General features: G+C 71.7%; 49 protein-coding genes, 1 tRNA gene and 1 pseudogene. 35 read left to right on the plus strand and 16 right to left on the minus strand.

What is annotated here, in order from left to right:
* Positions 1 to 105: 105 nt before the first annotated feature.
* From ACIA3K_RS25170 to ACIA3K_RS25210, 9 genes are all read right to left on the minus strand, one after another.
* Positions 106 to 273 (minus strand): hypothetical protein, encoded by a 168-nt coding sequence (locus ACIA3K_RS25170; protein WP_396804151.1) that lies wholly within the window; start codon positions 271 to 273, stop codon positions 106 to 108.
* A 735-nt stretch (positions 274 to 1,008) separates the two neighbouring features.
* A complete protein-coding gene (locus ACIA3K_RS25175; protein ID WP_396804152.1) occupies positions 1,009 to 1,617 on the minus strand; it encodes a hypothetical protein in 609 nt (202 codons plus the stop codon).
* An 82-nt stretch (positions 1,618 to 1,699) separates the two neighbouring features.
* Positions 1,700 to 2,143, minus strand: a complete 444-nt coding sequence (locus tag ACIA3K_RS25180) for a GNAT family N-acetyltransferase (RefSeq protein WP_396804153.1) — start codon at positions 2,141 to 2,143, stop codon at positions 1,700 to 1,702.
* Positions 2,140 to 2,538, minus strand: a complete 399-nt coding sequence (locus ACIA3K_RS25185; protein ID WP_355051280.1) for a Fur family transcriptional regulator — start codon at positions 2,536 to 2,538, stop codon at positions 2,140 to 2,142. Before ACIA3K_RS25185 ends, ACIA3K_RS25180 begins: the two co-directional genes overlap by 4 nt.
* Positions 2,535 to 2,834: a metalloregulator ArsR/SmtB family transcription factor gene (locus tag ACIA3K_RS25190; RefSeq protein ID WP_282257156.1), complete on the minus strand. Its 300-nt coding sequence runs from the start codon at positions 2,832 to 2,834 to the stop codon at positions 2,535 to 2,537. Before ACIA3K_RS25190 ends, ACIA3K_RS25185 begins: the two co-directional genes overlap by 4 nt.
* 46 nt (positions 2,835 to 2,880) lie before the next feature.
* Positions 2,881 to 3,747, minus strand: coding sequence for a metal ABC transporter permease (locus ACIA3K_RS25195; RefSeq protein ID WP_396804154.1), 867 nt, complete (start codon positions 3,745 to 3,747; stop codon positions 2,881 to 2,883).
* Positions 3,748 to 3,749: 2 nt separating this feature from the next.
* Positions 3,750 to 4,511 (minus strand): metal ABC transporter ATP-binding protein, encoded by a 762-nt coding sequence (locus ACIA3K_RS25200; protein ID WP_396804155.1) that lies wholly within the window; start codon positions 4,509 to 4,511, stop codon positions 3,750 to 3,752.
* A complete protein-coding gene (locus ACIA3K_RS25205; RefSeq protein ID WP_396804156.1) occupies positions 4,508 to 5,458 on the minus strand; it encodes a metal ABC transporter substrate-binding protein in 951 nt (316 codons plus the stop codon). The genes ACIA3K_RS25200 and ACIA3K_RS25205 overlap by 4 nt, the downstream gene beginning before the upstream one ends.
* 54 nt (positions 5,459 to 5,512) lie before the next feature.
* On the minus strand, positions 5,513 to 5,770 hold the full coding sequence (locus ACIA3K_RS25210) for a hypothetical protein (protein WP_396804157.1): 258 nt from the start codon (positions 5,768 to 5,770) through the stop codon (positions 5,513 to 5,515).
* A 29-nt stretch (positions 5,771 to 5,799) separates the two neighbouring features.
* On the opposite strand from ACIA3K_RS25210, the gene ACIA3K_RS25215 reads away from it, so the two are divergent.
* The 4 genes from ACIA3K_RS25215 to dusB all read left to right on the plus strand — a co-directional run bounded on the left by ACIA3K_RS25215 (position 5,800) and on the right by dusB (position 9,362).
* Positions 5,800 to 6,141, plus strand: a complete 342-nt coding sequence (locus ACIA3K_RS25215) for an antibiotic biosynthesis monooxygenase (RefSeq protein WP_007463893.1) — start codon at positions 5,800 to 5,802, stop codon at positions 6,139 to 6,141.
* Positions 6,142 to 6,164: 23 nt separating this feature from the next.
* On the plus strand, positions 6,165 to 6,644 hold the full coding sequence (locus ACIA3K_RS25220; RefSeq protein WP_396804158.1) for a hypothetical protein: 480 nt from the start codon (positions 6,165 to 6,167) through the stop codon (positions 6,642 to 6,644).
* Between the two features lie 114 nt (positions 6,645 to 6,758).
* Positions 6,759 to 8,138 carry a glycine--tRNA ligase gene (locus ACIA3K_RS25225; protein ID WP_234587283.1) on the plus strand — a complete coding sequence of 460 codons (1,380 nt, stop codon included), beginning with the start codon at positions 6,759 to 6,761 and terminating at the stop codon, positions 8,136 to 8,138.
* A gap of 51 nt (positions 8,139 to 8,189) precedes the next feature.
* Entirely contained in the window at positions 8,190 to 9,362 is a 1,173-nt protein-coding gene (gene dusB / locus ACIA3K_RS25230; protein ID WP_396804159.1) for a tRNA dihydrouridine synthase DusB, read from the plus strand.
* 408 nt (positions 9,363 to 9,770) lie between these two features.
* Here the strand turns inward: dusB and ACIA3K_RS25235 are convergent, their stop codons facing one another.
* Together ACIA3K_RS25235 and ACIA3K_RS25240 are read right to left on the minus strand one after the other, a co-directional pair.
* On the minus strand, positions 9,771 to 10,430 hold the full coding sequence (locus tag ACIA3K_RS25235; RefSeq protein ID WP_396804160.1) for a C39 family peptidase: 660 nt from the start codon (positions 10,428 to 10,430) through the stop codon (positions 9,771 to 9,773).
* Between the two features lie 623 nt (positions 10,431 to 11,053).
* The gene (locus ACIA3K_RS25240; protein ID WP_396804161.1) at positions 11,054 to 12,787 is read right to left on the minus strand and encodes a beta-N-acetylhexosaminidase; all 1,734 of its coding nucleotides are present in this window, start codon (positions 12,785 to 12,787) and stop codon (positions 11,054 to 11,056) included.
* 259 nt (positions 12,788 to 13,046) lie between these two features.
* On the opposite strand from ACIA3K_RS25240, the gene ppdK reads away from it, so the two are divergent.
* From ppdK to ACIA3K_RS25260, 4 genes are all read left to right on the plus strand, one after another.
* On the plus strand, positions 13,047 to 15,755 hold the full coding sequence (gene ppdK / locus ACIA3K_RS25245) for a pyruvate, phosphate dikinase (protein WP_396804162.1): 2,709 nt from the start codon (positions 13,047 to 13,049) through the stop codon (positions 15,753 to 15,755).
* 155 nt (positions 15,756 to 15,910) lie between these two features.
* Positions 15,911 to 16,258, plus strand: a complete 348-nt coding sequence (locus ACIA3K_RS25250; protein ID WP_396804163.1) for a VOC family protein — start codon at positions 15,911 to 15,913, stop codon at positions 16,256 to 16,258.
* Positions 16,255 to 17,490, plus strand: a complete 1,236-nt coding sequence (locus ACIA3K_RS25255; RefSeq protein WP_396804164.1) for a deoxyguanosinetriphosphate triphosphohydrolase — start codon at positions 16,255 to 16,257, stop codon at positions 17,488 to 17,490. The genes ACIA3K_RS25250 and ACIA3K_RS25255 overlap by 4 nt, the downstream gene beginning before the upstream one ends.
* Positions 17,491 to 17,504: 14 nt before the next feature.
* Complete coding sequence (locus ACIA3K_RS25260) at positions 17,505 to 18,335, plus strand: siderophore-interacting protein (RefSeq protein ID WP_396804165.1); 831 nt, start codon at positions 17,505 to 17,507, stop codon at positions 18,333 to 18,335.
* A 38-nt stretch (positions 18,336 to 18,373) separates the two neighbouring features.
* On the opposite strand, the gene ACIA3K_RS25265 is transcribed toward ACIA3K_RS25260, so the two are convergent.
* Entirely contained in the window at positions 18,374 to 19,561 is a 1,188-nt protein-coding gene (locus ACIA3K_RS25265; protein ID WP_396804166.1) for a low temperature requirement protein A, read from the minus strand.
* A 114-nt stretch (positions 19,562 to 19,675) separates the two neighbouring features.
* On the opposite strand from ACIA3K_RS25265, the pseudogene dnaG reads away from it, so the two are divergent.
* Positions 19,676 to 21,578: pseudogene (gene dnaG, locus ACIA3K_RS25270) on the plus strand (DNA primase).
* Positions 21,579 to 22,115, plus strand: coding sequence for a hypothetical protein (locus tag ACIA3K_RS25275; RefSeq protein ID WP_357133319.1), 537 nt, complete (start codon positions 21,579 to 21,581; stop codon positions 22,113 to 22,115). It begins immediately after the preceding pseudogene.
* A gap of 7 nt (positions 22,116 to 22,122) precedes the next feature.
* Here the strand turns inward: ACIA3K_RS25275 and ACIA3K_RS25280 are convergent, their stop codons facing one another.
* On the minus strand, positions 22,123 to 23,142 hold the full coding sequence (locus ACIA3K_RS25280) for a TAXI family TRAP transporter solute-binding subunit (RefSeq protein WP_396804167.1): 1,020 nt from the start codon (positions 23,140 to 23,142) through the stop codon (positions 22,123 to 22,125).
* Complete coding sequence (locus ACIA3K_RS25285) at positions 23,139 to 25,247, minus strand: TRAP transporter permease (protein WP_396804168.1); 2,109 nt, start codon at positions 25,245 to 25,247, stop codon at positions 23,139 to 23,141. Before ACIA3K_RS25285 ends, ACIA3K_RS25280 begins: the two co-directional genes overlap by 4 nt.
* A 456-nt stretch (positions 25,248 to 25,703) precedes the next feature.
* Between ACIA3K_RS25285 and ACIA3K_RS25290 the strand changes: the two genes are divergently transcribed.
* Positions 25,704 to 26,636: an ABC transporter ATP-binding protein gene (locus ACIA3K_RS25290; RefSeq protein ID WP_396804169.1), complete on the plus strand. Its 933-nt coding sequence runs from the start codon at positions 25,704 to 25,706 to the stop codon at positions 26,634 to 26,636.
* A gap of 127 nt (positions 26,637 to 26,763) precedes the next feature.
* Here the strand turns inward: ACIA3K_RS25290 and ACIA3K_RS25295 are convergent, their stop codons facing one another.
* Entirely contained in the window at positions 26,764 to 26,991 is a 228-nt protein-coding gene (locus tag ACIA3K_RS25295) for a flavin reductase (protein ID WP_396804170.1), read from the minus strand.
* A gap of 242 nt (positions 26,992 to 27,233) precedes the next feature.
* Between ACIA3K_RS25295 and ACIA3K_RS25300 the strand changes: the two genes are divergently transcribed.
* The 23 genes from ACIA3K_RS25300 to ACIA3K_RS25410 all read left to right on the plus strand — a co-directional run bounded on the left by ACIA3K_RS25300 (position 27,234) and on the right by ACIA3K_RS25410 (position 54,418).
* Positions 27,234 to 28,022 carry a Scr1 family TA system antitoxin-like transcriptional regulator gene (locus ACIA3K_RS25300; RefSeq protein ID WP_396804171.1) on the plus strand — a complete coding sequence of 263 codons (789 nt, stop codon included), beginning with the start codon at positions 27,234 to 27,236 and terminating at the stop codon, positions 28,020 to 28,022.
* The gene (locus ACIA3K_RS25305; RefSeq protein ID WP_396804172.1) at positions 28,013 to 28,204 is read left to right on the plus strand and encodes a DUF397 domain-containing protein; all 192 of its coding nucleotides are present in this window, start codon (positions 28,013 to 28,015) and stop codon (positions 28,202 to 28,204) included. The genes ACIA3K_RS25300 and ACIA3K_RS25305 overlap by 10 nt, the downstream gene beginning before the upstream one ends.
* Before the next feature lie 247 nt (positions 28,205 to 28,451).
* Positions 28,452 to 28,646 carry a DUF397 domain-containing protein gene (locus ACIA3K_RS25310; RefSeq protein WP_396804173.1) on the plus strand — a complete coding sequence of 65 codons (195 nt, stop codon included), beginning with the start codon at positions 28,452 to 28,454 and terminating at the stop codon, positions 28,644 to 28,646.
* A gap of 317 nt (positions 28,647 to 28,963) precedes the next feature.
* Positions 28,964 to 29,764, plus strand: coding sequence for an ABC transporter permease (locus ACIA3K_RS25315; RefSeq protein ID WP_396804174.1), 801 nt, complete (start codon positions 28,964 to 28,966; stop codon positions 29,762 to 29,764).
* 9 nt (positions 29,765 to 29,773) lie between these two features.
* On the plus strand, positions 29,774 to 30,583 hold the full coding sequence (locus ACIA3K_RS25320; RefSeq protein ID WP_396804175.1) for an ABC transporter permease: 810 nt from the start codon (positions 29,774 to 29,776) through the stop codon (positions 30,581 to 30,583).
* Positions 30,584 to 30,648: 65 nt separating this feature from the next.
* Positions 30,649 to 31,779 carry a YihY/virulence factor BrkB family protein gene (locus ACIA3K_RS25325; RefSeq protein WP_396804176.1) on the plus strand — a complete coding sequence of 377 codons (1,131 nt, stop codon included), beginning with the start codon at positions 30,649 to 30,651 and terminating at the stop codon, positions 31,777 to 31,779.
* Positions 31,780 to 32,080: 301 nt separating this feature from the next.
* A complete protein-coding gene (locus ACIA3K_RS25330; protein ID WP_396804177.1) occupies positions 32,081 to 33,259 on the plus strand; it encodes an ROK family protein in 1,179 nt (392 codons plus the stop codon).
* Positions 33,256 to 34,878 carry a sugar ABC transporter ATP-binding protein gene (locus ACIA3K_RS25335; protein WP_396804178.1) on the plus strand — a complete coding sequence of 541 codons (1,623 nt, stop codon included), beginning with the start codon at positions 33,256 to 33,258 and terminating at the stop codon, positions 34,876 to 34,878. The genes ACIA3K_RS25330 and ACIA3K_RS25335 overlap by 4 nt, the downstream gene beginning before the upstream one ends.
* Positions 34,875 to 36,002: an ABC transporter permease gene (locus ACIA3K_RS25340; RefSeq protein WP_396804179.1), complete on the plus strand. Its 1,128-nt coding sequence runs from the start codon at positions 34,875 to 34,877 to the stop codon at positions 36,000 to 36,002. The genes ACIA3K_RS25335 and ACIA3K_RS25340 overlap by 4 nt, the downstream gene beginning before the upstream one ends.
* A gap of 96 nt (positions 36,003 to 36,098) precedes the next feature.
* Positions 36,099 to 37,151 (plus strand): substrate-binding domain-containing protein, encoded by a 1,053-nt coding sequence (locus tag ACIA3K_RS25345; RefSeq protein ID WP_396804180.1) that lies wholly within the window; start codon positions 36,099 to 36,101, stop codon positions 37,149 to 37,151.
* A gap of 54 nt (positions 37,152 to 37,205) precedes the next feature.
* On the plus strand, positions 37,206 to 38,396 hold the full coding sequence (locus tag ACIA3K_RS25350; protein ID WP_396804200.1) for a Gfo/Idh/MocA family protein: 1,191 nt from the start codon (positions 37,206 to 37,208) through the stop codon (positions 38,394 to 38,396).
* A 648-nt stretch (positions 38,397 to 39,044) separates the two neighbouring features.
* Complete coding sequence (locus tag ACIA3K_RS25355; protein ID WP_396804181.1) at positions 39,045 to 40,211, plus strand: inositol-3-phosphate synthase; 1,167 nt, start codon at positions 39,045 to 39,047, stop codon at positions 40,209 to 40,211.
* Positions 40,195 to 41,058, plus strand: coding sequence for an SCO3242 family prenyltransferase (locus ACIA3K_RS25360; protein ID WP_396804182.1), 864 nt, complete (start codon positions 40,195 to 40,197; stop codon positions 41,056 to 41,058). Before ACIA3K_RS25355 ends, ACIA3K_RS25360 begins: the two co-directional genes overlap by 17 nt.
* On the plus strand, positions 41,055 to 42,041 hold the full coding sequence (locus ACIA3K_RS25365) for a sugar phosphate isomerase/epimerase family protein (RefSeq protein WP_396804183.1): 987 nt from the start codon (positions 41,055 to 41,057) through the stop codon (positions 42,039 to 42,041). The genes ACIA3K_RS25360 and ACIA3K_RS25365 overlap by 4 nt, the downstream gene beginning before the upstream one ends.
* Before the next feature lie 73 nt (positions 42,042 to 42,114).
* The gene (locus ACIA3K_RS25370) at positions 42,115 to 42,723 is read left to right on the plus strand and encodes an EboA domain-containing protein (RefSeq protein ID WP_396804184.1); all 609 of its coding nucleotides are present in this window, start codon (positions 42,115 to 42,117) and stop codon (positions 42,721 to 42,723) included.
* A gap of 1 nt (position 42,724) precedes the next feature.
* Positions 42,725 to 43,582, plus strand: a complete 858-nt coding sequence (locus ACIA3K_RS25375) for a TatD family hydrolase (protein ID WP_396804185.1) — start codon at positions 42,725 to 42,727, stop codon at positions 43,580 to 43,582.
* Entirely contained in the window at positions 43,582 to 44,781 is a 1,200-nt protein-coding gene (gene eboE, locus ACIA3K_RS25380; protein ID WP_396804186.1) for a metabolite traffic protein EboE, read from the plus strand. Before ACIA3K_RS25375 ends, eboE begins: the two co-directional genes overlap by 1 nt.
* Entirely contained in the window at positions 44,778 to 46,193 is a 1,416-nt protein-coding gene (locus ACIA3K_RS25385) for an alkaline phosphatase family protein (protein WP_396804187.1), read from the plus strand. The genes eboE and ACIA3K_RS25385 overlap by 4 nt, the downstream gene beginning before the upstream one ends.
* Positions 46,190 to 47,257 (plus strand): polyprenyl synthetase family protein, encoded by a 1,068-nt coding sequence (locus tag ACIA3K_RS25390; RefSeq protein WP_396804188.1) that lies wholly within the window; start codon positions 46,190 to 46,192, stop codon positions 47,255 to 47,257. Before ACIA3K_RS25385 ends, ACIA3K_RS25390 begins: the two co-directional genes overlap by 4 nt.
* Positions 47,258 to 47,474: 217 nt before the next feature.
* Positions 47,475 to 50,330, plus strand: coding sequence for a PQQ-dependent sugar dehydrogenase (locus ACIA3K_RS25395; protein WP_396804189.1), 2,856 nt, complete (start codon positions 47,475 to 47,477; stop codon positions 50,328 to 50,330).
* Between the two features lie 62 nt (positions 50,331 to 50,392).
* Positions 50,393 to 52,507 (plus strand): ThuA domain-containing protein, encoded by a 2,115-nt coding sequence (locus ACIA3K_RS25400; protein WP_396804190.1) that lies wholly within the window; start codon positions 50,393 to 50,395, stop codon positions 52,505 to 52,507.
* Positions 52,508 to 52,672: 165 nt separating this feature from the next.
* Entirely contained in the window at positions 52,673 to 53,167 is a 495-nt protein-coding gene (locus ACIA3K_RS25405; RefSeq protein WP_396804191.1) for a sensor histidine kinase, read from the plus strand.
* A gap of 243 nt (positions 53,168 to 53,410) precedes the next feature.
* Entirely contained in the window at positions 53,411 to 54,418 is a 1,008-nt protein-coding gene (locus ACIA3K_RS25410) for a sugar phosphate isomerase/epimerase family protein (protein WP_355051319.1), read from the plus strand.
* A 251-nt stretch (positions 54,419 to 54,669) separates the two neighbouring features.
* Here the strand turns inward: ACIA3K_RS25410 and ACIA3K_RS25415 are convergent, their stop codons facing one another.
* On the minus strand, positions 54,670 to 55,068 hold the full coding sequence (locus tag ACIA3K_RS25415; protein WP_355051320.1) for a hypothetical protein: 399 nt from the start codon (positions 55,066 to 55,068) through the stop codon (positions 54,670 to 54,672).
* 329 nt (positions 55,069 to 55,397) lie between these two features.
* On the opposite strand from ACIA3K_RS25415, the gene ACIA3K_RS25420 reads away from it, so the two are divergent.
* A tRNA-Asn gene (locus ACIA3K_RS25420) sits at positions 55,398 to 55,470 on the plus strand.
* Positions 55,471 to 56,079: the final 609 nt, after the last annotated feature.

Below are 56,079 nucleotides of genomic sequence, written 5' to 3' on the forward strand. Positions count from 1 at the left end.
TCGGTGCGGTGCGGTGCGGTGCGGTGCGGTGCGGTGCGGTGCGGTGCGGTGCGGTGCGGTGCGGTGCGGTGCGGTGCGGTGCGGTGCGGTGCGGTGCGGTGAACGTCAGCGGGCGACCGCCCAGGCCAACACCCCGGCCAGGATCAGACCGTTGAGCGCGGCCAGCGCGAGGTACGCGGCGGGCGGGATCTTCTTGCCCCGGCGGACGAAGGAGACCAGGACTGCGGCGTAGCCGAGCAGCAGGACGGCGATGACGATCAGGAAGTAGAACACCCGACGACCTTAACGGCCGCCACCCGCACCCCCGAGCCACCGCCACACCCCCACGCCCCCACGCGCCATGATCGCGTCGATCTTGCACTTTCGGTCGCCATTTCAGGACGGTATGCCCCTTAAGTCACCACACAAAGTGCAAGATCGCGGGGGCGGTCACCGCCCGACCTCGTCGATCATGGACTTGTGGCGCCTGGTATGGGGATTGCCGGGTGCTTTGTCGCCCACCACAACTCCATGATCGACGAGTGGGGCGTGGGTGGGGCGCCGGCGCGTGGCGAGGGCGGGGCGGGCGCGAGGGTTTCCCCGTGGGCGTGGGCGGGGGTGACGGTCGGCGAGGGCGAGGGCGAGGGCGAGGGCGAGGGCGAGGGCGAGGGCGAGGGCGAGGGCATGGGCCCGCGTGGGCGCGTGGCGAGGGTGCGCGCGTCGGCCGGTGCGCGTGCGCGTGGCGCGGGCGTGGTCGCGTGCGCGTGCGCGTGCGCGTGCGCGTGCGAGGGCGCGGGTGCGCGTCAGCCGGTGCGCGTGCGCGTGGCGCGTGCGTGGGTGTGGGCGAGGGCACGGGCGCGGGTGCGCGCGTCGGCCCGTGCGCGTGCGCGTGGCGAGGGTGCTGGCGCGTGGCGCGAGGCGGGGGCGAGGGCGTGGCGCGTGGCGCGAGGCGGGGGCGAGGGCGAGGGCGAGGGCGCGTGGGCGGGCGCTGGTGAGCGTGGGGGGAGGGGCGGGGGTGAGGGCTGGGGGTTAGCGGGTTTTGTTGCGGAGGCCTAGCTGGTGTAGTTCCAGGGCGGCCAGGGCATCGACGGTGTCGTCGTCGCCGCGTCGCCACGCCTCGGCGACGTCGGGCGCGATCCGGGTGAGGCGGCCCAGCGGTTGGGTGGCCAGCGCGCGGAGCGCGAGCAGGTCCCGTCCGGCCGGTACGGCGGCGAGCTTCGCGGCCGAGCCCGCGCGACGCATCCAGCGCAGCCGCAGCGGTAGCCAACCGAAGAGCACCAGACCGAGCGGGAAGATCAGCACCGCGACGGCGAGGGCGAGAGCGAGTTGGTCGACGAGGTGCTGCTGCTCCCGGCCGGCGTCGGCGAGCCCTCGGGCGGCGTCGGCGGCGCGCTGGAAGGGTGCGGTCAGCTCGTCACCGACCAGCGGTACCCGGCGTACCTTGCCGCCGGCGTCGGCGAGGTTGTCGGCGAGGCTTCCGCCCGCGCCTTCCAGCTTCTGTCCGGGTACGGCGAGCTTCTGCACCAGGTCGTGCAGCCAGAGGGCGAAGCGGATCGTGGCGTACACCCAGATGACGACGAGCAGGTCGGTGAGCAACTGACGGACGGCGGTCGGAAACCGATCGGCGTAGATCTTCACGTCGCACAGCGTGCCACGAACGACGACGGCCCGGCACCCGTCGATTCGGTGGCCGGACCGGAGGGCGGGAGCAGGCCGTCGATCAGGCGAGCCGCAGGTCCACGAACGCGATGGTGTCGCCCGGGAGGACGTACCGGTCGGTCTCGACGAAGCCGTGCTGGCGGGCGAACCGCAGGCCCTCGTCGTTGGACGCCAGGACGACGGTCTCGATGGTCTGCGCGCCCAGCTCACGGGCCCGGGTCAGCCCGCGCTGGTAGATCTGCTCCCCGTAGCCGTGTCGGCGGCTCTCGGGCAGCACCCGGGCGATCACGGTCGCGGCGTCGGGTGCCGGGGGACGTACGGTCGAGCAGCCCACGGCCACCCCGTCGGCGTACGCGACCTCGAGGATGTGGCGCTGGGCGCGAGCGGCGATCTCGTCGGCCGACAGGGGCGCCGTCGGGATGATCGAGTTGTGGATGTGCTGCCAGTCGCGCAGGGCCGTCTCAGTGCCCAGAGGCTGGACGGGCGTGAACCGAAGGCCCGTCATCGGACGCAGGTCGGGCAGGTGCCGAAGATCTCCAGGGTGTGGCTGACGTCGGCGTACCCGTGCTCGGCGGAGACCCGGTCCGCCCAGCTCTCCACCGCCGGGCCGGCGACCTCGACCGTGCGCCCGCAGGCCCGGCAGACCAGGTGGTGGTGGTGGCCCTCGCTGCACCGGCGGTAGAGGTGCTCGCCTCCCGGCGGGCGCATCACGTCGATCTCGCCCGCGTCGGCCAGCCCCTGCAGGGTGCGGTAGACGGTGGTCAGGCCGACCCGCTCGCCGCGCTGCCGGAGCATCGCGTGCAGTTCCTGGGCGCTGTGGAAGCCGTCCATCTCGCCCAGCAGCGCGCTCACCGCCGAGCGCTGCCGGGTGTTGCGTACGGCGGCGCCGCTCTCGCTCATGATCCCTCCCCCGCGTGACTGACCGCGTCCGCCACGATGTGCGCGACGTGCTCGTCGACCAGGCTGTAGGCGATCTCCCGACCTCGACGCGAGCCGCGCACCACGCCCGCGCCGCGCAGCACCCGCAGGTGCTGGGAGACCAGCGGTTGCGCGGCGCCCAGCTTCTCCACCAGCTCGTGCACGCACCGCTCGCCGTCGGCGAGCTCGCTGACGATGGCCAGCCGGATGGGCGCGGACAAGGCTCGGAGCAGTTCGCTGGCTCCGTCGAAACCCTCGTAGCCCGTTGCGCTGGTCATCTTGCAACGGTAACCAATACCACCGACATCCGCCGATCCGGCACAGCTAGTCGAGGACGACCTCGTGCGGCTCCACGGCTGGTACGAGCGCCGGCGCGGTGCGGCGGTGCAGCCTCCGCCAGATCGTGCCGGCGACGGCCATCACCAGGAAGGAGGCGATCGCCAGCAGCACCACCGAGGCCCCGGGCGGGGTGTCGGCGCTGGCGGCCACCCAGACACCCGAGCCGGCGGCGAGGAACCCGAGCGCCATGGCGGCGGTCATCGTGCTGCGGAAGCCCCGGGTGACCTGCTGGGCGGCGGCCACCGGAACCACCATCAGCGCGCTGATCAGCAACACGCCGACGGCCCGCATCGCGATGGTCACCGTGACCGCGGTGGTGACCGCGATCAGCAGGTTGAGCGTGCGCACCGGGAGGCCGGAGACGCGGGCGTACTCCTCGTCGTGGCTGATCGCGAAGAGCGCCGGCCGCAGGGCGATCATGGTGATCAGGATCGCCGCACCGAGCACTCCAACGGTGATCAGGTCGTCGGTCGAGGTGGAGAGCAACGATCCGAACAGGTAGGCGTTGAGGTTGGCGCTCGTCGCGTCCGAGAGGCCGACCAGCAGGACGCCACCGGCGATGCCGCCGTAGAAGAGCAGGGCCAGGGCCAGATCGCCGGAGGTACGCCCGCGGGCGCGGACCAGCTCGATGGCGATCGCGCCGACGGTGGCGACGATCACCGCCACCAGCACCGGTGAGCGGTTCAGGAGCAGGCCGGCGCCGACACCCGTCAACGCCACGTGGCCGATGCCGTCGCCGATCAGCGTCAGTCGGCGCTGCACCAGGTAGATGCCGAGCGCCGGAGCGGCCAGGCCGATCACCAGCGCGCCGATCAGGGCACGCTGCATGTAGGGGTACTGGAAGAGTTCCATCGTCAGTTGCTCCACAGCCCGGCGGGCTCGTCGGGACCGTGCGGGTGCACGTGGTCGTGGTCGGGCTCGGCGTGGTGGCCGGCCGGGTCCGGAACCGGGCCGTCGTGACAGATGCCGCCCTGGTGGACGACGACTGCCCGGCTGATCACCGGTCGCAGTGGGCCCAGCTCGTGGGCCACCAGCAGCACCGTCCCGCCGTCGGCGACGAAGTCGCGCAACGCGCCCGCGAACGCCTCCTGGCTGGCCGCGTCCACCCCGGCGGTGGGCTCGTCGAGAATCAGCAGCTCCGGCTTGCCGGCCAGCGCGCGGGCGATCAGGGTGCGCTGCTGCTGACCGCCGGAGAGGGTGGACACCGGATCGGTGGCCCGGTCGGCGAGCCCGACCGCCCGCAGCGCCGCGTCGACGGCGGCCCGGTCGGCGGCGCCGGGCGGGCGCAGGATGCCCCGGCGGGCCAGCCGGCCGGAGGCCACCACCTCACGGACGGTGGCGGGCACGCCCGACCCGGCGCCGAGGCGCTGTGGGACGTACCCGATGCGCTGCCACTGGCGGAACTGGCGCAACGGCCGGTCGAAGAGGGTGATCGAGCCGGAGCTGAGCGGCACCAGGCCGAGGATCGTGCGGATCAGCGTGGATTTGCCGGAGCCGTTGGCGCCGAGCACCGCGACCACCTCCCCGGCGGTCACGGTGAACGAGACGTCCCGGAGAACGGTGCGGCCGTCGTAGCCGACCGCGCCGTGCTCCACGGTGATGACAGGGGTGCTCACGAGCAGCTCAACGCCGTCCGCAGGGTCTGCAGGTTGGTACGCATCACCGAAAAGTAGTCGGCGTCGCTGCCCGCAGCGAGTCCTTCGATCGGATCGAGCACCGCGGTCTTCGCGCCGACCTGACCGGCGATGGTCTCGGCGACCTTCGGGCTGACCAGCGCCTCGAAGAAGATCGTGGTGGCGTGGTGCTCCTTCGCCTCCTCGATCACCTGGGCGAGCCGCTGGGGCGAGGGCTCGACGTCGGGGCTGAGCCCGGTGATGCCGACCTGGTCGAGGTGGTAGCGGTCGGCGAGGTAGCCGAACGCGGTGTGGCTGGTCACGATCTCGCGTCGCTGGCAGGTCGCCAGGCCCTTGGTGAACTCGCCGTCGAGGGTGGTCAGGTCGGCCCGCAGGGTCGCGGCGCGGGCGGTGTAGTCGGCGGCGTGCTTCTCATCGACCGTGCCGAGCTGTTGGGCGAGCTTGTCGCCGATGGCGGCGAGCCGGATCGGGTCGAGCCAGACGTGCGGGTCCTTGGCGTGCCCGTGCCCCTCCTCGCCCTCCTCGTCGCCCTCGTGGTTGTGGCCGCCGGAGCTGGCGTCCATCAGCGGCTGCACGCTGGCCACGTCGAACACGGGGGCGTCGTCGTCCTGCGCGATCGCGTCGTCCACCGCGGGCTGGAAGCCCTTGAGGTAGACGATCAGCTCGGCTTCGGTGATCTCACCGACCTGGCGTGGGCTCAGCTCCAGGTCGTGCGGCTCGGCGCCCGGCTTGGCCAGGTTGCTGACGCGGACGGCGTCGCCGCCGACGCGCTCGGCGACGAACTGGAGTGGGTAGAACGCGGCCACCACGTCGACCCGTTGGGGATCGGCGCCGGCCGGGCCGCCGGTGGAGCAGCCGGTGGCGGCGCACAGGGCGATCAGGGCGGTCGCGGCGGCGGCCAGGACGCGGGACGTGGTGCGGTTGCTCATGTCGCCAACTGTCCGTGGTAACGACAATGATTGTCAAAAACGCATGCTTGCATGTCAGAGCAGCTTCGCCAGGCCCACCGTCACCAGCAGAGTCAGCATCAGCAGTCGGAGCACCCTCGTCTGCGGCGCCTGAACCGACCAGGTGGTCACCAACAGGGCGATCAGGGCGGCGGCGAGGGCCAGCGTCAGCAGGCCGCCGACCACCCCCGGCGTGAAGAACGCCACCAGCACCACCACCAGGGTGAGCAGGAACACCGACGTCGGGTTCGCCCCGGCCAACCGGGCCAGCAGAGGGCGCTGCGTACGCTGCATCCCACAGACTCTACGAGGAGGAACCCCCGGTGTTGGTGACCAACCGGTTCGTGGTCGACGTCGATGTCGCCGACGGCTTCACCGAACGGGCGCACGCCGCCCTGACCGCGCTGGCCGCCTGCCCCGGCTATCTGCGCGGCCAACTGGTCCGGGCCCTGGACGACCCCCGGTACTGGTCACTGGTCACCGAATGGGAGTCGGTCGGCACCTACCGGCGGGCACTGGGCGCCTTCGAGGTCAAGGTGAGCGCGGTGCCGTTGCTCGCCGAGTCGGTGGACGAGCCGTCCGCGTACGAGGCGCTGGCCAGCGCCGCGCCGGGCGGAGCCGTGGTGGTCGCCGAGAGTGATCGGGCCGCAGGTCCTTACCGCTGAGACTCGGGCACTACCCTGCTCCTATGACCGCACCCGCCCCGCCGCCCGGTCCCGGTGTGGCTCCGCCCTTCGCCGCGCCTCCCACCGAGGGGCGTCGTACCCGGCTCTGGATCGGCCTCGGCGTCGGCGCCCTCGCCGTGCTGCTCTGCTGCGGCGGAGGTGGCACGGCCATCGTGGGCCTGGCCGTGAGCGGCGTGCAGGCGGTACGCGAGCAGGGCCGCACGGTGACCGGCGACTACTACCAGGCGCTCGTCGAGCGCAACTACGGCCGGGCCTACGAGCAGCTCTGCGACGACGCGCAGCGGCGCGAGTCCCGCCCCGAGTTCGAGCGGCGGGCGGCTGCCGAGCCGCAGGTCACCGCGTTCCGGGTGGGTGAGGTGGACACCACCAACCTCACCGTGCCGGTGGATGTGACGCTGGACGGCGGCGACCGGGAACGTCAGCAGGTCAGCCTGGGTCAGGACGGTCAGACCGGTGGCATGGAGGTCTGCGGGGTGAGCTGACCCGCCCCCGGTATTCTGCTGGGCTCGGGGCGACGGTGGTCGTACCGTTGTTCCGAACCGACCGTTCCATCCACATCTCGCCCCCGCCGACCGCCAGCCGGCGTAGGAGGAAACATGCCAGCCGACCGTATCGACGCCGTCGTCAGCCTCGCGAAGCGCCGAGGCTTCGTCTTCCCCTCCAGCGAGATCTACGGAGGCACCCGGTCGGCGTGGGACTACGGTCCGCTCGGCGTGGAGCTGAAGGAGAACGTCCGCCGGCAGTGGTGGAAGACCATGGTCCAGCAGCGCGACGACGTCGTCGGCCTCGACTCCGCGGTGATCCTGGCCCGCAAGGTGTGGGAGGCGTCCGGCCACATCGCCGAGTTCGTCGACCCGCTCACCGAGTGCCAGTTCTGCCACAAGCGGTTCCGGGCGGACCACATCGAGGAGGCGTACGAGGCCAAGCACGGCCACGCGCCCACCTCGCTCGCCGAGGTCAACTGCCCCAACTGCGGCAACAAGGGCACCTTCACCGAGCCGAAGATGTTCAACGGCCTCATGAAGACGTACCTGGGCCCGGTGGAGAGCGACGAGGGCATGCACTACCTGCGCCCCGAGACCGCGCAGGGCATCTTCGTCAACTACAAGAACGTCGAGACGGTGGCCCGCAAGAAGCCGCCGTTCGGCATCGCGCAGACCGGCAAGTCGTTCCGCAACGAGATCACCCCGGGCAACTTCATCTTCCGGACCCGCGAGTTCGAGCAGATGGAGATGGAGTTCTTCGTCGAGCCGGGCACCGACGAGCAGTGGCACGAGTACTGGCTCCAGGAGCGCTGGAACTGGTACCTCGACCTCGGCCTGTCGGCGGACAATCTGCGCCTGTACGAGCACCCGGCCGAGAAGCTGTCGCACTACTCGAAGCGCACCGTCGACATCGAGTACCGGTTCCAGTTCGGCGGGACCGAGTTCGCCGAGCTGGAGGGCGTCGCCAACCGCACCGACTTCGACCTCTCCACGCACAGCAAGCACTCCGGCGTCGACCTGTCGTACTTCGACCAGACCAAGGGCGAGCGCTGGATGCCGTACGTCATCGAGCCCGCCGCCGGTCTGACCCGGGCGGTGCTCGCGTTCCTGCTCGAGGCGTACGACGAGGACGAGGCCCCGAACACCAAGGGCGGCGTGGACAAGCGCACGGTCATGCGGTTCGATCCGCGCCTGGCCCCGGTCAAGGTGGCGGTGCTGCCGCTGTCGCGTAACGAGGCGCTGTCACCCAAGGCGAAGGACCTCGCCGCGCTGCTGCGCAAGCGTTGGGTGGTGGAGTTCGACGACTCGCAGGCCATCGGCCGCCGCTACCGCCGGCAGGACGAGATCGGCACCCCGTTCTGCGTGACCGTCGACTTCGACACGCTGGACGACAACGCCGTGACGGTCCGGAACCGGGACACCATGGGTCAGGAGCGCGTCTCCCTCGACCAGGTCGAGCGGTACCTCATCGAGCGCCTCCCCGGCTGCTGACGCTGGTCACAGGGCCCCGACCGTCCGGTCGGGGCCCCGTACACTTGTGCGGTGACCGCCTCGACCGTGCCCGCGCTGCGCCCGTTGACCCTCGGGCCGTACCAGGTGTCACCGCCGGTGGTGCTCGCCCCGATGGCCGGGATCACCAACATCGGCTTCCGGCGGCTCTGCCGGGAGCAGGGCGGCGGCATTTACGTCTGCGAGATGATCACGACCCGGGCGCTGGTCGAGCGGAACCCGAAGACGCTGCGCATGATCGCCTTCGGCGACGACGAGCAGCCGCGCAGCCTCCAGCTCTACGGCACCGACCCGGAGATCACCGCCGCCGCCGTGCGGATCGTCGTCGAGCGGAACCTGGCCGACCACATCGACCTCAACTTCGGCTGCCCCGTACCCAAGGTCACCCGGCGGGGCGGTGGCGCGGCGCTGCCGTGGCGGCGCCGGCTCTTCGCCCGCCTGGTGCGGGCCGCGGTGGACGCCGCCGCACCCTCCGGCGTGCCGGTCACGGTCAAGATGCGCAAGGGCATCGACGACGACCACCTGACGTACGTCGAGGCGGGGCTCGCCGCGCAGGAGGCCGGCGTCGCCGCGGTGGCCCTGCACGGGCGTACGGCCTCGCAGCGCTACTCGGGCACCGCCGACTGGGACGCCATCGCCACCCTCAAGCAGGCCCTGGACGTGCCGGTGCTCGGCAACGGCGACATCTGGGAGGCCGACGACGCGCTGCGGATGGTCGCCCACACCGGCGTCGACGGCGTGGTCGTGGGTCGCGGCTGCCTGGGCCGGCCGTGGCTCTTCGCCGACCTGGAGGCCGCCTTCAACGGTCGGCCGGAGCGGCGGCTGCCCACCCTCGGCGAGGTGGCGGTGACCATGCGCCGGCACGCCGAGCTGCTGGTCGACCAGTTCGTGGCGGGCGCCCGCAACCCGGCCCGGGGCGAGCGGGACGGCTGCACCGACTTCCGCAAGCACGTCGCCTGGTATCTCAAGGGCTTCCCGGTCGGCGGCGAGCTGCGCCGCTCGCTGGCGATGATCGAGAGCCTGGCCCAGCTCGACGACCTGCTCGGCAAGCTCGACCCGGCAGAGCCGTTCCCGCTGACCGCGCTGGGTCAGCCGCGTGGGCGTACCAACTCGCCGGGCAAGGTCGCCCTACCGGACGGCTGGCTGGCCAGCCGGGACGACGACACCGTCCCCGAGGGCGCCGAGATGGACGACTCCGGCGGCTGACCGGTGGCGGTCCCGGACGGATCACCGGCCCAGGGGCTGTTTCCCCCAGGGTCGTCGCCTCGGTCGCGCCTGGTCCCGCCTCGGTCGCGCCTGGTCCCGCCTCGGGCGTGCCTGGTCCCGCCTCGGGCGTGCCTGGTCCCAGCCGGGCGGACACTGATTCGGCTACGACATCAGCTCCAAGGGACCCGTGACACCACCAACGGACCCTCGCCCGACCGCTCGTCGCCAAGACCCGCGCAACATCGGGGATGTTGCTGTCTCGAGCGTGTCGGAGGCAGCAACATCGGGGAAGTTGCTCGGATCTTGGGCGCGGGGCGCGGGGCGCGGGGCGCGGGGGTGACGTGACCTGGGCATGCCGAAGGGCCGGACCCCGTGGTGGGGTCCGGCCCTTCGGGTGATCGATGATGCTTAGCTGGTGGCGTAGCCGCGGGTGGCGATCCAGTCCGCCAGGTGCTCGATGGTGATCTGGTACGAGGCGGTGTCCGGGTTGGCGGAGTCGGCGATCGTGACGACGTTGCCGTTGTCGCGGTAGCCGGTCACGCTGATGTAGTGCCCGCCCTCGTAGGAGTGGGTGTTGCCGTCGGTGTCGGTGCTGGTGCCGGCGATGTTGGCGACCACGGCCCGACCGTTGTCCACGGTCTTGACCACGTCGGCGCGCAGCGTGTCGGTCTGCTTGGCGTCAGCGTCCGGGTTGCTGATCTCCACCGACCGGTAGGCGTCGGCCTTGCCGGTCTCCTTGTTCAGCACCGGGGTGATGTCGTTGATCGAGTTGGTGCCGGCCTCGGTGGTGCCCATCTCCTTGGCCATGGCGTCCACGTCGATGTTCTTACCCTGCACGCTCAGCGCGTTTCGGGTGGCGGCGGGGCCGCAGTAGTAGAAGTTCGGCTGCGCCTCGTAGCGCACGCCGAGCTCCCGCTCACCGTGACCCTTGCGGTCGGACACCGTCTGGGTGGTGGGCTTGGCGTCGGCCATGGCGTACGCGGCGGTCACCGGACCGGCGATCGCTCCACCGGTGAAGGCGAGGCCAGCGGCGGTCAGGGCGGTCTTACGAATCAGATCGGTACGCATGATGGCGTGCTCCTCTGCTTCATCGGGGGATACGCACTCGGCACACGGGGGTGTGCTGTGCGGAGAGAGTTCTTGGGGATCGGCCCGGCGGCCCGACGGGCCTGCTCGGGGGTGTCCCGGAGGGTGGTGCAACGGTCCGGGCCAGCGGATCATTCCCGCCGGGGACCGGGTACGGCCGGTGGTGCTCGGCCGTGCGGGGGTATAACGACGCCGACCTGGCGGGTGTTCCCGGCGGCGGCTGCCGGCCTGGGCCGGTGCTGCTCGGTGGTGCGGGGGGTGTAACGACGCCGGCCCGGCGGGTGTTCCCGGCGGCGGCTGCCGACCTGGGCCGGTGCTGCTCGGCGGTGCGGGGGGTGTAACGACGCCGGCCTGGTGGCTGTTCCCGGGAGCCGCGACCCGGGGTCACGGCGCCATGGGAGGTACAACGATCCCGCCCCACCCGCGATTCCGCCGCCGAGGTGCCGTCCGCCACGGGACGACCGCACCGAAATCACCCAAACCGCCCAACCGGGGTGATCGACTCGACGTCGGGGATATCGGGGTATCCCGGCGTGCGGGACACCCCGATATCCGTGAACCCGAGTCGATCATGGCCGGTTGGCGGCCTCGGGGTACCGCGCCGTTCAGCGGGGTGTCGGGTCCACCGCAGCGGTGGGGCGCTGGCCCGGGATGGTCGGAATGGCCGGCCAGGGGATCTCGGGGCTGCGGTGGAAGGTGATGCCGGCGGTGGACCAGCGGGGGCCGTGCCCGGCCAGGCGGTCCCGGAAGTCGGCCCAGTCGTGCGTCGCCCGGGGCGACCAGCCCAGCTCGGCGATGGCGGGGAGCCGGGGGAGCAGCAGGAACTCGATGTCGGCCAGCGAGGTGACCGATTCGGTCCAGAGCGGGGCCTCCACACCGAGGACCGCCGTGCTGGGCACGCCGTCGACGTGCGTGCCCGGATCCCAGTCGTACGCGCGGTGTACGTCGATGAGGCCGGCCCAGTCGTGCCCGATCGGGGTGTCCTCGGCGTACTTCATGTCCAGGTAGGCGTGGTTACCGGGGGAGACGATCAGTCGGGCGCCCCGCCGGACGGCGTCGGCGGTGGTGGGGTCGTCGGTGTCCGTACCCCACCACTGCAGGACCCGCCCGTCGACGTGTGCGGCCGGGGCGAGCTGGTGCCAGCCCACCACGGTCTTGCCGGTGTCGGCGACGAGTCGCTGCGCCCTCTCCACGAAACCGGTGTAGACCTCGCCCTTGACCTTGAACGCCTCGTCGCCGCCGATGTGCAGCCACGGTCCCGGCGTGAGGGCGGCGACCTCGCCGAGTACGTCGGCGATGAAGTCGTACGTCTGCTCGTCGGCCGGGTCGACGTAGCTGAAGCCGACCTCGGTGCCGGTGTACGGCGCGGGCGCGACCTTGTCCGGCGCGAGGCGCGGGTACGCGACGAGCGCCGCGTTGGTGTGGCCGGGCAGGTCGATCTCCGGGACGACGGTGACGTGCCGGGCGGACGCGTACGAGACGATCCGCCGGTAGTCGTCCTTGGTGTAGTGCCCGCCGGGGCCGCCGCCGACCTCGTTCGCCCCGCCGACGGTGGCGAGCCTCGGCCAGGAGTCGACGGCGATGCGCCAGCCCTGGTCGTCGGTGAGGTGCAGGTGCAGGTGGTTGAGCTTGTAGCGGGCCAGGTGGTCGATCACCCGCAGGACGTCCTCGACGGCGAAGAAGTGTCGGGCCACGTCGAGCATCGCGCCCCGGTACGGGAAGCGGGGGCGGTCCAGGATCGTGCCGCCGGGCAACGCCCAGCGGGCAGCCACCGGGGTCGGGCTCTCCACGGCGGCCGGGAGGAGCTGCCGGAGCGTCTGGACGCCGTAGAAGAGACCGGTGGCTGTTTCGGCGACGACGCGTACCCCGGTGGTGGTCACGTCGAGCCGGTAGCCCTCCGCCCCGAGGTCGGCGCTCTCGCCGGGGGTGGTGGGGGGCGTCGTCGGGGTCGTGCCGGCCAGGGTGAGCGTCACCGTGCCGGCCGGGTCCGCCGCGAGGGTGTCGGCGACGGGCAGCGGGAAGCCGGTGGCCGGGCGGAGCAGCTGGGCCAGGTGGTCGGCCACCTGCCGGGCCCCGGGGTGGGCGGTGACCCGGATGGCGGTGTCCCCGTCGAGCACGAACGTCACTCCCGGCTCCGCTTCGAGGAGTTCCGGTGCCGGCACGACGTCGTCGAGGCGGACCGGCGGAGCGAGCAGGTCGTCACCGGCCGCCCGAGCGGCGAGCGCCGCCAGATCACCGGCCTCCGGCTGGTGCGCGGACAGCGCGATCCCGTCGGCGGCGGTGGGGTGAGCGGCGGTGCTCGGATCCGGGGTGGGGGAGGAGATCGGGAGGGAGGACACGACGACGGCTCCGGAAGGGGTTATTTCGCGTCGGATATGGCAAAAGCGAGCTTCGGCAGAACCAGTGTCGTCAACAATACGAGGACCGGAGATATTGCGTGATCGTGCGCGTGGAAGCGTTCCCAAAAACCGGTACGAACGCGGATAGTCGTGATGGCTGTGCCTATTGTCACCGAACGGTCCCAGGTCACCCGATCTTCGCTTAACCTTCGCCCTGAACCTTCGTTAAGTGTCAATCCGGCGCGCGTGGGAGGCTCTGGTGGCAGCGCAAGAGACCGACGATCACAAGTACGTCTACGACTTCTCCGAGGGCAACAAGGACCTGAAGGAACTGCTCGGGGGCAAGGGCGCCAACCTCGCCGAGATGACCAACCTCGGCCTGCCCGTGCCGCCCGGCTTCACCATCACCACAAAGGCGTGCCAGGCGTACCTCGCGACCGGCCGGGAGCCCGACGGCCTCGCCGGTCAGATCGAGGCGCACCTGCAGGCGCTGGAGCGCGAGATGGGCAAGCGTCTAGGCGACCCGGGAGACCCGCTGCTGGTGTCCGTCCGTTCCGGCGCGAAGTTCTCCATGCCCGGCATGATGGAGACCGTCCTCAACGTCGGCCTCAACGACCAGAGCGTGGTGGGACTCGCCGCGCAGGCGGGCCAGAACGACCGCTTCGCCTGGGACTCGTACCGCCGACTCATCCAGATGTTCGGCAAGACCGTCTGCGAGGTGCCGGGCGAGGAGTTCGAGCACGCCCTCGACGAGATCAAGAGCGCCAAGGGTACGCACAACGACCTGGACCTGGACGCGGACGACCTGCGGGGGCTCGTCGACGCGTACAAGAAGATCTTCGCCAAGCACACCGGCCGGGAGTTCCCCCAGCAGCCGCGTGAGCAACTCGACCTGGCCATCCGGGCGGTCTTCGAGTCGTGGAACGCCGAGCGCGCGGTGCTCTACCGCCGCCAGGAGCGCATCCCGGCCGACCTGGGCACCGCCGTCAACGTGGTGACCATGGTCTTCGGCAACCTCGGGCCGGACTCGGGCACCGGCGTCGCGTTCACCCGCGACCCGGGCAGCGGCGCGCAGGGCATCTACGGCGACTACCTGGCCAACGCCCAGGGCGAGGATGTGGTGGCCGGCATCCGCAACACCGTGCCGTTGCAGGAGTTGGAGCGACTGGACAAGTCCTCCTACGACGAGCTGTTGTCGATCATGGCCCGGTTGGAGGAGCACTACCGGGACCTGTGCGACATCGAGTTCACCATCGAGCGCGGCAAGCTGTGGATGTTGCAGACCCGGGTCGGCAAGCGGACGGCCGCCGCCGCCTTCGTCATCGCCGGGCAGCTCGTCGACGACGGCCTGATCGACGAGGACGAGGCGCTGCACCGGGTCAACGGCGCGCAGCTCGCCCAGCTGATGTTCCCCCGCTTCCAGCTCGACCACGAGTTCGAGGCGGTCGCCACCGGCATCGGCGCGTCACCCGGCGCGGCGTCCGGCAGGGTGGTCTTCACCTCCGCGCGGGCCGTCGAGCTGGCCGCCGAGGGTGAGTCGGTGATCCTGGTCCGCCGGGAGACCAACCCGGACGACCTGAACGGCATGATCGCCGCGAAGGGCATCCTCACCTCGCGCGGCGGCAAGACCAGCCACGCCGCGGTGGTGGCCCGGGGCATGGGCAAGACCTGCGTCTCCGGCGCCGACGAGATCGACGTCAACGTGCCGGCGAAGCGGTTCACCGTGGCCGGGCAGACCGTCGGCGAGGGCGACGTCGTCTCCATCGACGGCACCACCGGCAAGGTGTACCTGGGCGAGGTGCCGGTCATGCCGTCGGAGGTCGTGCAGTACTTCGAGGGCAGCCTCGACGGCGAACACGTCGACAATCCGCTCGTCCGGGCCGTACACCGGATCATGACGCACGCCGACGGGAAGCGGCGGCTGGCGGTCCGCACGAACGCCGACACCGGTACGGACGCGGCCCGTGCCCGGCGCTTCGGCGCCGAGGGCATCGGGCTGTGCCGCACCGAGCACATGTTCCTCGGCGAACGGCGCGAGCTGGTGGAGCGGCTGATCCTGGCCCGCGCCGAGGGTGAGCGCGACGAGGCGCTGGCCGCGCTGTTGCCGATGCAGCGGGCCGACTTCGAGGAGATCTTCCGCGAGATGGACGGCCTGCCGGTCACCGTCCGGCTCATCGACCCGCCGCTGCACGAGTTCCTGCCGCCGCTGGAACAGCTCGCGGTCAACGTGGCGGTCGCCCAGGAGCGCGGCGAGGACGTGGCCAAGGAGGAGGCGCTGCTCGCGGCCGTCCGGCGGATGCACGAGGAGAACCCGATGCTCGGGCTGCGGGGCGTACGCCTCGGCCTGGTCATCCCCGGCCTGTTCGCGATGCAGGTCCGGGCGATCGCCGAGGCCGCCGTCGCGGTCGTCCGCGCCGGCGGCAAGGCCTGCCCCGAGATCATGGTGCCGCTGGTCGGGGCCGTGCAGGAGTTGGAGACGGTACGCGCCGAGGCCGAGAAGATCATTGCCGAGGTGGTCGGGGACAGCGGCGTCGAGGTGCTGATCGGCACCATGATCGAGGTGCCCAGGGCGGCGCTGACCGCCGGTCAGATCGCCGAGGCCGCCGAGTTCTTCTCGTTCGGCACCAACGACCTGACGCAGATGGGCTGGGGCTTCTCCCGGGACGACGTCGAGGGCGCGTTCTTCTGGCGCTACCTGGAGCTGGGCATCTTCGGCATCTCGCCGTTCGAGTCGATCGACCGGGACGGCGTCGGCCGGTTGGTGCGGATCGCCGCCGAGGAGGGGCGGGCCGCGCGCCCCGGGCTGAAGCTCGGCGTCTGCGGCGAGCACGGCGGCGACCCCGACTCGGTGCACTTCTTCCACGAGGTCGGCCTGGACTACGTGTCCTGCTCACCGTTCCGGGTGCCGGTCGCACGCCTGGAGGCCGGCCGCGCGGCAGTGGAGACCGACGGCTCGGACAGTCGCTGACGCGGTGGCCGACGGCGGCCCGGGACGACCGGGTCGCCGTCGGCGCTCGGCACTCGCCGAAGCGTCGGGGGCGCGTCGATTGGCCGTGACGGGCGTAACCTGGGCTCGCTCGCAACGGCCGATTGTGCACGCCGTCGAACGGGAAGGGTGACTGAATGACAAGCGTCTGGGAGAGCCTCACCGTCGATGCCCGTGATCCGGCACGGCTGGCCCGCTGGTGGGCCGAGGCGCTCGGCTATCAGATCATTTCCGATAAGCCGAGCGGCGTGGAGATCCGCCAGTCGCCGGATCGGTCCCCCGCCATCTTCTTCGGCCCGGTCGCCGAGGGCAAGGTGCGAAAGAACCGGCTCCACCTGGACCTGCGTCCCGCCAACCGGGAGGCCGAGGTCGAGCGCCTGGTCGACATGGGCGCCCGGCACGTCGACATCGGCCAGGGCGACGTGGAGTGGACGGTGTTGGCCGACCCGGAGGGCAACGAGTTCTGCGTGCTGCCTGAGAAGTGAGCGTTGATCCGGCCGACCGGTTGGTGGCGGAGCCGCCGAAGGACACCGGCCACCGCCGGTCGCCGTACGAGCGTGACCGTGCCCGGGTGCTGCACTCGGCCGCGTTCCGCCGGTTGGCGACCAAGACGCAGGTGCACACCGCCGGCACCGACGACTTCCTGCGTACGCGGCTGACGCACTCGTTGGAGGTGGCCCAGATCGCCCGGGAGATGGGCGCCCGGCTGGGCTGTGACCCGGACGTGGTCGACGTCGCCGGGCTCGCCCACGACCTGGGGCATCCGCCGTTCGGGCACAACGGCGAGGCCGCGCTGGATCTGCTCGCGACGCCCTGCGGTGGCTTCGAGGGCAACGCGCAGACGCTGCGGGTGCTGACCCGGCTGGAGGCGAAGGTGCTCGCCCCGGACGGGTCGTCCGCCGGGCTGAACCTGACCCGGGCGTCGCTCGACGCGATCGGCAAGTACCCGTGGCCGCGCCGCCCGGGGCAGCGCAAGTTCGGGGTGTACGCCGACGACACGGCGGTGTTCGAGTGGCTCCGGGCCGGTGCGCCGGGAGACCGGCGCTGCCTGGAGGCGCAGGTGATGGACTGGGCCGACGATGTCGCGTACTCGGTGCACGACGTCGAGGACGGCATCCACGGCGGGTACGTCACGCTGGGTCCGCTGCTCGCCGACGCCGACGAACGGGCCGCGCTCTGTGCCGACGTGGCCGCCACGTACTCGGGGGAGTCCTCGGCCGACCTGGCCGAGGTGCTGGTCGCGTTGCTGGCCGACCCGCTGCTCGCCCCCCTCGCCGCCTACGACGGCAGCCATCGTGCCCAGGTCGCGCTGAAGTCGACCACGAGCGGGCTGACCGGCCGGTTCGTGTCGGCGGCGGTGGAGGCCACCGAGGAGCGGTACGGGCCCGGCCCGCACCGCCGGTACGCCGCCGACCTGGTGGTGCCGAGGCGGGTCCGGGCGCAGTGTGCGCTGCTCAAGGGCATTGCCCTGCGGTACGTGATGCGGCGCAGCGGGTTCCGGGGTCGCTACGAGCGGCAGCGGACGATGTTGGCCGAACTGGTCGCCGCGCTGGTCCGGCGAGCGCCGGGCGGGCTCGATCCGATCTTCGCTCCGCTGTGGCGGGCCGCGCCCGACGACGACGCCCGGCTGCGCGTCGTGATCGACCAGGTCGCCTCGCTCACCGATCCGGCGGCGGTGAGCTGGCACACCCGTCTGGTGGACAGTTCGACAACTTAGGTTAGCCTAACTGCATGACGGAACGCCCCAGGAACGTCACCTCGGTCCGGGTACTGCGCACCGAACGACCCACCCCGCACCTGATCCGGCTCGTCCTCGGTGGGGACGAACTGGCCGGCCTGCCGGTGGGCGAGTTCACCGACCACTACATCAAGCTGGTCTTCCCGCACCCCGGCGTCGCGTACCCCGAGCCGCTGGACCTCGTCGCGATCCGCCAGGAGATGCCCCGCGAGCAGTGGCCCCGGCTGCGCGCGTACACCGTGCGCCGGTGGGACCCGCGCGCCGGCGAGCTGACCGTCGACGTGGTGCACCACGGCGACGAGGGCCTGGCCGGGCCGTGGGCCGCCGCGCTGCGCCCCGGTGACCCGGTGCACTTCGTCGGCCCCGGCGGGGCGTACGCGCCGGACCCGGACGCGGACTGGCACCTCCTGGTCGGCGACGAGAGCGCACTGCCGGCGATCGCCGCCGCGCTGGAACGGCTGCCGGTGGGCGCGCCGGCACACGTCTTCGTGGAGATCGCCGACCCGGCGGACGAGCAGAAGCTGCTCAGCCCCGGAGCGGTCACGCTCACCTGGCTGCACCGCGGCGAACGCCCGGTGGGCGAGGCGCTGGTCGACGCGGTGCGCTCGCTGGAGTTCCCGGCCGGCCAGGTGCACGCCTTCGTGCACGGCGAGGCGGCCTTCGTCCGGGACCTGCGTCGGCTGCTGCGCGGCGAGCGTGGCGTACCCCTCGACCGGCTCTCCATCTCCGGCTACTGGCGACGCGGCATGGACGACGAGGGCTGGCGTTCGTCGAAGCAGGAGTGGAACCGGCAGGTCGCCGCCGAGGAGCCGGCCGCGGCCTGAACGCCGAGGAGCCGGCCGCCGCCTGAGCGTCGGCCAGGTCAGTCCTCGGCCGTCGCGGTGAGTCGTCGGGTGAGCAGCACCGCGTACCCGACGACCGCCACCGAGAGCAGGGCCAGCATCAGCTTCGGCTCGTGCACCGCGACGGTGATCAGGACGACCGAGCCCACGCCGTAACCGGCGATGCCGAGGCGGCCGACGCTCGGCCGGTTCCACACCCAGTGCAACGCCAGCCCGCAGAGCACCCAGGCCATGAGCGAGGCGGCCAGGACGAGCCGCAGTTCCATCGGTAGCCGCATCACCTCGTCGTCGGCCAGTCGGACCACCTGCCCGAGCGACCAGCCGAGCAGCAGCAGTGCGCCGCCGAGCGGGATGTGCAGGTAGGCGTACGTCTGGCCGCCGCGCAGCCGTCGCCGTGGCTCGCGGGTGGTGACGAAGGTGGTGTAGACCCACCAGACGCCGGCCGGCACCAGGAACGCCAGTCCGGCCGTCACGATCATGTGCGGCCGGGGATGGTCCGGCACCGCGAAGAGCAGATTGGCCAGCGCGCTGCCCAGCACGATAATGGTGAACTGCCCGATCCGCTCAGGCAGGTGCTGGTCGTCGACCGGAAACCGGTTGAGCCAGCGCTTGCCGACCCACGGGGTGGCCAGCTCGATGAGCATCGCGACGATCCACAACGTCGCACGCGTGTTGGTGGGCGCGGCCAGCGAGGCCAGCCAGATCAGCCAGCCCGACCCGAAGCCGAGCAGGTAGATCGTGGTCACCGTACGGGCCGGCGGGCTGGTCGGGCGGGCCCGCAGATACAGCAGGAGCAGCACACCCCGCACGATCAGGTAGCCGACCGGCAGGAGCACGCTCTCCGGCACCTCGTCCACCCCGAGCGTCATCGTGCCCGCGCCGACCAGCGCGACCAGGACCAGGAGCCGGTGCGGTACGTCGTCCGGGTCGAAGCGGGTGTCGTAGAACACCTGGCCCAACCAGGCCCACTGGACCACCACGAACAGCCCGAGCGCGGCCAGCACGGCGCTGGGCGACGGCGTGGGATCGTCGCCCAGCCGGCGTACCACCGCCGCCAGGGCGTACACGAAGATGAGGTCGAGGAACAGCTCCAACCAGGTGGCGTGCCGTTCACCGGTGTCGTCCGTCTGCGGACCCTGCCCGCGCATCCGCAGCCGACCGGACACCCATCGTGGCGGCCGGGGCCCGTTGGCGCGTACCCTGCGCATCTGGTCATGGTCCCCGCGCGGACCCGGCTGCCGGGCGGAAACGGGTGACCCCGGCGGCGGCCTCCACCACACCGGCGTCCCCCGGCCGGCGTGTCGTCGGCCCGGCAGGGCAGGATGTACGGCGAGGGGGTGGCGCATGGCTGGGCGGATCCGGGACGAGGACATCGCGCTGGTCCGGGAACGCACCTCGATCGGGGATGTGATCTCCGAGACCGTCACCCTGAAGTCCGCCGGGGGCGGCAACCTCAAGGGCCTGTGCCCGTTCCACGACGAGAAGAGCCCGTCGTTCAACGTCTCGCCGGCCCGCAACGTCTGGTACTGCTTCGGCTGCGGGGCCGGCGGCGACGCGATCAAGTTCCTGATGGACGCGGAACACCTGAGCTTCGTCGAGTCCGTCGAGCGGCTGGCCGGGCGCGCCGGCATCCAGCTCCGCTACGTCGAGGACGACCGGAGCACCCCGCGTCCGCGCCCGCAGCAGGGCCAGCGCCAGCGACTGGTCGCCGCGCACGCCGCCGCCGTCGAGTTCTACCGGGCGCAGCTCAGCACCGCCGGGGCCCGACCGGCGCGCGAGTTCCTGGCCCAACGTGGTTTCGACCGGGCCGCCGCCGAGCGCTACGGGTGCGGGTTCGCGCCGGAGGGCTGGGACCTGCTCACCAAGCACCTGCGTCAGCAGGGCTTCACCCACCAGGAACTGGTCACCGCCGGGCTGTCCCGGGAGTCCCGCTCGGGCACGCTGATCGACCGGTTCCGTCGCCGGCTGCTCTGGCCGATCCGCGACCTGGCGGGCGACGTGATCGGCTTCGGGGCGCGCAAGCTCTTCGACGACGACGACGGCCCGAAGTACCTGAACACCCCCGAGACGCCGATCTACAAGAAGTCGCACGTGCTCTACGGCCTCGACCAGGCCAAGCGGGAGATCGCCAAGCAGGGCCGTGTGGTCGTCGTCGAGGGCTACACCGACGTGATGGCCTGTCACCTGGCCGACGTGCCGACGGCGGTGGCGACCTGCGGCACCGCGTTCGGCGCGGACCACATCGGGGTGCTGCGTCGGCTCCTGCTGGACACCGACTCGGTGGCCGGCGAGATCATCTTCACCTTCGACGGGGACGCCGCCGGTCAGAAGGCGGCGCTGCGCGCGTTCGCCGACGACCAGCGCTTCGTCGGGCGGACGTTCATCGCCGTCAGCCCCGACAACATGGACCCGTGTGAGCTGCGCCTGGCCAAGGGTGACCTGGCCGTGCGGGACCTGGTCGCCCGCCGCGAACCGCTCGTCGACTTCGCGCTGCGGCACGAGATCAGCCGCTTCGACCTGGACACCGTCGACGGCCGGGTGGAGGCCATGCGCCGGGCCGCGCCGCTGGTCGCGCAACTCAAAGACCGGGAAAAACGCCCAGAGTACGTCCGCAAGCTCGCCATGGACCTCGGGATGGAGATCGAGCCGGTGCAGCGGGCCGTGCTCGCCGCCGCCAACACCCCGCCGTCCGGCGGCCGGGACACCGCGCCCGCTCCACGGCCCGCCCCGGCCCGCCCCGAGCCGGCCGTGGACAGCCCACAGTCGATGGTCGAGCGGGAGGCGCTGAAACTCGCCCTGCAACAGCCCGTGCTGGCCGGGCCCATGTTCGACGCGGTCGAGGCCAGCGAGTACCGCCACCCGGTGCACGTGGCCGTCCGCGCGGCCGTGGCGGCGGCCGGCGGGGCCGCGTCGGCGACCGGCGGCGCGGTCTGGATCGAGAAGGTCCGCGACGCCTGCGAGGACCTGGCCGCCGCCGCGCTGGTCGGCGAGCTGGCCGTGGAGCCGCTACGTATCGACGGTGAGCCCGACCCGCGCTACGTGTCGATCACCATGGCCCGGGTGCAGTTCGGGTCGGTGACGGCCCGCATCCGCGACCTCAAGTCGCGGATCCAGCGGATCAACCCGGTCAACAACAAGGACGAGTACTTCGCCGCCTTCGGGGAGCTGCTGTCGCTGGAACAGCACGCCCGGGCGCTGCGCGAGCAGGCCGCGGGAGGGCTCTAGATGGGACTGTTCAGCCGCAAGCCGAAGCTGCCCCCGGCCGACCGGCCGCCGTTGGCCGCCGACGAGCGCGTGCTCGCCTGGGCGGCGGTGGGCAACGGCGAGGGCGACGGGGTCGTCGTGGCCAGCAACCTCGGGCTGTGGCTGCCCGGTCGGGGGCACCGCATCGGCTGGCACGACCTGATCAAGGCGGTCTGGTCCGGTCGGGAGCTGACCGTCACGCCCGCCGAGACCGTCGTCGAGCGCGACGGCTACCTCGTGGTCGCCGACGGGCCGGCCGAGACGTACCTGCTGCTCGACCCCGGTGAGCTGCCGCACCAGGTGCGCGCCCGGGTGACCCGCTCCGTCGCGTACACCGAACACCACCCGGTGCCCGGCGGCGCGGCGCGCGTCGCGGCCCGCCGCGCGGCCGGGGCCGACGGTCTGACCTGGACGGTCCGACTCGACCCCGGCACACCGGCGGACGACGAGGCGCTGCTCGCCGAGACCGACCGCCTGGTCGGCGTGGCCCGCGCCGCCACCGCGCCGACCGACCTCTGACCGACGGTCACCTCGCTCCCAGGTCGTTCAGCGCCTTCTCGGCGCCCCGGTGCAGCGGCACCGGCAGGGTCCTGCGGGCCTTATCCAGCGTGATCCCCTTGGCCGCCGGGTTGGCCTGGGCCAGGGCGTCGCGCTTGTCGAACACCGTCCGGGTGATCACGCAGGCGACATTGGCGTCCAGGTCCTCGCGAACCAGCAGCACGTTCGGCACGACGATGGTCGGGGTGTCGCTCGCCGTCCGGTACACGTCCCGACCGATCGTGCCGGCCTGGTAACCGGGGCCGAGCGCGGTCAACTTCGGCAGCAGCGTCGAGATGTCGACGAACGTCACCGTGTCACCGGCGGTGGTGAACAGGTCCGTCAGGCCACCGGTGGGCAGGCCGCCGGACCAGAAGAACCCGTCGATGCTGCCGTCCTTGACGCCGTCGACCGTCTTGGCGAGGTCGAGTCGCTGCGCCCGGACGTCCTTGGCCGGGTCGAGTCCGGCGGCCTCCAGCAGGCGGTTCGCGATCACCTCCGTGCCGGACTTCGGGGAGCCCGTGGAGATCCGCTTACCGCGCATGCCGGCGACCGAGGTGATCCCGGCGTCCTTGCGGACCACCACCTGCGTGTAGTTGTCGTAGAGGCGGGCCAGTGCCCGCACCGGCTGCGGGGCGCTGAAGCTGCCCTTGCCCTCGACCGCGTTGACCGCCGTGTCGAACAGCGAGAACGCCACGTCGTACTGGCCGCCGACCAACTGCTCCACGTTCTGCACCGACGCGCCGGTCTCGGCGGCGGTGCCGGTGAGCTTGCCGCCGGTCGCCCCCGAGAACTGCCCGGCCAGGGCGTTGCCGACCGAGTAGTAGACGCCTGTCGAGTTGCCGGTGGCGATGCCCACGCGGGTCTCCCGGGTCACCTCGCAGGTGACCGCGCTGGCCGTGTCGTCCGTGGCCGCGCCGCCCTGCTGGCCTCCGCAGCCGGTGACGCCCGCCAGGACGAGGGCGAGCGCGCCCACGCCCGCGGCGAGCCGTACGTCGGTTCGTCTCACAGTCTCTCCTCTGTTGGTGTTCGCGGTCGGCCCGTGGTTGGTGTTCGCGATTGGCCCTCTGTTGGTGTTCGCGGTCGGCCCGTGGATCCGCGTCGGACGAGCACTCCCGCCGCCGCGATGGCGGCCAGCGCCACGCCCACCGCGACCGGTACGGGTTCGAGCCAGAGCAGGGTGACGCCGGCGATGGCGCCGAGCACCCGTTCCGGTGCGCCGGCGGGACCTACGCCGGGCAGCCAGCCACCGGCGGCGACCGCCAGCACGGACACGCTGAGCGCCGTCACCACGGCGGCGACGGCGACCCGCGGCACGCCGCCGATGCCGAGCAGGCCCAGCCCGGTCGGGGTGATGACGAACGCGATCGGAATGAGGTACGCCGGCAGCGCGTACCGCAGGGTCTGCCACATGGTCGGCACCAGCCGACCTCCGGTGACGGCGGCCGCGGCCACGGCGGCGAGCGCGGTCGGCGGGGACACCTCGGACAGCACGGCGAAGTAGAAGACGAACATCGCCGCGGCGGGCGCGGCCACGCCCAGGTCGAGCAGGGCCGGGCCGACGATCACCCACCCGATCACGAACGAGGCGGTGACCGGCACGGCTAGGCCCAGCAGGCTGAGCGCGACAGCCGCGAGCAGCGCCGTGAGCACCAGGACCAGCGTCGGGTCGGCGGTGACCGCCTTCGCCCCGCCGATCAGCAGCGCCGCCGCCTGCGGCCCGAGCCCGGTCTTCGTGGTGGTCGCCGTGATGATGCCGGCGGCGGCGCACACGGCGGTGACGGCGAGCACCCCGCGTACGCCGGTGACGAGGGCGGTCACCAGCCGGACCGGGGTGAGCCGGTGGGCGCGGTCAAGCCACGACAGCACGGCGGTGAGGACGATGGCGAAGACCACGGCCCTCATCGCGGAGACCCCGACCGCGAGGAACACGACGATCGCGATCAGCGAGGCGAAGTGGTAGCCGAACCGGCCCAGCAGCCGCCACGGTGAGCCGACGTCGAGCACGACCGGCCGTACGCCCGACCGGCGGGCGTCGATCTCCACGGAGAGCAGGATGCCCAGGTAGTAGAGCACCGTCGGCACCGTCGCCCAGCCCAGCACCTGAAGGTACGAGACGCCCAGGTACTCGGCGATGATGAACGCCGCCGCCCCGAGGGTGGGCGGGGACAGGATCGCGCCCACTCCGGCCGCCGCCAGCATGCCGCCGGCCCGCTCCGGTGGATAGCCGGCCCGACGCAGCAGCGGCCAGGTGACCGCGCCGATGCTCACCGTCGTCGCCGCACCCGAGCCGGAGACGGTGCCGAGCAGGAAACCCGAGGCCACCGCCGTCCGACCGGCGGCGGTCCGAGAGCGGCGGAACGCGGCGGCCGACAGGTCGACGAAGAACCGCCCGGCCCCGGACAGCTCCAACACCGCGCCGTAGATGGTGAACAACACGATGTACGAGGCGGCCACGTCCAACGGGGTGCCGTAGAAACCGCTGTCGGAGTTGTAGAACGCGTCGACGAGTTGACGGAAGTCGAGCCCGGCGTGCGCGACCGGCCACGACTGCGGCAGCAACCCGCCGTAGTAGCCGTACCCGAGGAACAGCAGGCAGACCGCCGGCAGGATCCAACCGGTCGTACGCCGGCACGCCTCCAGCAGCAGGAGCAGCAGCACGGTGCCGAGCACCAGGTCGATCGGCGCGAGCAGGCCCTGCCGGTCGAGGAACGCGTTGTAGCCGCCGCCACCCGTACCGATCGTGATCGGCAGGACGGGATAGAGGCAGGCCGCCACGGCCAGGGCGGCCAGCAGCCAGTCGACGAGGGTGGGCCGGGTGCTGTCGGTGCGCTCGGGGCGTGCCGTGCCGTCTGCGGGCCGGGTGGTGTTAGTGGCTTGTCGCCGCTTGGGCGGGCGGGTCCAGCGTGGCAGGTCGGCCGGGTAGGCGAGGAAGACCAGCGGGAGCACACCGGCCAAGAAGATGATCAGGTAGTACTTGCTGCCCTGCGAGAGCGGGCGGAACACCTGCCAGAGAGCGAGCGTGCCGACCGCCAGCGCCACCGTGCCGAGCAGGAGGGCCGCCGGACCGACCAGAACCCGGCCGGGCTTCTCGTCCTCGAACTGGGCCGCCATGTCCCTCGTGGCCCGCTCGGCAGCGCCGCCCGGCCCGGTCGGTGCTGGGGACCCGGTCGGCTCTGCGGTGTGGGTCGGCTCTGCTGTGTCGACTGGCTCTGCGGTGTCGACTGGTTCTGCCGCGTCGACTGGTTCTGCGGTCTCGGCCGGTGGGCGTGGTCGGGGCGGCCCATCGGCGGGGCTCCGGACGGGCTCGTCGGCCGCGTTCGTGAGGGCCGCGTCGGTGGTGTTCGGGACGGGCTGGTAGGCGGGGCTCGTGTCGGGCCCGTCGCCGGGTGAGTTGGCTGGTCGGGCGGGTGACGGCGGACCATCGGGCGAGCTGGCGGGCGACACAGGGGGACGATACCTGTCGATTGCCGATGGCGTGGGGCATTGATCGGCGTTTCGCTTCCGGGAGGGTCGGGCCCGCGCGTATTTGCGTGGAGGGGTGTCGGACCCGGCGGTTAGGGTCGGGCGGTGACTACCGGGCGACCACTGATTCAGGCTCGTGGGCTGGTGAAACGGTTCGGTGACTTCACCGCCGTGGACGGCATCGACGTCGAGGTGCAGTCGGGTGAGGCGTTCGGCTTTCTGGGACCGAACGGCGCGGGCAAGTCGTCCACCATGCGCATGGTCGGTTGCACCTCGCCACCGAGCGCCGGCGAGCTGCGCATCCTCGGCCTGGATCCGGTGGCCGACGGGCCGGCGATCCGTGCCCGCCTCGGGGTGTGCCCGCAGCTCGACAATCTCGATCCGGAGCTGACCGTCCGGGAGAACCTGACCGTCTACGCCCGCTACTTCGGCATCTCACGCCGGGCGGCCCGGGCGCGGGCCGACGAGTTGCTGGACTTCGTCCAGCTCAGCGAGCGGGCCGACAGCAAGGTCGACCCCCTCTCCGGCGGGATGAAGCGCCGCCTGACCATCGCCCGCGCCCTGGTCAACGACCCGGACATCGTGCTGCTGGACGAGCCGACCACCGGGCTCGACCCGCAGGCGCGGCACCTGGTGTGGGAGCGCCTGTTCCGGCTGAAGCAGCAGGGCGTCACGCTGGTGCTCACCACGCACTACATGGACGAGGCCGAGCAGCTCTGCGACCGGCTGGTGGTGATGGACGGCGGCCGGATCGTCGCCGAGGGCTCGCCCCGGGCGCTGATCGAGCGATACTCCACCCGCGAGGTGGTCGAGCTGCGCTTCGCGGCCGAGTCGCAGGCGCCGTTCGCCGACAAGCTGGACGGGGTGGGGGAGCGGGTCGAGGTGCTGCCCGACCGCGTTCTGCTCTACGTGCCCGACGGCGACGCGGCGGTCGCCGAGGTGACCGCGCTCGGGTTGCAGCCGGCCAACGTGCTGGTGCGCCGCAGCAGCCTGGAGGACGTCTTCCTGCACCTGACCGGCCGTACCCTGGTCGACTGACGCGCCGCTGGTTGGCGGCCGGTGTGGTCGAGCCGGTCTGATTGGCGGCCCGCGCGGGTGAGCCGGGCGATCGTTGGCTGCTCAGCCACAACCGTGCCGGCGTGTCGTGCTGCTGAGCAGCCAACGATCATCGGGCTCTGGCCCAGGTGAGGAAGCGGTCGGCCAGTCGGTCTGTGTCGGGCAGGTCACCGGTTGCCTCGTCGAGCAGCGTGGCGAGGTAGATGAGCAGGCCGGTCCGGTTCCCGCGGTACTCGCCGAGCAGCGCCAGCCGCGCCGGGGAGCCGGGCCACGCGGCGCCGCAGACCCGGCAGCGCCACGACGGACGGGCCGCCACGTGCGGGCGGTAGCGGGGCATCGACGCCTCCCTTGGTCGTGAGCCGGTCTGCTCGGTGGGTGGGAGCGCCCCGGATCGAGGGTCACGGGGCGCTCCCGGCCTGGTTCCGCCCGCCGTCCGATCCCGTGAGCGGTTCCGCTGCGTGACAGTCTGGTGATGGCCCGACTACGGTGGGAGGTTCCGCGCGCCGACGACCAGCGCGTACGACGGTCGGCTCGGCACGGTACGAAGATGTACGGAGGTTGTCCGTGGAGAGTTCGTCCATGCTGGAACACTTCGCGGAGGAGTTACGGCTGGCCCGGGCGGACCGGGGCCTGTCACAGGCGGCGCTGGCCGAGGCGTTGAGCTACTCGGGCGCCTTGGTCGCCAAGGTGGAGACCTCCGAGCGTCGGCCGAGCCTGGACTTCGCGCGCCGCTGCGACGTCGTGCTCGCCGCCGACGGCCGGTTCGAACGCATCCAACGGCGGATCAGCCGCGAAACCGTCGTGCCGTGGTTCCGCGACTGGGCCGGCATCGAGCAGGAAACCACCGCACTGCGGTGGTTCGAGCCGCTGTGCGTGCCGGGTCTGTTGCAGACCGAGCGGTACGCCCGCGCTCTGCTGACCGGTGGCGGTCTGTTCGCGCCGGACGAGATCGAGCAACACGTGGCAGCCAGACTGGACCGACAGGGGCTCCTCATCCGCGACCGGCCGCCGTTGATTACCGCCCTGATCGATGAGCATGTGCTTCGCCGAGACATCGGTGGATCGGATGTGATGCGCGAGCAGATCCAGCACCTCGTGAAGCTGGGATCGGCGTTTCCGCGGGTGCGAATCCAGGTAGTGCCGGATCTCGCGGGTGCTTACGCTGGGCTCGGAGGGCCCTTCGTGATCGCTACAGCGCCTCAGGGCGAGGACCTTGTCTACCTTGCGGGGCAGCGCCACGGGCAGGTCATCGACCGGTCCGATTACGTTCGTCAGATGGTCGAAGTGTGGGAGTCAATCCGGGGTGAGGCACTATCGCACGGGCAGTCGCTCGAACTGATGGCGGAAGTGGCGGAGACATGGATGTGACCGGCGCTCGATGGCGCAAGAGCACTCGTAGCGGCCCGGACGGCGGCAACTGTGTGGAGGTTGCCGACAACCTGCCGGGGGTGGTGGCCGTGCGTGACTCTAAGGACCCGGACGGCCCGGTGCTCGTCTTCGAACCCGGGGCGTGGCGCGCGTTCGTCGGGCTCGGTGCCGGTGTCCGGTAGGTCGCCGGCCCGGTAGCTCCTCGGGCCGCTAGGGCCGGGTTGGTACTTCGGGGTCCCGGTCGGTCCCTGGACGGTCGCTTCGTCCGGCCGCCTAGGCCCTGCGATGCACCAAGGTCCACTCGGCTTCCTGGAAGCCGGGGTGTCTGCGGGACCGGGACACCCCGCTTTCCGGAAGCCCGAGTTGATCTGCCATGAGGCACCACCGCAGCAGCAGTCACCCGACGAACGCGAAGGAAGTGGCGGAGACATGGAACTGAGCGGCGCCCGGTGGCGCAAGAGCACTCGCAGCAACGGCAGCGGCGGCAACTGTGTGGAGGTAGCCGACAACCTTCCGGGGCTGGTGGCCGTCCGCGACTCAAAGGACCCGAGTGGTGCGGCGCTGGTCTTCACGGCCGACGCGTGGCGCGCGTTCGTCGAGTCCGACACCCTCCGTCGAGGATGATCCACACCAGATCGCCGACCTGGGGGTGTCCGGGCGACGGGATACCGCCACCTCGCCGATCTGGAGCGGATCGACGCGCGGGCAGCCCTCCGCTGGCGCGGCGCGGGGTGATCGACTCGACTTCCCGGATGTCGGGGCTTCCCTCGGCCGCCGACGCCCCAACTTCCCGGAAGCCGAGTCGATCACGCCAGCGCCGGGCGGGCCGGGCACGTCGGCGTCGGGCCGGGCACGCCCGAGCCGGACCGGTGTAAAGGGGTCGCGGTCTGTCGTACCCCGGGGGTAGACAGGTCGTGGTCGACGCGGGTGGAGGTGGCGCGGTGAGCGTGGCGGAGCGGACGCGGGCGAGACCGGGGCCGCCGTGGGCGCCGGCGTCCGCGGTGTTCGGCTACTACCTGGTCGGGCTGCGGCGCACCTGGCGGGCCGGGGTGTTCTCGTCGTTCCTGCTGCCACTGCTGACCGTGCTCGGGTTCGGCGTGGGCGTGGGGGGCTACATCGACCAGGGTGTCGGCGGGGTGCCCTACCTGCAGTGGCTGGTGCCCGGGCTGGTCGCCTCGACCGCGCTTCAGGTGACCGTGGGCGACTCGACGTGGCCGGTGTTCAGCAACTTCCAGTGGGTCAAGAGCTACCAGGCGCAGAGCGCGTCGCCGCTGCGCGTGGGCGACATCCTGGCCGGGCACCTGGCCTTCGTGCTGTTCCGGGTGGTCAGCACGATCGCGGTGTTCCTGCTGGTCACCGGGTTGTTCGGGGCACTGCGGTCGCCGTGGGCGGTGGTCACCCTGCCGGTGGTGGCGTTGCTGGGTCTGGCCGTGGCGGCACCCACCTTCGCGTACGCGGCGGCGGTGTCCAGCGACAGTTGGTTGGCCATGCTGTTCCGGTTCGCGGTCATTCCGATGAGCCTGTTCGCCGGGGTGTTCTTCCCGGTCGAGTCGCTGCCCGAGGCGCTGCGCTGGCTGGCGTACGCCACGCCGTTGTGGCATGCCGTCGACCTGTGCCGGGCCGCCACGCTCGGTGCCGCTCCGCAGTGGTCGATCGTCGGGCACCTGCTCTACCTGGCCGCCTGGGCGATCGCCGGGTGGCTGCTCGCGCTGCGCACCTTCCGCCGCAAGCTCGTCGTCTAGGGGGAACCCGTGGTCACGCTGGTCCTGCCCCGGCTGATCGACGTCTCCGGCGCGTCCCGCCGGTCGGCGTCGGTGATCGGGCGCAACGTCACGGCCCTGAAGGCGGTCTACTGGCTGCTGTTGCTCTCCGGCTTCGTGGAGCCGCTGCTCTACCTGCTCTCCATCGGCCTGGGTGTGGGGTCGCTGGTCGGGGACCTGCCGTTGCCCGACGGGCGGCTGGTGTCGTACGCCGAGTTCGTGGCCCCGGCGATGCTGGCCTCCTCCGCCATGACCGGGGCGATCTCGGAGACCACCTTCAACTTCTTCGGCAAGATGAAGTACATGAAGCTGTACGACGGGATGATCGCCACCCCGATCCGCCCGTTCGAGATCGCCCTAGGTGAGCTGGGATGGGCGATGCTGCGCGGCAGCGCGTACTCGGCGGCGTTCCTCGGGGTCATGGTCGCGCTCGACCTGACCACCGTGACCCGGGCCGTCACCGCGCTGCCGGCGGCGGTGCTGGTCGGATTCGCGTTCGGCGGGCTCGGCATGGCGGTCGCCACTGTCATGCGCAGTTGGCAGGACTTCGACCTGGTGGGGTCGGTCCAGTTCACCCTGTTCTTCTTCTCGGGCACGTTCGTGCCGGCGCAGGCCTACCCGACCCTGCTGCGCTGGCTGGTCGAGGTCACTCCGCTGTACCGGGCGGTGCACCTGCTCCGCGGGCTCACGGTGGGCACGGGCGGCTGGCTCTGGTTGCTCGACGTGCTCTACCTGCTGGCGATGATGGCGGTCGGTCTGCTGGTGGCCTCGCGCCGGATGGGCAGGATGCTCTACAAGTAGGGGGTTATCCGAGGCCGTCGACGGGGCATGTCCGCAGGTGACACCGCCGACGACGAGGAGGGGCGATGGCCTCGGACGAGTCTTCCGCCCAGCGCGAGCGCCAGCACAGCGCCCACGACAGCACCGCCCACGACAGCACCGCGCGCGATCGCAAGCACGGCCGGAGCGAGCACGACCCCCGCACGCGCGCCCGCACCGAGCGGGACCGGGCCAGCGCGCCGGTCGGACCGGTCGGGCCCGACGACGGCCCGGACAGCCCCACCGACCTGCCCGGCAGCGGCTGGAAGGCGGCGCTGCGTCGGACGGTCCGCGAGTTCCAGGACGACAGCCTGACCGACTGGGCGGCGGCGCTGACCTACTACGGGGTGCTGTCCATCTTCCCGGGGCTGCTGGTGCTGATCTCCATCCTCGGGCTGCTGGGCACCAGCGCCACCGAGGGTGTCAAGGACACGGTCAACCAGGCGGTGCCGGATGGCAGCATCCAGACGATCATCAACGACGCGATCGGAACGGCGAACGACAACGGCGGGCTGGCCAGCATCGCGGCGATCATCGGTCTGCTGGCGGCCTTCTGGTCGGCGTCGGGCTACATCGCCGCGTTCATGCGCGCCTCGAACACCATCTACGACGTGCCGGAGGGCCGGCCGATCTGGAAGACACTGCCGATCCGGGTCGGCGTGACGGCGGTGATCGGCGTACTCCTGCTGGTCAGTGCGGTGATCGTGGTCTTCACGGGCCGCCTCGCGGAGGTGGTCGGCGACGTCGTCGGCGTGGGCTCCGAGGCGGTCACGGTGTGGAACGTGGCCAAGTGGCCGGTGCTGTTGCTCCTGGTCAGCCTGATGTTCGCCATCCTCTACTGGGCCTCGCCGAACGCCCGGCACGGCGGGTTCCGCTGGGTCAGCCCGGGCGGCGTGCTGGCTGTGGTGATCTGGCTGGTGATCTCGGGCCTGTTCGCCTTCTACGTGAGCAACTTCGGCTCGTACAACAAGACGTACGGGGCGCTGGCCGGCGTGATCATCTTCCTGGTCTGGCTGTGGCTGAGCAACATCGCGATCCTGCTCGGGGCGGAGTTCGACGCGGAGTTGGAGCGCGGTCGGGCCATCTCCGCCGGGCACCCCGTGGACGAAGAGCCGTACGTCGAGCTGCGCGACGACCGCAAGCTCCGCAAGAAGGGCACCGCGCACACCGGCGGCTGAGCCAGCCGGCCGCCCGCACAACCGGCGACTGAGTCAGCCCGCACCGACACGAACCCGCCCTGCCAGCAGAGACCCGCTGGCGGGGCGGGTTCGTGTCTGTCGATGGAACTGCACGCGAGCGCCTGCGGGCACGCCGTTATCCTTTTCTTGATCCACTTGAAGCTTTTGTTCCTTCGGACAAAAGTTGGGAACGGAACGGCTGAAGCTCTGGACACGCGGCGCAGAGCGCTCCTACTGTGTCGGACACAACACATCGACATTGCGTCGATGTGAACGAGTCCGATGAAGAGGTGAACCGCGCGTGCGGACCGTCGACCCCCTGCACGTCCGACTGTTGCGGTTGCTCCGCGACGAGGGGGCCGTGTCCCGTGCCGAGCTGGGCGACCGGCTCCAGATGCCGCGCCCGCGACTGCTGGCCGAGCTGGACCGGCTGGTCGCGCTCGGGTACGTCGCCGAGGCCGGTTTCGCCGCTTCCCGGGGCGGGCGTCGCTCGACGCTCGTCGAGCTGAACCCGAAGCTGCGCTTCGCCGCCGTCGACCTGGGCGCCAGCTCGATGGACGTCGAGGTGGTCAACGGTCGCCTCGAACCGGTGGCCCACTACGCCGAGCCGGCCGACATCCGCAGCGGCCCGAAGGTCACCCTGCAACGGGTCAACGAGCTGCTGCACAAGGCCCGGGTCGACGGGGCGTACGAGCGGCTGGACGCGGTGGGCATCGGCGTACCCGGGCCGGTGAGCTTCCGCGACGGAGTGCCGGTGTCGCCGCCGATCATGCCGGGCTGGGACCGGTTCCCCGTCCGCGAGCTGCTCAGCCGCGAGCACGCCTGCCCGGCGGTGGTCGACAACGACGTCAACATCATGGCCATCGGGGAACGCCACGGCGGGGTCGCCCACTCGGTGGACGACTTCCTCTTCGTGAAGATCGGCACGGGTGTCGGCTGCGGCATCTACCTCTCCGGTGAGGTCTACCGGGGGACCGACGGCTGTGCCGGGGACATCGGCCACATCCAGGTCGACGCGCACGGCCCGATGTGCTCCTGCGGCAACGCGGGTTGCCTGGAGGCGCTGTTCAGCGGCGCGGCGCTGGCCAAGGAAGCGTTCGCCGCGGCCCGCAGCGGGTCGTCGCCGGCCCTGGCCGAGCGGTTGAGCCTGCGTGGCACGGTCACCGCCCTGGACGTCGCCGAGGGCGCCGTCGAGGGCGACGTGACCTGCATCCAGTTGATCCGCGACGGCGGACGCCGGGTCGGCGGGGTGCTCGCCGGCCTGGTCAGCTTCACCAACCCGTCGATGATCGTGATCGGCGGCGGGTTGGCCCAGCTCGGGCACATCCTGCTCGCCGAGATTCGCAGCGTGGTCTACCGCCGGTCACTGCCCCTGGCTACCGGCAACCTGCCCGTCGTGCTGTCCGAGTTGGGTGGCCGGGCCGGTGTCGCCGGCGCGGCCGTGCTCGCCAGCGACGTCGCCTTCGGGGAAGCATCATGAGCGAGGAGGAGACCGTGGCCCTGTCCGACGAGACCGCCACCACCGGGTCGGCCGACGCCGACGCCGCCGCGCCGCTGGTCGAAGCTCCGCCCGACACCGTCGCGGGCGAGGTGGTCCTGCGCCTCACCGACGTGGTCAAGACCTTCCCCGGCGTACGCGCCCTGGACGGGGTCCAGCTCGAGGTACGCGCCGGAGAGGTGCACTGCCTGCTGGGGCAGAACGGCGCCGGCAAGTCCACGCTCATCAAGGTGCTGGCCGGCGTGCACCAGCCGGATTCCGGGCTGGTGGAGTGGCGCGGCGAACCGGCCACCTTCGCCAACCCGCAGGCCGCCATGAAGGCCGGCATCGCCACCATCTACCAGGAACTCGATCTCGTCGAAGACCTCTCGGTCGCGGAGAACGCGTTCCTCGGGCACGAGTACCGCAGCTTCGGCTTCGTCCGGCGCGGCCGGATGGCCCGGCACACCCGGCAGATCCTCAGCCGGCTCGGGCACGGCGAGATCCCGCCCGGGCGGATGGTCCGCTCCCTGCCGGCGGCCGGCAAGCAGATCGTCAGCATGGCCCGTGCACTGTCGCACGAGGCGCGACTGATCATCATGGACGAGCCGAGCGCGGTGCTGGCCCACGACGAGGTCGGCAACCTGTTCCGGATCATCCGCGAGCTGACCGCGCAGGGCATCGCCGTCATCTACATCTCCCACCGCATGGAGGAGATCCGCGAGATCGGCGACCGGGTCACCGTACTCAAGGACGGCCGGACCACGGCGGCGAACCTGCCGGCGCGCGACACCCCGACCCGCGACCTGGTCAGCCGGATGACCGGCCGGACCATCGAGTACGTCTTCCCGGACCGCCCGGCCGACGCCACCGCCGGCACCGAGCTGCTCCAGGTGCAGGGGTTGACCCGCACCGGCGAGTTCGCCGACGTCTCGCTGAACGTGCGGGCCGGCGAGATCGTCGGCATCGCCGGCCTGGTCGGCTCCGGCCGCTCCGAGCTGCTGGAGACGATCTACGGCGCCCGGCTGGCGGAGGCCGGCACGGTGCGGATGGACGGCAAGGTGCTGCGCCCCGGCGTCGGGGCGGCGGTGCGGGCCGGCATGGGCATGGCCCCGGAGGAGCGCAAGAGTCAGGCGCTGCTGCTGGGCGAGCCGATCTACCGCAACGTCACGCTGGCCACCTTCGGCCGGTACGCGCGGCTCGGCTTCACCAACGCGGCGGCGGAACGCGCCGAGGCGGACCGGATCGCCGAGACCCTGGAGCTGCGTCCCCGGGACGTCGACCGGCCGGTACGCACCCTGTCCGGCGGCAACCAGCAGAAGGTCGTGGTCGGCCGGTGGTTGCTCGGCGGGACCAAGCTGCTGCTGCTCGACGAGCCCACCCGGGGTGTGGACGTGGGCGCCCGGGCCGAGCTGTACCAGGTCATCCGCTCACTGGCCGCGCAGGGCGTCGGCGTGCTGCTGGTCTCCAGCGAGGTACCCGAGGTGCTGGGCCTCGCCGACCGGGTGTTGGTGATGCGCGAAGGCCGGGTCGTCCGCGAGGCCGCGGCCGGCGAACTGGACGAGAACACTGTGCTTGACCTCGTTATGGCGGGGTCCTTGATGGAAGGCGCACCGGCATGAGCGACGCGACTCCCACACCCACCGCGACACCGGAGCGCCCGCAGCTTCCGGCCCAGTCGCCGCCGGTGGACCCGGCGGAGACGGCGGTGGCCAGCGAAAAGACGGCATCGGTCGGCAAGCTCTCCTGGTGGCGGGGCGACGGCGGCGACGGTGCGAAGCGCAACCTCGGCCTGATCGGCGTGCTGGCCGCGCTCGTCGTGGTCGGCGCGATCACCAAGCCGGACCTGTACGGCGACCCGACCTGGGTCTGGAACAACGTCCTGGCGATCCTCCAGCTCGCCTCGGTCGTCGGCGTGGTCACGGTCGGCATGACCTTCGTGATCATCGGCGGCGGCATCGACCTGTCGGTCGGAGCGATCGTCGCGCTGGCCGGGGTCTGGTGCACCACGGTGGCCACCCAGAGCTACGGCGCCGGCGGCATGATCTTCACGGCCCTCGTGGTGGGCATCTGCGTCGGCCTGGTCAACGGCGTGCTCATCTCGTACGGCAGGTTGGTGCCCTTCATCGCGACCCTCGCGATGCTGGTGGCCGCGCGCGGCCTGGCGGCGTCGATCTCCAACAAGCAGACCCAGGTGTCCAGCAGCACGTTCATCAACGACATCGCCGCCCGCAAGGTGATCGGAATCCCGATCCTGGTCTACATCCTCGGCGCGGTGGTGTTGGCCGGATGGGTCCTGCTCAACCGGACGACCTTCGGCCGGCGGACCATCGCCGTCGGTGGTAACCCGGAGGCCGCGCGGCTGGCCGGCATCAACGTCCGCCGGCACACCATGCTGCTCTACGCGCTGTCCGGCCTGTGCTGCGGCATCGCGGCCATCATGCTCACCTCGCAGGCCACCTCGGCGCAGGCGGCGATGGCCAACCTGTACGAGTTGGACGCGATCGCCGCCGCGATCATCGGCGGGACGCTGCTCAGCGGAGGCCGCGGCACGATCGTCGGCTCGCTGCTGGGCGTCATCATCTTCGCCACGATCACGAACCTCTTCGCCATCAACGGCCTCTCCATCGAGGCGCAGAACATGGTCAAGGGCGGCATCATCGTCGGCGCCGTCCTGATCCAGCAGTTCAAGTTCAAGTCAGTCACTCGGCTCCTCGCGCGGAACAGGGTCACCACCGCAACCTGACGCACCGCACCGTTGTCCAGGCGACGTCGATCTTCGACGGTGGCCGGACCTCGCACACCCTCACCCAGATGAAATCCCGCTCCCAGGAGGTCGTTCATGACCCAGAACAGTCGCGACCTGTCGCGCCGCCGGTTGCTCTTCGGTGGTGCCGCGGTTGGCGCCGCCACCCTGCTGACCGCCTGCACCAGTAACGAGACCCCGGCCGCCAGCACCCAGACCAAGGCCGCTGGCAACGCCGAGGGCAACAACGCTCCGGGCAAGAAGGTCGTCATCGGCTTCTCCGCCCCGGCCGCCGACCACGGCTGGATGGGCGCGATCCACGCCAACGCCAAGGCCCAGGCCGCGGCGTACTCGGACGTGGAGTTCAAGGAGGTCGACGGCGGGTCGAACTCGGAGGCCCAGCGCTCCACGCTCGGCACCCTGATCGCCCAGAAGCCGGACATCATCGTCGTGCTGCCGCACGACGGCAAGGAGGTCAACGCCGTTGCCCTCCAGGCCATGCAGGCCGGCATCCCGATCGTCAACCTCGACCGGGCGTTCCCCGACGCGCTGGCCTCGCGGCTGGTCATCAAGGGTGACAACTACGGCATGGGCGTCTCCGCCGGCCACTTCATCGGCAAGCAGCTCAAGGACAAGGGCGTCGCCAACCCGGTCATCGGTGAGATCGCCGGCCTGGAGATCCCGCTGACGGTCGAGCGCAGCGAGGGCTTCAAGGCCGCCCTGGCGACCTACGGGTTCAAGGTGAGCAACCGGCGTTCGGCCGAGTTCACCTCGGACAGCGGCCAGCGCGAGGCGGCCCAGCTCCTCCAGGCGCTGCCGAAGATCGACGCGGTCTGGAACCACGACGACGACCAGGGCATCGGTGTGCTGGCGGCCGTCAAGCAGGCCAACCGGTCGGAGTTCTTCATGGTCGGCGGCGCGGGCTCCAAGCTCGCGATCGACGCGATCAAGGCCGACAACTCGGTGCTCAAGGCGACGGTCACCTACAACCCGTCGATGGCGTCCTCGGCGATCTCGCTCGCGCGGCTCATCGCGCAGGGCCGTGGCCTGGGCGACCTGACGGAGCTGCAGGTGCCCAAGGAAGTGACCCTCGCCTCCGAGACGATCACCAAGGAGAACGCGAGCAGCTACGACAAGCTCGGGTTCTGACATACCGGGGGGAGACCCACCTTGTCCACGACAGACAGAGAACTGCGGATCGGCATGGTCGGTTACGCGTTCATGGGCGCCGCGCACTCACAGGCGTGGCGCACCGTGAACCGCGTGTACGACCTGCCGGCGCGGGCCCGGATGGCGCTGATCTGCGGCCGGGACACCACAGCGGTGTCCGACGCCGCCGACCGGCTCGGCTGGGACGCGTACACGACCGACTGGCGTGACCTCGTCAACCGGGACGACATCGACGTTGTCGATGTCTGCACCCCGGGCGACAGTCACGCCGAGATCGCCCTCGCGGCGTTGGCCGCCGGCAAGCACGTGCTGTGCGAGAAGCCGCTGGCCAACACGGTGGCCGAGGCACGGGCGATGACCGCCGCGGCGGACACCGCCCGCGCCGCCGGGGTGCGGTCGATGTGCGGGTTCAACTACCGCCGGGTCCCCGCGGTCACGATGATGCGCCAGATGGTCGCCGAGGGACGACTCGGGGTGATACGGCACGTCCGAGCGACGTACCTGCAGGACTGGATCGTGGATCCGCAGTTCCCGCTGGTCTGGCGGTTGCAGAAGGACAGGGCGGGCTCCGGCGCGCTCGGTGACATCGGTGCGCACATCATCGACCTGACGCAGTTCGTCGTCGGCCAGCAGATCACCGGCGTCAGCGCGATCACCGAGACGTTCGTCAAGGAGCGGCCGTTGCCGGCCGAGTCGAGCGGGCTGGCGGCCACTGTCGACGGCGAGTCGGCCGACGGAAGCGTTCCGACCACCGGGACGGTCACCGTCGACGACGCCGCGGTCTTCGTGGCCCGGCTCGACGGCGGCGCCCTGGCCACGTACGAGGCGAGCCGTTTCGCCACGGGCCGCAAGAACGCCCTGCGTGTCGAGATCAACGGCTCGCTGGGCAGCGTGGTCTTCGACCTGGAGCGTCTCAACGAGTTGGAGTTCTACGACGCCACCCGACCGACGCTCGAGCAGGGCTTCAGCCGGATCCTGGTGACCGAGGGCGACCACCCGTACATGTCGGCGTGGTGGCCTCCGGGTCACATCATCGGCTACGAGCACTCCTTCACCCACCAGATGCGCGATCTCATCGAGGCGATCGCCACCGGCACCGACCCGGCGCCCTCCTTCGCCGACGCGTTGCAGGTCCAGCTCGTGCTGGACGCGGTGACCCGTTCGGCGGAGACCGGGTCCTCGTGGACCGACGTGGAACCGGCGCTGACCGTGGTCGCCGTCTGACCCCCTGACCATCCGCGACGGCGGTGCTCGCGCCGCCGTCGCCCGACCGGCTTTCCGGAGCCGACCGGCGAGGGACCGGCCGCGGTTTGCGCCCCGCGGCCGGGACGAGGTCGGCTCCGGAGAGTGTGCAGCCGGGCCCTTGAGGCCCGGTGGCGCACGGATAGGACGGTCGTCCGGTGCGACCGGACCGGGATTCCCCGGCCGCACCGGAGGACCGCCACCACCACCCCCGGCGATCCGGAGGATCCGATGACATCGCCCGCCGCTGCCCCCACCCGTACCGCTTCCGCCTGCCACCGCACGGCGGACCGCACCCCAGTCGAGGATCCGGTGGGCGCGGCAACCTGAGACGTCCGGTCGGGGCATGCCACCGCCCCGGCCGGCGGATGCGGGGGAGGCAGGGTCGAGACGCCGACCGACCCTGCCTGCCAGCCCCGTCTGTCCGTACCCGTGCCGAGATCCGGTCCGTCGTCGTCGCCGCCGACGCCGACGCCGGGCCGGCTTCGTACCGGTACGGGTCGGGCGGGCGGGGCCCATCCATCTGGCCCGAAACTTTTCCGAAACCGGGCCGTATCTTTCCGAAACATATTCTGATATTCCTATATTTAGCGGTACCGACGGTTCCTCGGAAAATGAGGAAGGAGCACCATGCGAACAGGTGTCTGGCTGGTAGGGGCGCGCGGTTCCGTCGCGACCACCAGCATCGTCGGGGGGCTCGCGCTGCGAGCCGGCCTGGCCGGGCCCACCGGCTGTGTGACCGAGCTGCCGGACCTGCGCGGTCCCGCCCTGCCGTCCTTCGCGGACCTGGTCTTCGGCGGGCACGACGTGGCCACCACCCCGCTGTGCAAGCGCGCCGAGGCGCTCGCCGACGCCGGTGTCATCCCCGGGCGGCTGGTCGCCGCGCTCCGCGACGAGTTGGGCGTGGTCGAGCAGGAGTTGCGCCCCGCGCCGGTCGGTGCCACCCAGGCCGACCGGGCCGCGGCCGTGGTCCGCGACCTGACCAGCTTCCGGGAGCGCCACGACCTGGACCGCGTGGTCGTGGTCAACGTCTCCGCCACCGAGGCCGTGCCCCGACCGCACCCCGGGCACGCCGACCCGGCCGCGTTGCGCGCCGCGCTCGACGGCCCCGACGAGGTGCTGCCGCCCAGCTCCCTCTACGCGTACGCGGCGCTGCTGGCCGGCTGCCCCTACGTCGACTTCACGCCGTCCACCGGCCTGCGGCTGCCGGCGCTGGCCGCGCTGGCGCAGGAGCGCCGTCTGCCGTACGCCGGGCACGACGGCAAGACCGGCGAGACCCTGGTCAAGTCGGTGCTCGCGCCGATGTTCGCGATGCGCAACCTCGCCGTACGTTCCTGGTCCGGGATGAACCTGCTCGGCGGCGGCGACGGCGCCACCCTCGCCGACCCGGCCGCCAACGCGGCCAAGGTGCAGAGCAAGCAACGCGTGCTCGGCGAGACGCTCGGCTACGTGCCGCAGGGCAACACCCGCATCGAGTACGTCGAGGAGCTGGGCGACTTCAAGACCGCCTGGGATCTGATCACGTTCGCCGGCTTCCTCGGCACCGGCATGCGGATGGAGTTCACCTGGCACGGCTGCGACTCGGCGCTGGCCGCGCCGCTGGTGCTCGACCTGGCCCGCCTCACCGCCGCCGCGCACGCCGCCGGGCACGTCGGGCCGCTGGCCGACCTGGGCTTCTTCTTCAAGGACCCGCTCGGCACGCCGACCCACTCGCTGGTCGAGCAGTGGGCCCGGCTGACCGACTTCGCCCAGCGACTGCACGCCGGCCCGGACGGTGGCCATGACCACGCTGGCTGACCTGGCCGAGCTGGTCCGCGCGCCGGCCGCGCTCTCGGTCCCCGGGGACGTCGTGGCCGGCGCGGCGGCGGCCGGCGCGCTGAGCCCGCGTACTCCCGCCCTGGCGGGCGCGTCGGTGCTGCTCTACTGGGCCGGCATGGCCGCCAACGACTGGTCCGACCGGCGGCTCGACGCCGTCGAACGCCCCGAGCGCCCGATCCCCAGCGGCCGGGTCACCCCGACCGCCGCGCTGGGTCTCGCCGCCGGCCTGACCGCCGCCGGCGTGGGCCTGGCCGCCGCCGTGGGCGGTCGCCGCGCCGCCGCGCTCGCGGTGCCGCTGGCCGCCAGCATCTGGGGGTACGACCTGCTGGCCAAGAACACCGCCGCCGGCCCCGCCGTGATGGCCGCCTGCCGAGGGCTGGACGTGCTGCTGGGCGCATCCGGCGGCCGGCTGGCGCGGGCGCTGCCCTCGGCGGCCACCGTGGCGGCCCACACCTGGACGGTCACCGCACTGTCCCGTCGCGAGGTCAGCGGCGCGGACGCCGCCCTGCCGATGCGTACCCTGGCCGGCACCGCCGTCGTCGCCGCGAGCGCCGCCGTCGCCGTACCCCGGCGCGCTGGGATCGCCGCCGCGCTGCCCGCCGTGCTGGCCGGGTGGTACGCCGCCCGCTACGGCGCGGCCCAGGTGCAGGTGGTCCGTGATCCGTCGGCCGGGAAGGTCCGCGCGGCGGTGGGCGCGGGGATCACCGGCCTGCCGGCCCTTCAGGGAGCGCTCACCGCCCGTGGCGGCGCCGGCCTGCTCGGGCTGGCCGTCGCGGCGGCCGCGCCACTGGGCCGCCGGCTGGCCCGGAAGGTCTCCCCGACATGACGGTGCCCCGGCCCCGATCCGCGCCGGACGACGCGACGACGTTGCGCCTCGGGTACGGCACGAACGGCTTCGCCAACCACCGGCTCGACGACGCGCTCGCCGTCATCGCCGACCTGGGCTACGACGGGGTGGCGCTCACCCTGGACCACGATCATCTGGACCCCTTCGCGCCCGGACTCACCCGCCGGATCGCCGCGGTCGGCCGCCGGCTGTCCGAGCTGGGTCTCGGGGTGGTGATCGAGACCGGGGCCCGCTACCTGTTGGACCCGTGGCACAAGCACGCCCCGACGCTGCTGCACGACGACCCCACCCGGCGGATCGAGTTCCTGCGCCGGGCCGTGCGGATCGGCGCCGACCTGGGCGCGGAGGCCGTCTCGTTCTGGGCCGGCGTACGCCCGGAGGCGGTGTCGCCGCAGTGCGCCTGGGACCGGCTCGTGTCCGGCTGCGCCACCGTGGTCGACGCCGCCGACAGCGCGGGCGTGACCCTCGGCTTCGAACCGGAACCGGGAATGCTGGTGCAGGACATCGCCGACTGGCGTCGACTGCACGCGGCGCTCGGCGCCCCGGCCCGCCTCGGCATCACCCTCGACATCGGCCACTGCCGGTGCCTGGAGCCTCAGCCGGTGCCGCAGTGCGTCGCCGAGGTCGCCGAGCACCTGGTCAACGTGCAGATCGACGACATGCGCCGGGGCGTGCACGAGCACCTGGAGTTCGGCACCGGCGAGATCGACTTCCCGCCGGTGCTGGCCGCCCTGGCCGCCGCCGGCTACCGCGGCCTGGTCGCGGTGGAGCTACCCCGCGACTCGCACGCCGCACCCGCCGTGGCCGCCCGGTCGATCGAGTTCCTGCGTGCCGCCGCGGCCACCGCGATGGCCGGCGCGCGGCGCACCGAGGACAAGGTTTCCCCGGGCGCCCTTTGCTCTGCTTCAACGGAGGCAACAGCGGGCGTCCGATATCCGGACACCGGCCGTCTCCTGGAGTGAAGCAGAGCAAAGGGGAAGCCCGGGGTGCCCGCCGCGGCGCACGGCAGCACAGCAGCACGAGGGAGGAGACGGAATGACACCGGATTCACTGCGGGCCGCGCTGCGGGGCGTACCCGATCCCGACTGGCTGGACACGGCGCTGCGCCGGGTCGCGGCCGAGCCCACCGCGATCACCCGGCTCTTTCCGGCCGCCGGCCGGCGCTGTGGTCGGGCCGCGCTGCCGGACGCACCCGGCTGGACCGCCGACGACGCGGCCCGGGTGCTGCTGTTGACCGGCCTGCCCGGCGAGCACGCCGCGTACGCCGACAGCCTCTACCAGCATGGCGACGCCGCCGAACGGCGTGCCGTGCTGCGGGCCCTGCCGCTGTTGCCGATCGGCCCCGAGGCGGTTCCGCTGCTGCACGACGCGATCCGGACCAACGACACCCGGCTGGTCGCCGCCGCGCTCGGCCCGTACGCCCGGCACCTCGACCCGGCCGCCTGGCGGCAGGCGGTGCTCAAGTGCGTGTTCAGCGGGGTGCCGCTCGCCGCGGTGGCCGACCTGGACAGCCGGGCGGACGTTGAGCTGGCCGCGATGCTCGCCGCGCTCGCCGCCGAACGGCACGCCGCCGGCCGGGACCTGCCCGCCGACGCCACCGACCTGCTCCACCGGCTCACCGCCGCACTGCCCCGGGAGGCGTGACATGCGCATCTTCGACCCGCACATCCACATGACCTCGCGCACCACCGACGACTACGAACGGATGGCCGGCGCCGGCGTCCTCGCGGTGGTCGAGCCGGCGTTCTGGCTGGGGCAGCCGCGCACCAGCGCCGCGTCGTTCGTCGACTACTTCGACTCGCTGATCGGCTGGGAGCCGTTCCGGGCCGGGCAGTTCGGGGTGCGCCACTTCGCCACCATCGCGCTCAACCCGAAGGAGGCCAACGACCCGCGCTGCCGCCCGGTGCTCGACCTGCTGCCCCGCTACCTGGACAAGGACGCGGTCGTGGCGGTCGGCGAGATCGGGTACGACTCGATGACCCCCGAGGAGGACGAGGCGTTCGCGGCGCAACTCGCCCTCGCCGTGGCGTACGACCTGCCGGCGCTGGTGCACACCCCGCACCGGGACAAGGCCCGGGGCTGCGAACGCACCCTCGCCGTGGTCGCCGAGTCCGGCATCGACGCGGGTCGGGTGGTGGTCGACCACCTCAACGAGGTGACCGTCAAGCTCGTCAAGGACAGCGGCTGCTGGCTGGGCTTCTCCATCTACCCGGACACCAAGATGACCCCGTCGCGGATGGTCGAGCTGCTGCGCGAGTACGGCACCGAACGGATGCTGGTCAACTCGGCCGCCGACTGGGGACGCTCCGACCCGCTGCTGACCCGGGCCACCGGCGAGGCGATGCGTCAGGCCGGCTTCAGCGACGACGACGTCGACAAGGTGCTGTGGCGCAACCCGGTGGAGTTCTACGGGCAGTCGGGTCGGCTCGACCTCGGCGACGTGGAGGCGCCCGTCGCCGTGGACCCGCAGACCGGCAACTCGATCCTGCGCGGTGGTAGCTGATGCGGCTGCGACATTCCGGCGGCGAGACGGTCCACCTCGGCTACTGCACCAACGTGCACCCCGCCGAGGACCTGGCCGGCATCCTCGCCCAGCTGGACACCTACGCCGTGCCGGTGCGTCAGGCGCTCGGCAGCGACCTGCTCGGGCTCGGCCTGTGGCTGGCCGCCCCGGTCGCCGCCGAACTGGCCGCCGACCCGGCGCTGCGCCGCCGGCTCCGGGCCGAACTGGACGCGCGCGGTCTGGAGGTGGTCACCCTCAACGGCTTCCCGTACGCGGCCTTCCAGGCCCCCGTCGTCAAGCAGGACGTGTACCACCCGGACTGGACGACCGAGCAGCGACTGACGTACACCCTGGATCTGGCCCGGGTGCTCGCCGACCTGCTGCCCGACGACGCGGCCCGGGGCTCGATCTCCACCCTGCCGTTGGCCTGGCGTCAGCCGTGGGACACCGACCTGGCGGACGCCGCCCGGCGGCGGCTCGACCAGCTCGCGGCCGGCCTGGCCGACGTGCAGCGGGACACCGGCCGCGAGGTGCGGGTGGCGTTCGAGCCGGAGCCCGGTTGCGTGGTGGAGAGCACCGGGCAGGCCGCCGCGCTGCTGTCCGGCATGGACACCGACCGGATGGGAGTCTGCCTCGACCTCGCGCACCTGGCCTGCGCGTGGGAGGAGCCGGCGGCGGCGCTGGACCGGCTGCGGGCGGCCGGACTGCCCGTGGTGAAGGTGCAGGTCTCCGCAGCCGTCGAGGCGGCCGACCCGGCCGGTGGGGCCGACGCGCTACGCCGCTGGGTGGAGCCGCGCTTCCTGCACCAGACCCGCAGCGCCGGCTGCGCGGGCGTGGCCGACCCGGCCGACGAGGCGTACGCCGCCGACGATCTCGACGAGGCCCTGGACCGGGAGCTTCCCGGCCCGTGGCGGGTGCACTACCACGTGCCCCTGCACGCCCCGCCCGAGGAGCCGCTCGGCTCTACCCTGCCGGTTCTCCGTGCGGCCCTGAGAGCGCTCTTCGAGGGGCCGGTCGCCGGCTGCGACCACCTCGACGTCGAGACGTACACCTGGGGTGTCCTGCCGGCCGCACGGCGGCCCGGCACCGACGCGGAGCTGGCCGCCGGCATCGCCGCCGAGTTGGCGTTCGCCCGCGACGAACTGGTCGGCCTCGGGCTGACCGCAGACCGAACCGTGAGCATGGAGGTGACGCGATGAGCCGGCGACTGGTGGTCCTCGACGTGGTGGGGTTGACCCCGCGACTGCTGAAGCACATGCCCCGACTGCGCGGCGTCGCCGACGGCGGCTTCCGGGCCGAGCTGGGCACGGTGCTGCCGGCGGTGACCTGTTCGGTGCAGTCCACGTTCCTCACCGGCGAGCAGCCCAGCGGGCACGGCATCGTCGGCAACGGGTGGTACTTCCGGGAGCTGGGCGAGGTGCTGCTGTGGCGGCAGCACAACGCCCTGGTCGGTGGGGACAAGCTCTGGCACGCGGCCCGCCGGGCCGAGCCGGGCTACACCGTCGCCAACGTGTGCTGGTGGTACGCCATGGGCGCCGACGTCAACTGGACCGTCACGCCCCGCCCGGTGTACTACGCCGACGGCCGCAAGGAGCCGGACTGCTACACCGACCCGCCGGAGCTGCACGACGCGCTGACCGGCCGGCTCGGCACCTTCCCGCTGTTCACCTACTGGGGGCCGACCGCCGCGCTGCCGTCGTCGAAGTGGATCTGCCAGGCGGCCGAGCAGATCCTGGCCGACGTGTCACCCGACCTGACCCTGGTCTACGTGCCCCACCTGGACTACGACCTGCAACGGTACGGCCCCTCGTCGCCGCAGGCCGCCACGGCGGCGGCCGAGCTGGACGCCGTCCTCGGGCCGCTGCTGGACGCCGCCCGCGCCCGGGACGCCACGGTGGTGGTGCTGTCGGAGTACGGCATCACCGACGTGTCCCGGCCGGTCGACGTCAACCGGCTGCTGCGCAGCGAGGGGTTGCTGCGGGTGCACACCCAGGCCGGCATGGAGTACCTCGACCCCTGGACGTCGAAGGCGTTCGCCGTCGCCGACCACCAGATCGCGCACGTCTACGTCAAGGACCCGGCCGACGTGCCGGCGGTGGCGAAGCTCTGCGCCGGACTCCCCGGCGTGGCCGAGGTGCTCGACGCCGACGGCAAGGCCGCGCACGGGCTGGACCATCCGCGCGCCGGCGAACTGGTGCTGGTGGCCGAGCCGGACTCCTGGTTCACCTACTACTACTGGCTCGACGACGCCAACGCGCCCGACTTCGCCCGGCTGGTCGAGATCCACCGCAAGCCCGGGTACGACCCCGCCGAGCTGTTCTTCGACCCGGCCAATCCCGGTGCCGCCAAGGCTCGTGCCGGCGTGGCGCTGGCCCGCAAGAAGCTCGGCATGCGCTACCTGATGAGCGCCGTCGGCCTGGACGCCGGTGCCCGGGCGGTCCGCGGTTCGCACGGGCGGCTGCCCACCGACCCGGCGGACGCCCCGGTGCTGCTCTGCTCCGACGCGTCCGCGGCCCGGGACCGGATCGCGGCCACCGAGGTCAAGGGCTTGTTGCTGGAGCTGGCCGGTTTAAGCGCCGGTGGTGCGCAGGGTCCGGGAGATCGGACGTGACCGTCACCGTCGCGCCCACCGACACCAGCGGTCTGCGGGCGCGCTTCGACGCGGAGCTGGCCGCCTTCCTCGACCGGCAGGGGCCGGACTGGCCCGACGGCGCGCCCCGGGGGGTGTTCACCGCGCTGCAACGGTTCGTGCTGGCCGGCGGGAAGCGGCTGCGCCCACTGTTCTGCTACTGGGGCTGGCGCGGCGCCGGGGCGGCCGACGCCACCCCGATCGTGGTGGCCGCGGCGGCGTTGGAACTGTTCCACGCGTTCGCGCTGATCCACGACGACATCCTGGACGGCAGCGACCGCCGCCGGGGTGAGCCGTCGGTGCACCGGCTCTTCGCCGACCTGCACGCCCGGTCGTCGTGGCGCGGCGACCCGGAGGCGTACGGGCGTAACACCGCCCTGCTCTGCGGTGACCTCTGCGCGGCCTGGTCGGATCAGATGTTCCACGAGTGTGGGCTCGGTACCGAGCAGGTGCACCGGGGGTACGCGGTGTTCGCGCTGATGCGCACCGAGGTGATCGCGGGGGAGTACCTGGACCTGGTGTCCGGGGTGGGCGACGGCTCGGTCGCCAGCGCGCTCACCGTGATAAGGATGAAGGCGGCCCGGTACACGGTCACCCGGCCGTTGCAGATCGGCGCGGCGCTCGCCGGTGCGGGACCGGAGCTGATCGCCGCTCTCGGCGAGTTCGGCGACCCGTTGGGGGACGCGTTCCAGCTCCGCGACGACGTGTTGGGCGTCTTCGGTGATCCGGCGGTCACCGGCAAGTCGATCCTGGACGACCTGCGCGAGGGCAAGCCCACGGTGATGATGGCGCTGGCCCGCAGCTCTGCGGACCGGTCGCAGACCGCGCGGCTGAAGGAACTGTTCGGCAACCCGTCGCTCGACACCGACGGCGCGGCGGAACTGCGCGAGATCATCGAGGCCACCGGCGCGCGGGACCGGATCGAGCAGATGATCCGGGTCCGCACCGAGGCCGCGCTGACCGCGTTGCGGAGCGCGGCGGTGAACGAGGAGGCCCGGGCGGCCCTGGTCGCGTTGGCCGGACAGGCCATCGACCGACGCGCCTGACCGGCCGACTTTCGACCAAATCGACGAAAGTTCATGCCGTACCACCGGAAGGTATGGACACATCGACACTTGCGACTTAGTGTCGGGGCCAACACAGCAATGTTTCGTCGAGGTGAACCGGCGGCGCGGTAACCCATCGACCCCACCACCCGCTACGGCATCCGGCGCGACGGCGCGCGCCCCGCCCTGGCCTCTTCGTCAGGAAGGGACAGCACATATGTCCATGAAGGACAGACCCACCCAACGGTCCCGACGATGGTTCTCCGCCGGATCGGCCCTGCTCCTCGTGGCCGCGGCCGGCACGGTCACCCTCACGGCCAGCGCGACACCGGCCCAGGCGCACACCATCAACGCCAGCGACTTCCAGCAGGTCGAACTCGCCCGGGGCGTAACCGACATGGGCGAGCCGATGTCGCTGGCCGTCCTGCCGGACCGCTCGGTCCTGCACACCGCCCGCAACGGCACCCTGCGCCGCACCGACGCGAACGGCACCACCTCGGTCATCGGCACCCTGTCGGTCTACAACCACGACGAGGAGGGGTTGCAGGGCGTCGGGGTCGACCCGAACTTCGCCAGCAACCGGCAGATCTTCCTCTACTACGCGCCGCCGCTGTCCACCCCCGCCGGCGACGCCCCCGCGACCGGCACCGACTTCTCGGCCTGGCAGGGAGTGAACCGCCTCTCCCGGTTCACCCTCAACAGCGACTTCACGCTGAACCAGTCCAGCAAGGTCGACGTCCTCGACGTACCCGCCGACCGCGGCCTGTGCTGCCACGTCGGTGGGGACATCGACTTCGACGCCGCCGGCAACCTCTACCTGTCCACCGGCGACGACACCAACCCCTTCGAGTCCGCCGGCTACTCGCCGCTGGACGAGCGGACCAACCGCAACCCGGCGTACGACGCGCAGCGCAGCGCCGGCAACACCAACGACCTGCGGGGCAAGATCCTGCGGATCAAGGTGAACACCAACGGGACGTACTCCATCCCCTCGGGCAACCTGTTCGCGCCCGGCACCGCCAAGACGCGGCCGGAGATCTACGCGATGGGGTTCCGCAACCCGTTCCGGATCAGCGTGGACAAGGGCACCGGGGTCGTCTACGTCGGCGACTACGGGCCGGACGCCGGCTCCACCTCCTCCACCCGTGGCCCGTCCGGCCAGGTGGAGTTCAACCGGGTCGCGGCACCGGGCAACTACGGCTGGCCGTACTGCACCGGCACCAACACCAGCACCGAGACGTACAACGAGTGGGACTTCGCCACCAACGCCAGCGGTGCGAAGTACAACTGCACCGGCGGACCGACCAACAACTCGTTCCGCAACACCGGCCTGACCACCCTGCCGCCGGCCCAGCCGGCCTGGATCCGGTACGCCGGTGACGCCGGCACGCCGACCGAGTTCGGCGGCGGCTCCGAGTCGCCGATGGGTGGCCCGGTCTACCGGTACAACGCCTCGTCGACCTCCACCACGAAGTTCCCGCAGTCGTTCGACGGGCAGTTCTTCGCCACCGAGTTCGGCCGGGGCTGGATCAAGCCCATCCACGTCAACTCGGACGGCTCCCGGGGCACCATCGACACGTTCCCGTGGGTCGGCAAGCAGGTGATGGACTCGGCCTTCGGCCCGGACGGCTCGTACTACGTGCTCGACTACGGCACCGGCTACTTCAACGGTGACGCCAACTCGGCGCTCTACCGCTTCGACTACGTCGGCGGCGGCAACCGGGCGCCCAGCGCCTCGGCGAGCGCCAACAAGACGTCCGGCGCGGCCCCGCTGGCCGTGACGTTCTCCTCGGCCGGCTCGTCCGACCCCGAGGGCGGGACGCTCACCTACTCGTGGAACTTCGGCGACGGCACCACCTCCACGGCGGCGAACCCGACGAAGACCTACAGCACCAACGGCACGTACACGGCGACGCTGACCGTACGGGACCCGCAGGGGGCCACCGGCAGCGCCAGCGTGCAGATCAACGTCGGCAACACCGCGCCCACGGTGACCATCAACAACCCCGGCAACGGGCAGCTGTTCAGCTTCGGTGACACCGTGCCGTACAGCATCACGGTGACCGACCCGGAGGACGGCACGATCGACTGCACCAAGGTCAAGATGACCTACGTGCTCGGGCACGACCAGCACGGGCACCAGATCACCTCGAAGAACGGCTGCTCCGGCTCGATCACCATCCCCGTCGACGGCGAGCACGACGACGCGGCGAACATCTTCGCCATCTTCGACGCCGAGTACACCGACGCCGGTGGTCTGACCACGCACACCCAGCACACCCTGCCGCCGCGGCACCGCCAGGCCGAGTTCTTCGGCAGCTCCTCCGGTGTCAACGTGTTCAGCAAGACCCCGGCCGAGGGCGGTAAGACCGTCGGCGACATCAACAACGGGGACTGGATCGCGTTCCAGCCGTACCGGCTCGGCAACGTCACCTCGTTCACCGCCCGGGTCTCCTCGGCGGGCAGCGGCGGCACCCTCCAGGTGCGGGCCGGCTCGGCCACCGGCACGGTGCTCGGCTCCGCGACCGTCCCGGTGACCGGCGGCTGGGAGACGTTCACCACCGTCACGGGGGCGATCGCCAACCCGCCGACCGGCACCACCACGCTCTACCTGACCTTCGCGGGTACGGGCACCGGCGCGCTCTACGACCTGGACGCGTTCACCTTCGTCACCGGCTCGGCCCCGACCGGCGGGACCGGTCCGATCACGGGCCTGGGCGGCAAGTGCCTGGACGTGCGCAACGCCGCCACCGCCGACGGCACGCAGATCCAGATCTACACCTGCAACGCCAGCGCGGCCCAGACCTGGGCGGTCACGCCCAACTCCACCGTCAAGTCGTTGGGCAAGTGTCTGGACGTCTCCGGCGCTGGCACCGCCGACGGCACCAAGATCCAGCTCTACACCTGCAACGGCACCGGGGCGCAGAACTGGTCCGCGCAGGCCGACGGCACGCTACGCAACGTGGCGTCCGGCAAGTGCCTGAGCGTCTCCGGCAGCAGCTCCGCGGACAGCACCGTGGTGAACCTCTGGACCTGCACCGCCGCCGCGAACCAAAAGTGGACCCTGCCCTGACCTGAGCGGAGGGGCTCCCACCGTCCCGGGAGCCCCTCCCCACCGTCCCGAAGGAGAGCGACATGCGCAGACTCCTGCGATCCGTTGTCGGTGTGGGCACCGCCGTCCTCGCCGTCATCGCCTGCACCACCCCGGCCACCCCGGCCAGCGCCGCCGACGCCCCGTACGACGTGCTGGTCTTCTCCAAGACCGCCGGCTTCCGGCACGACGCGATCCCGGTCGGCATCCAGACCATCCGTGACCTGGGCGCGGCCAACAACTTCACCGTCACCGCCACCGAGGACGCCGCCGCGTTCACCACCAGCAACCTCGCCCAGTACGAGGCGGTCGTCTTCCTCAACACCACCGGCGACGTGCTCAACGCCACCCAGCAGACCGCCTTCGAGTCGTACATCGGCTCGGGCCGCGGGTACGTGGGCGTGCACGCCGCCGCCGACACCGAGTACGACTGGCCGTTCTACGGCAACCTGGTCGGCGCGTGGTTCGCCTCGCACCCGGCCATCCAGCAGGCCAACATCAAGGTGGAGGACCGGGGGCACGCTGCCACCGGGCACCTGCCGCAGACCTGGACCCGCACCGACGAGTGGTACAACTACCGCACCAACGCCCGGTCCACCGCGCACGTTCTCGCCACGCTCGACGAATCGTCGTACTCCGGCGGCGGGATGGGCACGGACCACCCGCACTCCTGGTGCAAGAGCTACAGCGGCGGCCGCTCCTTCTACACCGGCAGCGGGCACACCCAGGCGTCGTACGCCGAGCCGGCCTTCCGCAACCACCTGCTCGGCGGCATCCGGTACGCGGCCGGCCGGAGCAAGGCCGACTGCCGACCCGAGACCGGCTACACGCCGCTCTACAACGGCTCCACCACCGGCTGGTCGCAGGCCGGCCCGGGCAACTTCACCAACTCCGACGCCACCCTCACCTCGGTCGGCGGCATGGGCCTCTACTGGTACAGCGCGAAGCAGTTCACCAACTACTCGCTGAAGCTGGACTGGAAGCTGGCCGGCGACGACAACTCGGGCATCTTCATCGGCTTCCCGCCGTCGAGCGACCCGTGGTCGGCCGTGGACAACGGCTACGAGATCCAGATCGACGCCACCGACGCGGCGGACCGGACCACCGGCTCGGTCTACACCTTCAAGTCCGCAGACCTCGCGGCCCGCGACGCGGCGCTCAACGCGCCGGGGGAGTGGAACACGTACGAGCTGCTGGTCGAGGGTGAGCGCCTACAGATCTTCCTCAACGGGGTGAAGATCAACGACTTCACCAACACCGATCCGGTACGCTCGCTGGCCGGCCACATCGGCATCCAGAACCACGGTACGGGCGACGACGCCTACTTCCGCAACATCCGGATCAAGGAGCTGGGCGGCAGCAACCCGCCGACCGGCAACACCACGGTCCAGGCCGAGGCGTTCAGCTCGGCCAACGGCGTCAGCGCGTTCACCAAGGCCGGCGCCAACGGCGGGCAGACGCTCGGCTACATCGAACCGGGCGACTGGGCCGCGTACAACGGCGTGGACCTGACCGGCGTCACCTCGTTCACCTCCCGGGTCGTCTCGGGCGGCACGGGCGGCACCATCGGAGTCCGTACCGGCTCGGCCACCGGGCCGCTGCTGGGCACGGTCACGGTGCCGAACACCGGTAGCTGGAGCACGTACGCCAACGTCACCACGACGCTGTCGAACGTCCCCTCCGGCACGCAGAACCTGTACCTCACGTTCAACGGCAGCGGCACCGGGCTCTTCGACGTGGACGACTTCACCCTCGTCAAGGGCACCGGCGGCGGTTCCGGCGTCGGGCCGGTCAAGGGGCTCGCCGGCAAGTGTCTGGACGTCCGCAACAGCGCCACCGCCGACGGCACCCAGATCCAGATCTACACCTGCAACGGCAGTACGGCGCAGACCTGGACCGTGACGCCGAACTCGACCATCAAGGCGCTCGGCAAGTGCCTCGACGTCTCCGGCGGCGGCACCGCCGACGGCACCAAGATCCAGCTCTGGACCTGCAACGGCACCGGCGCGCAGAACTGGGCGGCTCAATCCGACGGCAGCCTGCGCAACACGTCCTCGAACAAGTGCCTCGACGTGTCCGGCAACAACTCCGCCGACAGCACCGTCGTCCACCTCTGGACCTGCAACGGCGCGGCCAACCAGAAGTGGACCCTGCCCTGACCCACCGAGCCCGCTGGGGCCGTCGGACGTGACCGGCGGCCCCGGCGTACCACCCGATGACGCCGCCGGCGCGGCGGTACCTCACCGCCGCCGCGCCGACGGCGTCCCGCGCGTCGGACCGATGCCGCGGACCGACCCTCAGCCGGCTGCCGTACCTTGACCGGCATGGGGCGTTACGCGCGGTGGCTCCGGATGGTCCAGGCGCAGGGCCACCGGCTGCACGACGCGCTGCGTCAGGTCGACGAGCCCGACCCGCTGACCGGGCCGGCCCCCAGCCTGAACCGCCTCGACGCCCTGGTGGAGGGCTTCGCCGCCGGCCAGCCCGTGCGGTGGAGCCTGGCCGGGGCACCCCGGCCGCTACCCGAGGCGGTGGACGTGGCCGCGTACCGGGTCATCGAAGAGGCCCTGACCAACGCATGCCGGCACGCGCCGGGCGCGGCCGTCGCGGTCCGCCTGCGCTACGACGACGAGGGCATCACCATCGAGGTACGCGACGACGGCGCGGCAGCGGTGCGGAGCCCGGCGGGGGCCGGTGGCGGCCTCCTTGCGGTACGCCGCCGGGTCGAGCGCGTCGGCGGCACCCTGAGCGCCGGCCCGAACCCGGGCGGCGGCTTCACCGTCCGGGCGGTCCTGCCGGCCCCCGACGAAGTGCTCGGGTGACGAGCCAGGGCTTTCGTATGCGGTCGGCTGACGGTCGGGGGCTTTCGCGATGGGCCCGGCGGAAATAGGGTGGGGGCGGCGACCGTGACGGTTGCCGGTGACCCGGTGGGAGGCGCAACCCGCCGGGTTCAGGTGCGCTCGGCACCCACCGGCGTTCCGCCCCGATGCCACGTACCGGTCTGACCGGTCACCCTCGCCCCGGTCCGCACAACGGAATCCCCATCACATCAGGGGAGAAGGACAATGGCGCGACCCATCACGCTCTTCACCGGCCAGTGGGCCGACCTGCCGTTCGAAGAGGTCTGCCGGCTCGCCTCCGAGTGGGGCTACGACGGTCTGGAGATCGCCTGCTGGGGCGACCACTTCGAGGTCGACAAGGCGCTCGCCGACGACTCGTACATCGAGCGCAAGAAGGAGACCCTGGCCAAGCACAACCTCCAGGTCTTCACGATCTCCAACCACCTGGTCGGTCAGGCCGTCTGCGACCACCCGATCGACGAGCGGCACCAGGACATCCTGCCCGGCCGCATCTGGGGTGACGGGGAGCCCGAGGGCGTACGCCAGCGGGCCGCCGAGGAAATCAAGGACACCGCGCGGGCGGCGGCGAAGCTCGGTGTGAACACCGTCGTCGGCTTCACCGGCTCGTCCATCTGGCACACCCTCGCCATGTTCCCGCCGGTGCCGCCGGCGATGATCGAGCGCGGCTACCAGGACTTCGCCGACCGGTGGAACCCGATCCTCGACGTCTTCGACGAGGTCGGCGTGCGGTTCGCGCACGAGGTGCACCCCAGCGAGATCGCGTACGACTACTGGACGACGAAGCGGACGCTCGAGGCGATCGGCAACCGGCCCGCGTTCGGGCTCAACTGGGACCCGTCGCACTTCGTCTGGCAGGAGCTGGACCCGGTGAACTTCATCTTCGACTTCGCCGACCGCATCTACCACGTCGACTGCAAGGACGCGAAGGTGCGTACCGGCGACGGCCGTCGCGGCCGGCTCGCCTCGCACCTGCCCTGGGCCGACCTGCGCCGCGGCTGGGACTTCGTCTCCACCGGCCACGGCGACGTGCCCTGGGAGGACTGCTTCCGGGCGTTGAACGCGATCGGCTACGACGGCCCGATCTCGGTCGAGTGGGAGGACGCCGGCATGGACCGCCTGGTCGGTGCCCCCGAGGCGCTGCAGTTCGTCCGCCGGCTCGCCTTCGACGCGCCGAGCGCCGCCTTCGACGCCGCGTTCAGCAGCAAGGACTGACGAGCCACCGCCCGGCCCGACAACCACCGGGCCGGGCCGGGTTCGGTTGCCCGGGTTCGGTTGGCCCGGGTTCGGTTGGCCTGGTTCGGTTGGCTGGTCGGCCGGTTGCCGGGCTGCCCGGTTGGCCGGTTGCTCGGTTGGCCGGTGGCCGGGCTGCCCGGTTTGCCGGTTGCTCGGTTGGCCGGAGCGCGGTTTGGACAGACCACGGGCCGGTCGCCTCGCGGCGGCCGGCCCGTCGACGTGCGGGTGGGTCAGAGCGTGCTTGCGTTGGTGCCCGAGCCGGACGGCTTGGTGCGGGGGGTGGTGGCCGACGGCGACCCGGAGGTCGTGCCGACCGGGCTGCTGCCCGCCTTGGCGCCCACGGTGGCGGGCGTGCCGGCGAACGCGTCGTCGGCGGCGGTCAGCTCCTGCTTGCCGGTGCTGCCGTTGCCCAGCTTCTCGCCCAGCTTGGTCTGGCCGAGCTTGTCCTTGCCCTCGCTGTAGAGCCGGTTGGCCTGGGCCTGCGCGACCCCGGCCGCCTCCTGGACGGTCGGGTGGTCGAGCACCTTGCGGCCCCGGACCACGAGCTCTTCGTACTTCTCCCGGCCGGCACGGGCGCCCAGGACGAATCCCGCAGCCAGCCCGCCAAGAAACATGATCTTTCCGCGCATGGCGGCTCCTTCCGTACCTGACGCGCCGTCGCCCCGTCGGGTCTCCCCGCCGGACGCGACCAATTCGCGCCTGCGTCCTCTGTCCGCAGCTAACTACCCATCCTGCTCTCCGCTCAAGCATGCTTGTGCCCGGATGGCGATTTGCCCTGATTGTGAACGCGCTCCCAGCCCTGACCTGCGAATCTGGATCATGGTGGGCTGCGGGTGGATTCGGGGTGTGCTGCGGGTGGGCTGCGTGGGGAACCCACTGGACCACCACCCCGGGATGTCCTGTACTCTTGTCCCCGTCGCACGGTGCCGGCGAGATCCGGTTACCAGGCGGTGCACGATCCCCTGTAGCTCAATTGGCAGAGCAGCCGGCTGTTAACCGGCAGGTTATTGGTTCGAGTCCAATCGGGGGAGCTTCTCCACCCAACGCCCGTCGGCCCACGCCGACGGGCGTTTCCGCATCCTCACCCCTCCCAGCCCCTCGGCCGCCCGTGCCCGCGGCCCCTGGCCCTCCCGGCCCTTGGCCCTCCCGGCCTTGGCCCTCCCGGCCTTGGCCCTCCCGGCCCTTGGCCCCTGAAGGCACTCCCGCCCCGGCCCGTTCCCGCCGCCCTGCCCGGCCCTGCCCTCGTCCCCGCCCTCGTCCCCGCCTTGGCCTCGCCCTCGGCCCTGCCTTGGCCGTGCCCTGCCCCGGTCCGGCTTCGGTCCGGCCCCGGCCTCGCGAGCCACCCCTGCGCGCCGATCTTGCACTTTCTGCGGTGGCATATCGGGACGTAGCGCGCCTTTCGACAACCGAAAGTGCAAGATCGACGCGATCATGCCGGAGGCGCGGAGGCGCGGAGGCGCGTGGGTGTGGGTCGGGAGGTCGCGTTCGGAGCAGCAACTTCAGCGATGTTGCTGCTTCCCGCGTTGCGGATACAGCAGTATCGGTGAAGTTGTGAGGATCTTGGGCGCGGGGCGCGGGGCGCGGGGCGCGGGGCGCGGGGCGCGGGGCGCGGGGCGCGGGGCGCGGGGCGCGGGGCGCGG

This window comes from Micromonospora sp. NPDC051543, from assembly GCF_044454415.1.
Lineage (GTDB): Bacteria > Actinomycetota > Actinomycetes > Mycobacteriales > Micromonosporaceae > Micromonospora.

Excerpts from the sequence above, each read along its gene's own strand:
- ACIA3K_RS25250 (WP_396804163.1), top strand. The coding sequence starts at position 15,911 with ATGACAAGCGTCTGGGAGAGCCTCACCGTCGATGCCCGTGATCCGGCA.
- ACIA3K_RS25400 (WP_396804190.1), top strand. The coding sequence starts at position 50,393 with ATGCGCAGACTCCTGCGATCCGTTGTCGGTGTGGGCACCGCCGTCCTC.
- ACIA3K_RS25365 (WP_396804183.1), top strand. The coding sequence starts at position 41,055 with ATGACGGTGCCCCGGCCCCGATCCGCGCCGGACGACGCGACGACGTTG.
- ACIA3K_RS25220 (WP_396804158.1), top strand. The coding sequence starts at position 6,165 with ATGACCGCACCCGCCCCGCCGCCCGGTCCCGGTGTGGCTCCGCCCTTC.
- eboE (WP_396804186.1), top strand. The coding sequence starts at position 43,582 with ATGCGGCTGCGACATTCCGGCGGCGAGACGGTCCACCTCGGCTACTGC.
- ACIA3K_RS25350 (WP_396804200.1), top strand. The coding sequence starts at position 37,206 with ATGGTCGGTTACGCGTTCATGGGCGCCGCGCACTCACAGGCGTGGCGC.
- ACIA3K_RS25410 (WP_355051319.1), top strand. The coding sequence starts at position 53,411 with ATGGCGCGACCCATCACGCTCTTCACCGGCCAGTGGGCCGACCTGCCG.
- ACIA3K_RS25225 (WP_234587283.1), top strand. The coding sequence starts at position 6,759 with ATGCCAGCCGACCGTATCGACGCCGTCGTCAGCCTCGCGAAGCGCCGA.
- ACIA3K_RS25180 (WP_396804153.1), bottom strand. The coding sequence starts at position 2,143 with ATGACGGGCCTTCGGTTCACGCCCGTCCAGCCTCTGGGCACTGAGACG.
- ACIA3K_RS25310 (WP_396804173.1), top strand. The coding sequence starts at position 28,452 with ATGGAACTGAGCGGCGCCCGGTGGCGCAAGAGCACTCGCAGCAACGGC.
- ACIA3K_RS25335 (WP_396804178.1), top strand. The coding sequence starts at position 33,256 with ATGAGCGAGGAGGAGACCGTGGCCCTGTCCGACGAGACCGCCACCACC.
- ACIA3K_RS25210 (WP_396804157.1), bottom strand. The coding sequence starts at position 5,770 with ATGCAGCGTACGCAGCGCCCTCTGCTGGCCCGGTTGGCCGGGGCGAAC.
- ACIA3K_RS25185 (WP_355051280.1), bottom strand. The coding sequence starts at position 2,538 with ATGAGCGAGAGCGGCGCCGCCGTACGCAACACCCGGCAGCGCTCGGCG.
- ACIA3K_RS25340 (WP_396804179.1), top strand. The coding sequence starts at position 34,875 with ATGAGCGACGCGACTCCCACACCCACCGCGACACCGGAGCGCCCGCAG.
- ACIA3K_RS25260 (WP_396804165.1), top strand. The coding sequence starts at position 17,505 with ATGACGGAACGCCCCAGGAACGTCACCTCGGTCCGGGTACTGCGCACC.
- ACIA3K_RS25195 (WP_396804154.1), bottom strand. The coding sequence starts at position 3,747 with ATGGAACTCTTCCAGTACCCCTACATGCAGCGTGCCCTGATCGGCGCG.
- ACIA3K_RS25375 (WP_396804185.1), top strand. The coding sequence starts at position 42,725 with ATGCGCATCTTCGACCCGCACATCCACATGACCTCGCGCACCACCGAC.
- ACIA3K_RS25275 (WP_357133319.1), top strand. The coding sequence starts at position 21,579 with ATGGGACTGTTCAGCCGCAAGCCGAAGCTGCCCCCGGCCGACCGGCCG.
- ACIA3K_RS25370 (WP_396804184.1), top strand. The coding sequence starts at position 42,115 with ATGACACCGGATTCACTGCGGGCCGCGCTGCGGGGCGTACCCGATCCC.
- ACIA3K_RS25345 (WP_396804180.1), top strand. The coding sequence starts at position 36,099 with ATGACCCAGAACAGTCGCGACCTGTCGCGCCGCCGGTTGCTCTTCGGT.
- ACIA3K_RS25355 (WP_396804181.1), top strand. The coding sequence starts at position 39,045 with ATGCGAACAGGTGTCTGGCTGGTAGGGGCGCGCGGTTCCGTCGCGACC.
- ACIA3K_RS25325 (WP_396804176.1), top strand. The coding sequence starts at position 30,649 with ATGGCCTCGGACGAGTCTTCCGCCCAGCGCGAGCGCCAGCACAGCGCC.
- ACIA3K_RS25265 (WP_396804166.1), bottom strand. The coding sequence starts at position 19,561 with ATGCGCAGGGTACGCGCCAACGGGCCCCGGCCGCCACGATGGGTGTCC.
- ACIA3K_RS25415 (WP_355051320.1), bottom strand. The coding sequence starts at position 55,068 with ATGCGCGGAAAGATCATGTTTCTTGGCGGGCTGGCTGCGGGATTCGTC.
- ACIA3K_RS25235 (WP_396804160.1), bottom strand. The coding sequence starts at position 10,430 with ATGCGTACCGATCTGATTCGTAAGACCGCCCTGACCGCCGCTGGCCTC.
- ACIA3K_RS25395 (WP_396804189.1), top strand. The coding sequence starts at position 47,475 with ATGTCCATGAAGGACAGACCCACCCAACGGTCCCGACGATGGTTCTCC.
- ACIA3K_RS25205 (WP_396804156.1), bottom strand. The coding sequence starts at position 5,458 with ATGAGCAACCGCACCACGTCCCGCGTCCTGGCCGCCGCCGCGACCGCC.
- ACIA3K_RS25360 (WP_396804182.1), top strand. The coding sequence starts at position 40,195 with ATGACCACGCTGGCTGACCTGGCCGAGCTGGTCCGCGCGCCGGCCGCG.
- ACIA3K_RS25305 (WP_396804172.1), top strand. The coding sequence starts at position 28,013 with ATGGATGTGACCGGCGCTCGATGGCGCAAGAGCACTCGTAGCGGCCCG.
- ACIA3K_RS25405 (WP_396804191.1), top strand. The coding sequence starts at position 52,673 with ATGGGGCGTTACGCGCGGTGGCTCCGGATGGTCCAGGCGCAGGGCCAC.
- ACIA3K_RS25295 (WP_396804170.1), bottom strand. The coding sequence starts at position 26,991 with ATGCCCCGCTACCGCCCGCACGTGGCGGCCCGTCCGTCGTGGCGCTGC.
- ACIA3K_RS25285 (WP_396804168.1), bottom strand. The coding sequence starts at position 25,247 with ATGGCGGCCCAGTTCGAGGACGAGAAGCCCGGCCGGGTTCTGGTCGGT.
- ACIA3K_RS25300 (WP_396804171.1), top strand. The coding sequence starts at position 27,234 with ATGCTGGAACACTTCGCGGAGGAGTTACGGCTGGCCCGGGCGGACCGG.
- ACIA3K_RS25385 (WP_396804187.1), top strand. The coding sequence starts at position 44,778 with ATGAGCCGGCGACTGGTGGTCCTCGACGTGGTGGGGTTGACCCCGCGA.
- ACIA3K_RS25190 (WP_282257156.1), bottom strand. The coding sequence starts at position 2,834 with ATGACCAGCGCAACGGGCTACGAGGGTTTCGACGGAGCCAGCGAACTG.